The 57,671-nt window shown below is 38.2% G+C and carries 55 protein-coding genes and 1 tRNA gene (1 of these 56 running past the window's edge); 21 read left to right on the top strand and 35 right to left on the bottom strand.

The window, feature by feature from the left end; translation table 11 throughout:
- Window positions 1-186: 186 nt before the first annotated feature.
- Both CVT13_RS06745 and CVT13_RS06750 read right to left on the bottom strand, forming a co-directional pair.
- A complete protein-coding gene (locus tag CVT13_RS06745) occupies window positions 187-531 on the bottom strand; it encodes a hypothetical protein (RefSeq protein WP_072595345.1) in 345 nt (114 codons plus the stop codon).
- Between the two features lie 3 nt (window positions 532-534).
- Window positions 535-1,857 carry an NFACT RNA binding domain-containing protein gene (locus CVT13_RS06750; protein WP_107812032.1) on the bottom strand — a complete coding sequence of 441 codons (1,323 nt, stop codon included), beginning with the start codon at window positions 1,855-1,857 and terminating at the stop codon, window positions 535-537.
- Window positions 1,858-2,090: 233 nt separating this feature from the next.
- Between CVT13_RS06750 and CVT13_RS06755 the strand changes: the two genes are divergently transcribed.
- Both CVT13_RS06755 and leuC read left to right on the top strand, forming a co-directional pair.
- On the top strand, window positions 2,091-4,220 hold the full coding sequence (locus CVT13_RS06755) for a TonB-dependent siderophore receptor (RefSeq protein WP_107812033.1): 2,130 nt from the start codon (window positions 2,091-2,093) through the stop codon (window positions 4,218-4,220).
- 82 nt (window positions 4,221-4,302) lie between these two features.
- Window positions 4,303-5,568: a 3-isopropylmalate dehydratase large subunit gene (gene leuC, locus CVT13_RS06760; protein ID WP_103583210.1), complete on the top strand. Its 1,266-nt coding sequence runs from the start codon at window positions 4,303-4,305 to the stop codon at window positions 5,566-5,568.
- A gap of 305 nt (window positions 5,569-5,873) precedes the next feature.
- Here leuC and CVT13_RS06765 read toward each other — a convergent pair whose 3' ends face one another.
- Window positions 5,874-6,131: a SemiSWEET family transporter gene (locus CVT13_RS06765; protein WP_021091682.1), complete on the bottom strand. Its 258-nt coding sequence runs from the start codon at window positions 6,129-6,131 to the stop codon at window positions 5,874-5,876.
- A gap of 127 nt (window positions 6,132-6,258) precedes the next feature.
- Here CVT13_RS06765 and CVT13_RS06770 point away from each other — a divergent pair, with 127 nt between their 5' ends.
- The 7 genes from CVT13_RS06770 (at window position 6,259) to CVT13_RS06800 (ending at window position 15,012) form a co-directional block, all read left to right on the top strand.
- Entirely contained in the window at window positions 6,259-6,747 is a 489-nt protein-coding gene (locus CVT13_RS06770) for a hypothetical protein (protein ID WP_107812034.1), read from the top strand.
- 105 nt (window positions 6,748-6,852) lie between these two features.
- Window positions 6,853-7,428 (top strand): molybdenum cofactor guanylyltransferase, encoded by a 576-nt coding sequence (locus CVT13_RS06775; RefSeq protein ID WP_085658651.1) that lies wholly within the window; start codon window positions 6,853-6,855, stop codon window positions 7,426-7,428.
- Window positions 7,421-8,386, top strand: a complete 966-nt coding sequence (locus CVT13_RS06780; protein ID WP_107812146.1) for a phospholipase A — start codon at window positions 7,421-7,423, stop codon at window positions 8,384-8,386. Before CVT13_RS06775 ends, CVT13_RS06780 begins: the two co-directional genes overlap by 8 nt.
- 165 nt (window positions 8,387-8,551) lie before the next feature.
- Window positions 8,552-9,946 carry a GntP family permease gene (locus tag CVT13_RS06785; protein ID WP_107812035.1) on the top strand — a complete coding sequence of 465 codons (1,395 nt, stop codon included), beginning with the start codon at window positions 8,552-8,554 and terminating at the stop codon, window positions 9,944-9,946.
- On the top strand, window positions 9,943-11,076 hold the full coding sequence (locus CVT13_RS06790) for a glycerate kinase (RefSeq protein ID WP_107812036.1): 1,134 nt from the start codon (window positions 9,943-9,945) through the stop codon (window positions 11,074-11,076). The genes CVT13_RS06785 and CVT13_RS06790 overlap by 4 nt, the downstream gene beginning before the upstream one ends.
- A gap of 194 nt (window positions 11,077-11,270) precedes the next feature.
- Complete coding sequence (locus tag CVT13_RS06795) at window positions 11,271-12,008, top strand: 4Fe-4S dicluster domain-containing protein (protein WP_107812037.1); 738 nt, start codon at window positions 11,271-11,273, stop codon at window positions 12,006-12,008.
- 13 nt (window positions 12,009-12,021) lie between these two features.
- Window positions 12,022-15,012, top strand: coding sequence for a molybdopterin-dependent oxidoreductase (locus tag CVT13_RS06800; protein WP_107812038.1), 2,991 nt, complete (start codon window positions 12,022-12,024; stop codon window positions 15,010-15,012).
- A gap of 221 nt (window positions 15,013-15,233) precedes the next feature.
- Here the strand turns inward: CVT13_RS06800 and CVT13_RS06805 are convergent, their stop codons facing one another.
- The 11 genes from CVT13_RS06805 to CVT13_RS06855 form a co-directional block, all read right to left on the bottom strand.
- A complete protein-coding gene (locus CVT13_RS06805) occupies window positions 15,234-16,295 on the bottom strand; it encodes a tyrosine-type recombinase/integrase (protein ID WP_054197227.1) in 1,062 nt (353 codons plus the stop codon).
- 76 nt (window positions 16,296-16,371) lie between these two features.
- On the bottom strand, window positions 16,372-17,232 hold the full coding sequence (locus CVT13_RS06810; protein ID WP_107812039.1) for an AMIN domain-containing protein: 861 nt from the start codon (window positions 17,230-17,232) through the stop codon (window positions 16,372-16,374).
- Between the two features lie 5 nt (window positions 17,233-17,237).
- On the bottom strand, window positions 17,238-17,528 hold the full coding sequence (locus tag CVT13_RS06815) for a hypothetical protein (RefSeq protein WP_054197225.1): 291 nt from the start codon (window positions 17,526-17,528) through the stop codon (window positions 17,238-17,240).
- Window positions 17,525-18,775: a phosphopyruvate hydratase gene (eno, locus tag CVT13_RS06820; RefSeq protein ID WP_107812040.1), complete on the bottom strand. Its 1,251-nt coding sequence runs from the start codon at window positions 18,773-18,775 to the stop codon at window positions 17,525-17,527. The genes CVT13_RS06815 and eno overlap by 4 nt, the downstream gene beginning before the upstream one ends.
- Complete coding sequence (gene recA / locus CVT13_RS06825) at window positions 18,775-19,872, bottom strand: recombinase RecA (protein WP_002940852.1); 1,098 nt, start codon at window positions 19,870-19,872, stop codon at window positions 18,775-18,777. Before recA ends, eno begins: the two co-directional genes overlap by 1 nt.
- Before the next feature lie 62 nt (window positions 19,873-19,934).
- Window positions 19,935-20,423, bottom strand: a complete 489-nt coding sequence (locus CVT13_RS06830; protein ID WP_107812041.1) for an addiction module antitoxin — start codon at window positions 20,421-20,423, stop codon at window positions 19,935-19,937.
- Between the two features lie 8 nt (window positions 20,424-20,431).
- Window positions 20,432-21,229 (bottom strand): UDP-N-acetylmuramate dehydrogenase, encoded by a 798-nt coding sequence (locus CVT13_RS06835; protein ID WP_107812042.1) that lies wholly within the window; start codon window positions 21,227-21,229, stop codon window positions 20,432-20,434.
- Entirely contained in the window at window positions 21,226-21,495 is a 270-nt protein-coding gene (gene fliQ / locus CVT13_RS06840; protein WP_223154231.1) for a flagellar biosynthesis protein FliQ, read from the bottom strand. Before fliQ ends, CVT13_RS06835 begins: the two co-directional genes overlap by 4 nt.
- Window positions 21,492-22,307, bottom strand: a complete 816-nt coding sequence (locus tag CVT13_RS06845; protein WP_234412001.1) for an MqnA/MqnD/SBP family protein — start codon at window positions 22,305-22,307, stop codon at window positions 21,492-21,494. Before CVT13_RS06845 ends, fliQ begins: the two co-directional genes overlap by 4 nt.
- Window positions 22,308-22,402: 95 nt before the next feature.
- Window positions 22,403-22,918: a chemotaxis protein gene (locus CVT13_RS06850; protein ID WP_107812044.1), complete on the bottom strand. Its 516-nt coding sequence runs from the start codon at window positions 22,916-22,918 to the stop codon at window positions 22,403-22,405.
- A gap of 8 nt (window positions 22,919-22,926) precedes the next feature.
- A complete protein-coding gene (locus tag CVT13_RS06855) occupies window positions 22,927-24,015 on the bottom strand; it encodes a nicotinate phosphoribosyltransferase (RefSeq protein ID WP_107812045.1) in 1,089 nt (362 codons plus the stop codon).
- 125 nt (window positions 24,016-24,140) lie between these two features.
- On the opposite strand from CVT13_RS06855, the gene modA (CVT13_RS06860) reads away from it, so the two are divergent.
- Together modA (CVT13_RS06860) and CVT13_RS06865 are read left to right on the top strand one after the other, a co-directional pair.
- A complete protein-coding gene (gene modA / locus CVT13_RS06860) occupies window positions 24,141-24,839 on the top strand; it encodes a molybdate ABC transporter substrate-binding protein (RefSeq protein WP_107812046.1) in 699 nt (232 codons plus the stop codon).
- 8 nt (window positions 24,840-24,847) lie between these two features.
- On the top strand, window positions 24,848-25,507 hold the full coding sequence (locus CVT13_RS06865) for a molybdate ABC transporter permease subunit (protein WP_107812047.1): 660 nt from the start codon (window positions 24,848-24,850) through the stop codon (window positions 25,505-25,507).
- An 8-nt stretch (window positions 25,508-25,515) separates the two neighbouring features.
- On the opposite strand, the gene CVT13_RS10200 is transcribed toward CVT13_RS06865, so the two are convergent.
- Window positions 25,516-25,613 (bottom strand) — tRNA-Sec (locus CVT13_RS10200).
- Between the two features lie 75 nt (window positions 25,614-25,688).
- On the opposite strand from CVT13_RS10200, the gene CVT13_RS06870 reads away from it, so the two are divergent.
- The gene (locus CVT13_RS06870) at window positions 25,689-26,264 is read left to right on the top strand and encodes a BON domain-containing protein (protein ID WP_180998561.1); all 576 of its coding nucleotides are present in this window, start codon (window positions 25,689-25,691) and stop codon (window positions 26,262-26,264) included.
- A 7-nt stretch (window positions 26,265-26,271) separates the two neighbouring features.
- On the opposite strand, the gene CVT13_RS06875 is transcribed toward CVT13_RS06870, so the two are convergent.
- Genes CVT13_RS06875 through CVT13_RS06885 form a run of 3 tightly spaced genes read right to left on the bottom strand, consistent with a single transcriptional unit; the run spans window position 26,272 to window position 30,031 of the window.
- Window positions 26,272-28,716, bottom strand: coding sequence for an efflux RND transporter permease subunit (locus tag CVT13_RS06875; RefSeq protein WP_107812048.1), 2,445 nt, complete (start codon window positions 28,714-28,716; stop codon window positions 26,272-26,274).
- Entirely contained in the window at window positions 28,716-29,318 is a 603-nt protein-coding gene (locus CVT13_RS06880) for an ABC transporter substrate-binding protein (protein ID WP_087580771.1), read from the bottom strand. The genes CVT13_RS06875 and CVT13_RS06880 overlap by 1 nt, the downstream gene beginning before the upstream one ends.
- Window positions 29,319-29,320: 2 nt before the next feature.
- Window positions 29,321-30,031 (bottom strand): VacJ family lipoprotein, encoded by a 711-nt coding sequence (locus tag CVT13_RS06885; RefSeq protein ID WP_103629267.1) that lies wholly within the window; start codon window positions 30,029-30,031, stop codon window positions 29,321-29,323.
- A 165-nt stretch (window positions 30,032-30,196) separates the two neighbouring features.
- Here CVT13_RS06885 and CVT13_RS06890 point away from each other — a divergent pair, with 165 nt between their 5' ends.
- From CVT13_RS06890 to CVT13_RS06920, 7 genes are read left to right on the top strand one after another with little or no spacing between them, the layout of a single operon-like run.
- The gene (locus CVT13_RS06890; RefSeq protein ID WP_054197213.1) at window positions 30,197-30,979 is read left to right on the top strand and encodes a TOBE domain-containing protein; all 783 of its coding nucleotides are present in this window, start codon (window positions 30,197-30,199) and stop codon (window positions 30,977-30,979) included.
- Entirely contained in the window at window positions 30,980-31,735 is a 756-nt protein-coding gene (modA, locus tag CVT13_RS06895; protein ID WP_021091730.1) for a molybdate ABC transporter substrate-binding protein, read from the top strand.
- Window positions 31,732-32,127, top strand: a complete 396-nt coding sequence (locus tag CVT13_RS06900; RefSeq protein ID WP_107793245.1) for a TOBE domain-containing protein — start codon at window positions 31,732-31,734, stop codon at window positions 32,125-32,127. The genes modA (CVT13_RS06895) and CVT13_RS06900 overlap by 4 nt, the downstream gene beginning before the upstream one ends.
- Window positions 32,124-32,981: a sulfate/molybdate ABC transporter ATP-binding protein gene (locus CVT13_RS06905; protein ID WP_107812049.1), complete on the top strand. Its 858-nt coding sequence runs from the start codon at window positions 32,124-32,126 to the stop codon at window positions 32,979-32,981. Before CVT13_RS06900 ends, CVT13_RS06905 begins: the two co-directional genes overlap by 4 nt.
- Window positions 32,978-33,655, top strand: a complete 678-nt coding sequence (gene modB / locus CVT13_RS06910; RefSeq protein WP_087584218.1) for a molybdate ABC transporter permease subunit — start codon at window positions 32,978-32,980, stop codon at window positions 33,653-33,655. The genes CVT13_RS06905 and modB overlap by 4 nt, the downstream gene beginning before the upstream one ends.
- 48 nt (window positions 33,656-33,703) lie before the next feature.
- On the top strand, window positions 33,704-34,201 hold the full coding sequence (locus tag CVT13_RS06915; RefSeq protein ID WP_107812050.1) for a redoxin family protein: 498 nt from the start codon (window positions 33,704-33,706) through the stop codon (window positions 34,199-34,201).
- Window positions 34,202-34,209: 8 nt separating this feature from the next.
- Complete coding sequence (locus tag CVT13_RS06920) at window positions 34,210-35,766, top strand: class I SAM-dependent methyltransferase (RefSeq protein WP_107812051.1); 1,557 nt, start codon at window positions 34,210-34,212, stop codon at window positions 35,764-35,766.
- 9 nt (window positions 35,767-35,775) lie between these two features.
- Here CVT13_RS06920 and CVT13_RS06925 read toward each other — a convergent pair whose 3' ends face one another.
- The 3 genes from CVT13_RS06925 to CVT13_RS06935 are packed head-to-tail and all read right to left on the bottom strand — an operon-like array spanning window position 35,776 to window position 39,022.
- Window positions 35,776-36,582, bottom strand: a complete 807-nt coding sequence (locus CVT13_RS06925) for a 3'(2'),5'-bisphosphate nucleotidase CysQ (RefSeq protein WP_107812052.1) — start codon at window positions 36,580-36,582, stop codon at window positions 35,776-35,778.
- Window positions 36,579-37,856 (bottom strand): citrate synthase, encoded by a 1,278-nt coding sequence (locus CVT13_RS06930; RefSeq protein WP_084109619.1) that lies wholly within the window; start codon window positions 37,854-37,856, stop codon window positions 36,579-36,581. The genes CVT13_RS06925 and CVT13_RS06930 overlap by 4 nt, the downstream gene beginning before the upstream one ends.
- A 2-nt stretch (window positions 37,857-37,858) precedes the next feature.
- Entirely contained in the window at window positions 37,859-39,022 is a 1,164-nt protein-coding gene (locus CVT13_RS06935) for a cation:proton antiporter (protein ID WP_103588295.1), read from the bottom strand.
- 117 nt (window positions 39,023-39,139) lie between these two features.
- Here CVT13_RS06935 and CVT13_RS06940 point away from each other — a divergent pair, with 117 nt between their 5' ends.
- Window positions 39,140-39,622 carry a hypothetical protein gene (locus CVT13_RS06940; protein ID WP_107812147.1) on the top strand — a complete coding sequence of 161 codons (483 nt, stop codon included), beginning with the start codon at window positions 39,140-39,142 and terminating at the stop codon, window positions 39,620-39,622.
- A gap of 699 nt (window positions 39,623-40,321) precedes the next feature.
- On the opposite strand, the gene crcB is transcribed toward CVT13_RS06940, so the two are convergent.
- From crcB to topA, 3 genes are all read right to left on the bottom strand, one after another.
- The gene (gene crcB / locus CVT13_RS06945; protein ID WP_107812053.1) at window positions 40,322-40,675 is read right to left on the bottom strand and encodes a fluoride efflux transporter CrcB; all 354 of its coding nucleotides are present in this window, start codon (window positions 40,673-40,675) and stop codon (window positions 40,322-40,324) included.
- A complete protein-coding gene (locus CVT13_RS06950; protein ID WP_107812054.1) occupies window positions 40,675-41,514 on the bottom strand; it encodes a biotin synthase in 840 nt (279 codons plus the stop codon). The genes crcB and CVT13_RS06950 overlap by 1 nt, the downstream gene beginning before the upstream one ends.
- A 643-nt stretch (window positions 41,515-42,157) precedes the next feature.
- Entirely contained in the window at window positions 42,158-44,278 is a 2,121-nt protein-coding gene (topA, locus tag CVT13_RS06955; protein WP_199907288.1) for a type I DNA topoisomerase, read from the bottom strand.
- Window positions 44,279-44,468: 190 nt separating this feature from the next.
- On the opposite strand from topA, the gene CVT13_RS06960 reads away from it, so the two are divergent.
- Entirely contained in the window at window positions 44,469-45,962 is a 1,494-nt protein-coding gene (locus CVT13_RS06960) for a flagellin B (RefSeq protein ID WP_107812056.1), read from the top strand.
- Between the two features lie 215 nt (window positions 45,963-46,177).
- Here the strand turns inward: CVT13_RS06960 and CVT13_RS06965 are convergent, their stop codons facing one another.
- The 11 genes from CVT13_RS06965 to dcd form a co-directional block, all read right to left on the bottom strand.
- Window positions 46,178-46,948, bottom strand: a complete 771-nt coding sequence (locus CVT13_RS06965; protein ID WP_107812057.1) for an oxidoreductase — start codon at window positions 46,946-46,948, stop codon at window positions 46,178-46,180.
- Window positions 46,935-47,642, bottom strand: coding sequence for a cytidylyltransferase domain-containing protein (locus CVT13_RS06970; RefSeq protein ID WP_107812058.1), 708 nt, complete (start codon window positions 47,640-47,642; stop codon window positions 46,935-46,937). The genes CVT13_RS06965 and CVT13_RS06970 overlap by 14 nt, the downstream gene beginning before the upstream one ends.
- Window positions 47,635-48,537: a Gfo/Idh/MocA family protein gene (locus tag CVT13_RS06975; RefSeq protein ID WP_107812059.1), complete on the bottom strand. Its 903-nt coding sequence runs from the start codon at window positions 48,535-48,537 to the stop codon at window positions 47,635-47,637. The genes CVT13_RS06970 and CVT13_RS06975 overlap by 8 nt, the downstream gene beginning before the upstream one ends.
- A gap of 13 nt (window positions 48,538-48,550) precedes the next feature.
- Window positions 48,551-49,597, bottom strand: a complete 1,047-nt coding sequence (locus CVT13_RS06980) for a nucleotidyltransferase family protein (protein WP_107812060.1) — start codon at window positions 49,595-49,597, stop codon at window positions 48,551-48,553.
- Window positions 49,594-50,754 (bottom strand): UDP-N-acetylglucosamine 2-epimerase, encoded by a 1,161-nt coding sequence (gene neuC / locus CVT13_RS06985; protein WP_107812061.1) that lies wholly within the window; start codon window positions 50,752-50,754, stop codon window positions 49,594-49,596. Before neuC ends, CVT13_RS06980 begins: the two co-directional genes overlap by 4 nt.
- The gene (gene neuB / locus CVT13_RS06990; protein WP_107812062.1) at window positions 50,751-51,752 is read right to left on the bottom strand and encodes an N-acetylneuraminate synthase; all 1,002 of its coding nucleotides are present in this window, start codon (window positions 51,750-51,752) and stop codon (window positions 50,751-50,753) included. The genes neuC and neuB overlap by 4 nt, the downstream gene beginning before the upstream one ends.
- Window positions 51,742-52,629 (bottom strand): methionyl-tRNA formyltransferase, encoded by an 888-nt coding sequence (locus CVT13_RS06995; RefSeq protein WP_107812063.1) that lies wholly within the window; start codon window positions 52,627-52,629, stop codon window positions 51,742-51,744. The genes neuB and CVT13_RS06995 overlap by 11 nt, the downstream gene beginning before the upstream one ends.
- Window positions 52,630-52,664: 35 nt before the next feature.
- On the bottom strand, window positions 52,665-53,816 hold the full coding sequence (locus CVT13_RS07000) for a LegC family aminotransferase (protein WP_107812064.1): 1,152 nt from the start codon (window positions 53,814-53,816) through the stop codon (window positions 52,665-52,667).
- Window positions 53,803-54,990, bottom strand: coding sequence for a UDP-N-acetylglucosamine 4,6-dehydratase (locus CVT13_RS07005; RefSeq protein WP_107812065.1), 1,188 nt, complete (start codon window positions 54,988-54,990; stop codon window positions 53,803-53,805). Before CVT13_RS07005 ends, CVT13_RS07000 begins: the two co-directional genes overlap by 14 nt.
- A 3-nt stretch (window positions 54,991-54,993) precedes the next feature.
- Window positions 54,994-56,955 carry a 6-hydroxymethylpterin diphosphokinase MptE-like protein gene (locus CVT13_RS07010; RefSeq protein ID WP_107812066.1) on the bottom strand — a complete coding sequence of 654 codons (1,962 nt, stop codon included), beginning with the start codon at window positions 56,953-56,955 and terminating at the stop codon, window positions 54,994-54,996.
- A 198-nt stretch (window positions 56,956-57,153) separates the two neighbouring features.
- A protein-coding gene (gene dcd, locus CVT13_RS07015; protein WP_021091674.1) for a dCTP deaminase crosses the window boundary here: on the bottom strand, window positions 57,154-57,671 show its 3' portion. Its footprint extends 43 nt past the window's final position; 518 of the gene's 561 nt are visible here — the last part of the coding sequence; its start codon lies off the right edge, out of view; its stop codon occupies window positions 57,154-57,156.

Below are 57,671 nucleotides of genomic sequence, written 5' to 3' on the forward strand. Positions count from 1 at the left end.
TTAGGAAGTGGGTGGTTAAGAGAGTTTCGATCTTGCCACCAAGTGGGCAGGCTTTGGGTGAGTCAGAGTGGATCTTGAAAAGTTTTTCTTTATCATTTACTGCGTTAAAAATTTGAAGGAGGGTTAGGTGTTGGGGAGTATCACTGACTTGAGACGTGGTGTTTGTGTAGCTGGGGTGTTTAGGCATCAAATAGTTATGTCAAGCATATGATGTTCGCTAGGCACTATTTCCTCATTATCTGCTATATCGTCCAAATCTTCCTCGTCACTATCTCTTGAATTTTGTTTTTCGCTCTCAAACTCACTTGCTTCTTCTTCATTTTTTTGGCGCTCATGCTCCTTTTCAGGGTCTATTTTATAAGACTCTTCCATCGGACGTACCTCTTTGATTTCTTCACTTTGTTGCGAGGCAAGCTCAGCTGCCATTAAAGACTGCATATCAAATCTAGCTTGTTGATTTGCATGCACTTGCGATACTACTGGGGCATTTTGATTTATAAAGTTACTATTTCCTAAAGGTGTTACAGCCATTTTTTAGCCTTTATTTATGATGATAGTTTTATAGTTCGTATAAGTGACATTTGCGCCATTTTCACGTTTTAAATTTTCACGCTTAGTGTAGTCTACCTCGTATCTGCCAGCTCCCTTTACACTAAATTCTACGCAGAATTTAGCTGCCATTTCTAGCACATCTTCAGGCACCCTACTCTTGTTTGTCTTGATGATGACATGGGCGCTTGGGTTATCCTTTAGATGTAACCATATATCGTCTTTTTTGGCAAGATCAAGCAAATTTATATTGCCTTTTTCGTTTCTACCAACTAGTATTTTAAATTCTCTAACGTAAAAAATTTCAGCATTTTCACTCACATCTTTTACGTGGCGTTCTCTTTGTTTTGCCTTGTTTTTTGGGCTTAAAATTTCAAGCTCATAAAGACTGGTCGCTTCTTTTAAAAGAGACTTTAATCCTTCAAAAAACTCGATTTTTTCTTTTAAATTTCTTTTTTCTATATCTACACCAATGGCTTTTGCACGAAATTTTTTTGATCTTGCGTAAAACTCATTTGCACTATTTTTTGGTGTATCGCTAAGAGTTAGTTTTATCTCATTGCCATCAAAATCCTTCAGACAAATTTCCCTCTCGTAGCCCTTAAAATTTCCCAGATTTGCAAGCAAAAGCGATCCTAAATTTGCAGCTTCTTCACTCTTTCTCATTAGCTCATCTTTGTCTTCAAGTGAGTTTAAAATTTCGCTCATGCTATCTATCTTTTTTTGTACGCTTGCAAGCTTCGCCTCTTTTAAGCCAGCTATCCTGGACTCATTTACTCTGGCCGCTTCACTTCTAAAAAACGCCTCAAAGTCAGTTATGGGCTCGCACGGTTTTTCTTTGATAGCGATGGCTGGAAGCTGCTTTAAAACTTCGCCGGTTTCTATTTTGCGGTAGCTATTATCGATGTGTCTTAACGCTTCGATGATTACGTTATTTTCATCAGTTATCACAGCATTTGTAAAGCGCCCAGTAAATTCAAGATAGAGGATAAAATTTTCACTTTTATATGAGCCACTTTGCGTGCAGATAAATTTTAAAATTCTATTATCTTTTAAGCACTCAACGCTTTTTATATGCGAGGCGTTAAAGCGCTTTTTTAGCACATTATCAAAAGGCGCTTGATAAATTTTTGCTTCTTTTAGCTCGCCATCTTTGTAGATAGCAGAGTTTGATTTGTTTAGATCAAAGATGATCTTCTCGCCATTAAATTCGATCAAAATAGCCATATCATTAATGCGTTTTGCTTGGTTTATCTTTGTAAAATTTGATAAATAACTTGCTATTTGAACTAAATGTGCGTACTTCATGTGGGGATTATATCAGAAATGTTGCAAAAATGTTTTAATAAAAGCTTTATCGCTAGCTATGAAAGAATAGTAAAAATCTGTTTTCTGATCCATGTTTAATTTTTCCAAATGTTTTATTTGCAATGTTACTAAAATATAAATTTTTCGTAAATTTTTTTCATAAGAATTTAAAATATATTTTTATATAATGATAACTATTTTTATAATATTAAATTTTCTTTAAGGGATGATTAATGAATAAATTTCGCATTAGTGCGGTGCTTTGTTTTGCTATTTCTGCTTTAAATGCTACTGATGTAAGCTTGGATGGGATCAGTGTAGAAGATAGCGCAGACGATGGTTACAGAGCCACAACGAGTGAGGTGGGCAAGACAAATACGCCAATTCTTGAGATACCACAGACAGTAAACGTCGTAACGCAACAACAGCTAAAGGATAAAAAGCCAGAGACTCTAGCTGAGAGCCTTCAAAACGTGAGCGGCGTTAGCTACGGAAACACCACGGGTGGCATCTTTGACTCGATCATAAAAAGGGGATTTGGCGGCGGACGCGACGGCTCGATCATGCGAAACGGCGTACCCGCTAGCGTCATGCATAGCTTTAACAAAACCGTAGAAAGCGTCGAGGTGCTAAAAGGCCCGGCTAGCTTGCTCTACGGCGCGCAAGAGCCAGGCGGCATCATAAATATGGTCACTAAAAAGCCAAAATACGACTTTGCAAACGAAATTTGGGCTGGTATCGGCAACCGCAACTACTGGAATACAGGCTTTGACACCACAGGACCTATTGCGGAGAGCGGGTTTGCATATAGATTTATATTTGATACTATGCAAAAGGACTACTGGAGAGAGTTTGGCGAATATAAAAACGTTCTCTTTGCGCCATCGCTTTCGTATAAAGGCGATGACTACCGCATAAATTTGGCCTATGCGCATACACGCTCGACCGATCCGATTGACCGAGGCATGTATCTCATTCCAAGCACTGGAAAACTACTGCCGATAGACAAGAAAAGACGCCTTGACGAGCCATTTAATAAATTAAAAACAAAGCTTGACACGCTAGATGTAAATTTTGAGAAAAATCTCGGAGAAAACTGGCTATTAAAGGGCGCTTATGCATTTTCTCGCTCAAAGCACGAGTACGGCCATATCAGGCTAATGAAGGTAGATTTAAACAATGGTATGGCGACTAGGCGAAACGAGGCGTATGACGGATTTATCCACCGCACGCATGCTGGATCATTAAATTTAAACGGCTACGTTAAAACTGGCGAGATAGAGCATAACTTACTCTTTGGCATCGACGCAAAGGAGTACTACCGCTATAGACCCGGCGCGCTAAACAGCTACAGCTCAGGCACGACGCACAAAAATTTCCCAATAAATATCTACAGTCCAGTCTACGGCACGGTCGCCTATCCGTCCGACCGAGCCTCCGGCATTCAGTATCAAAAGCTGAGAACGATCGGATTTTACGCGCAAGATAGTATAAATTTGACCGAAAATTTGATCTACTCTTTAGGAACTAGGTATGAATACTACGACCAAATCGCGCGCGCAACGGTTAGCGGCCCAAACTCCACCGACCAAAAAGATGGCAAATTTACGTGGCAAACTGGGCTTTTATATCTACTAACGCCTCAGTGGTCCGTTTACGCCAACTACGCGCAAAGTTTCAACCCACAAATGGCTATGAAGGGCGATATCGGCGATATAAAGCCTGAAGAGGGCAAAAGTATAGAGTTTGGAACTAAATTTCAAAACGATAGCATAACGGCTAGTGCGGCGGTTTTTAATATCAATAAGAAAAACATCATGCGTACCGCAAGTGGCGTGAGTACGCCAGTGGGCGAGGCACGCTCTAGAGGATTTGAGTTTGACTTTAACGGCCGCGTGACGCAAGGGCTAAGCGTGGGCGCTAGCTACGCATACACTAAAACAGAGGTGCGAAAGGATAGCGGAGCGTTTGCCGTGCTAGTGGGCAAACCGCTAGAAGCTACGCCAAAGCACCAAGCCAGCCTCTTTGCCAACTACGACTTTAGCCACCTAGGCGTAAAAGGTCTAAGGATCGGCGGTGGAGCTAGATATTTTGGCTCGTGGTATACATACTATATGAGGACAAATTTATCTGCAGTACCAGCAGGAACGGCATTCAAGATGGATAGTGCGGTTGTCTACGATGCTTTCATCAGCTACGATACCAAGATCGCGGGCTACGAGACGAATTTTGCCTTTAACATCAAAAACTTAACCGATAAACTATACTACACCTCATCATCGACTGGTACGGATGCTAATATCATACCGATACAACCAGGCTATGCTCGCCAGTTTATGCTGACCGCTAGCGTTAAATTCTAAATTTACTAGGCCTTTTGGCTTAGTAAATTTCCTTTAAATTTAGCTACTTTTGTTAAAATCGTCTAAAATTTAAAGGAAATTTATGAAACAAACTATCACCGAAAAAATATTTTCAGATCATGTTGGCAAAGAGGTAAGTGCTGGAGAGATCATCGAAAGTAAGATCGATATGATCATAGGCAACGACATCACGACACCTATTTCGATCAAGCAGTTTGAGCGAAGCGGCGCTAAAAAGCTAGCTAACCCAGACGGCTTTGCTATCGTGATGGATCACTACATCCCGACAAAAGATATCTTAAGCGCCAACCAAGCCAAAATTTCACGCGAATTTGCCTACAAACACGACCTTAAAAACTATTTTGATGAAAAAGATATGGGCATCGAGCACGCGCTTTTGCCTGAAAAAGGGCTAGTCATCCCAGGCGACGTCATCATCGGCGCAGACAGTCACACCTGTACGCACGGCGCTCTTGGAGCGTTTAGTACTGGCATGGGCAGCACCGACCTAGCTTATGCGATGATCACTGGCAAAAACTGGTTTAAAGTGCCTGAGAGTATCAAGGTCATCTTTAAAGGCAAGCTTGATAAACACGTCTATGGTAAGGATCTTATCCTTGAGATCATCCGTCAAATAGGCGTTGATGGCGCACTTTATAAGGCACTTGAGTTTAGTGGTGAGGTGATAGAGGGCCTTAGCATGGATGATAGATTTTCAATGTGTAATATGGCGATCGAAGCGGGCGCAAAGAGTGGTATCATCGCGGTTGATGAGATCACAAAAGAGTTTTTAAAAGATAAAAATTTACGTGATAAACCAAAATTTTTCTACTCAGACGAGGGCGCAAAATACGACAAAATTTTAGAGATCGATGTGACCAATCTTGATCCAGTCATCGCATATCCATTTTTGCCAAGCAACGGCAAGAGCGTAAGACAAGCGGTTCGCGACGATCTGGCTATTGATCAGGCATTTATCGGTTCATGCACAAATGGTCGTCTAAGCGACCTTCGCATCGCAGCACAAATCCTAAAAGGCAAAAAAGTAGCTCGCAAGACAAGGCTCATCATCACTCCAGCGACGCAAAAGATCGCAAGAGCTGCCGAAAAAGAGGGCTTAATCGACATTTTCATCGAAGCAGGAGCGGTCGTGAGCAATCCAACATGTGGCGCTTGTCTTGGCGGATATATGGGAATTTTAGGCGCAAATGAACGCTGCATCTCGACGACAAATAGAAATTTTGTCGGACGTATGGGCGATAGAACGAGTGAAATTTATCTAGCTAACTCAGCAGTTGTGGCGGCTTCGGCGATAGCTGGAAAGATCGCCGATCCAAGGGACTTATAGGCGTTAGCTTTTAAGTATCTTTGAATGAGTTAGGAATTTTCATACTTCGATAAACTAGATGTTTTATCTTGTGTGAAAATTTCGTCACAACATCCAAATCTATCTTAAAATCTTACCGCTCTAGGCTTGTTTTTACATAATCAAATAAAATTTAAAAGTATCTCTTCTAAAAAAGCTTTTATTCTTCTAATTGACAAAATTGAGTTAATTCTTTGTGAAATATCAAAAAATTTAAAGTATTTGTATGGATTAATTTAACCGGTAAATCCCGCTATTTTTGCAAATTTACCGGCTTTATTAGCGTATTAAAACGCTGTTATAGTTGCCAAAAGACCAAAGATTATGCCTGGGAAGTTTGCAGCAGAAAGTGGATAGTCTTTTTTAGCTTTTAATAGACCGTAACTTGTCCAGATTGTGCAGTTTAGTGCGGCTGCCAGTGGCTGTATAAAAGGTGTCTTGTTGCCGTCAAGGTTGCCCATTATTTGTGGGATGTATGAAAAGTACATAACAACTGATAGGCATGTGCCGATCCAGCCTAAAATTTGTAGATTTTTTTCGCTCATTGCTTTTCCTTAAATAAAAGCGCCATTATATCTTTTTTAATTGTAGCAAGCAAATGGATAAAATAGCCATGATTTTTACTGCGATTAAGATGGTTTTAGTAAAATTGAGCATTTTAAAAGGATAAAAATGCCAGATATAGTATATGACAAAGCAAAATGGCATTGGGGTGCGAAAGATGCGCCGACTGATATACCGCATGAAAACGGTGCGACACACATTGCATTTTTCTTTCGCTGGTGCATGGAACACAAATTTTACTCAAAGGAATTTGCGGCAGATTTTGCGGACGATATAGCACAGATGGACGAAAATTTTAACTATCGTCAGTATCTTTTTGACGCTATGGACGGCGTACTCGGAAGTGCGGAGCTAAATACTGCTGGTAAAGTCTTTGCAAAAGCTTACTATACGACTGATCGGACAAAATTTGCCAAAATGTATGGTTGGTATTTGCAGGATTATACGGATTTTGTTTCGAAAAAATTTGGTAAAAAATACTTTGATAACGCCTATTTTTATATAGAAAACTCACAAGAAAACTATGCCTTGATCAAAGCTATCATAGATCATCGCTACGAGGAATTTTTAACAATGAAAAGGGCAAAGCAGGCTTAAAATTTCACAAGTAGCATAAACAAAAATAAGTTTTTATCGTATATTTTTGGTAGATCAAAGCCGCTTTTAGCTAAATTTAGCCTCATAACTTTCTTAAGGGAAAAGATGCAAACTTGCGTGATTTTAGCAGGTGGCAAAAGCTCGCGTATGGGGCAAGATAAGACACTTTTGCCATTTGGTGGTTTTAAGACGCTTACTCATTATGAGGTTGCGAAATTTAGCAAAGTTTTTGACGAAGTTTATGTAAGCTCAAAATTTGAGAAATTTAGCCCGCCACTAAAGCTTATAAAAGATGAAAATAGCAATAACTATTCGCCAATGCTCGCACTTTACTCTATTCTTAAAAATTTTGATCATAGCATTTTTGTGATACCAGCTGACATGCCATTTTTTGATCTTAAAAGCTTAGAGGAGCTTGCCAAATTTAAAGATGAATTTGATATGGTCGTGGCCAGTGATAATGAGCACATTCACTCGCTTTGTGGTTTTTTTAGCCCAAGGCTTGCCACTTTGGCTCATGAGTTTTATTTAAAAAATGAGCATAAAATCGGACTTTTGAGAAAAAGCTGTAAATGCAAAGTCGTAAATTTTAAAGATAGTGAGCAGTTTTTTAACGTTAATTTCCCTGACGAATACGAAATGGCAAAGAAAATCCAAGAAAAGAAGATAGATGATGAGTAAAATTTTATTGTTTTTAAGCCTTAGCCTTAGTTTTTTGATGGCAAGTGGGCTGGACGATTTTAAAAGAGCACAAGAGCTGGAACAAAGTGGCGACATAAAGGCTGCGATGCAAATTTATAAAGAGCTAGCCAAAAGCTCTTTAAACGAGCAAAGCGTGATACAAAATGTGCAAGAGAGTGAGCCAGCGCCAAGAGAGGCGAAGCTAAAGCAAGCTGATCTTTTAAGAGAAGATAAAAGTGGTAAAAATTTACAAAATGCACTTGGTATCGAGCTTTATAAATTTAACTACCTTTTGCCAGTAACTTATGCCAAAAATATGCCAAACGATGAGCGAAAAAGCGTTGAAACTAAGTTTCAAATAAGCCTTGCAAAGCCGTTATTTTATGACCTGTTTGGATTTAGAGAGAGCCTTGTGGTAGCCTATACGCAGACATCTTGGTGGCAGATAACAAGAACTTCAGCGCCGTTTCGTGAGACAAACTATCAGCCAGAAATTTTTCTAAATTTTGCTTCGCCAAAATATTTGGAGCAAATAGGTGTAAAAAACCTAAAATTTGGACTTTTGCATGAGTCAAATGGACGAGATGGTAGCAATTCAAGAAGCTGGAATAGAGCTTATTTGCAAAGTGATTTTGTTTTTGACAAGCTTAGTATTTCGCCAAGAGCTTGGATGGTAGTGGGCAATAAGGGTGATAATAAAGATATATTAAAATACATCGGACATGGCGATGTAAGGCTTAGCTACAACCTTAATGATCACATTTTTAGCCTAATGCTAAGAAATAACTTACATTTTGATAAAACAAATAAGGGCGCTGCTGAAATTTCATATATGTTTCCTATCTTCTCAACAGGAGTTTATGGCTATTTGCAGTATTTTACGGGATATGGCGAGAGTTTGATTGATTATAATAGGCATACCGATAAATTTGGTCTTGGTTTTGTTATTTTAAAATAAGCTAAAAATTTTAAGCTTATAAAATGGCTAAATTTAGGCAAATAGTCATAAATTTACTCAAATATGTCAAAAAATTTAATTAATCAAAAAACTTAAAAATATTAGAAAAAATACAAGCAAATTTTGCTAAAATCTTAAGCAAAATCTCAGAGCAAAGGAGTTTTTATGAGCGGAATCTCACTAATTGTCTGTTTTATTGTAGCCATCATACTTATGATCGTTATGATCTCTAAGCTAAAAGTGCATCCATTTTTGGCACTTATGAGTATATCTTTGGTTCTTGCGATCGTCGCGGGTATCGATCTATCCAAGATCCCAGCTATGATAGGCGTTGGATTTAGTGGCACATTTAAGAGTATCGGTATCGTTATTATCTTTGGAACGATCATCGGCACCGTGCTTGAAAAAACGGGAGCTGCACTAAAGCTAGCTGATATGGTTGTAAAACTAGTCGGACAAAAGCGTCCAGAGCTTGCTATGCTCATCATGGGCTGGGTTGTTGGCATTCCGGTATTTTGTGATAGCGGATTTGTCGTTTTAAACTCTATTCGCGAGGCACTTTATAAGAAAATTTCAGCAAGCCCAGTCGCGATGTCAGTCGCACTTAGTGGCGGCCTATACACATCTCACGTCTTTATCCCGCCAACTCCTGGTCCAATAGCAGCTGCAGGAACACTTGGTCTTGGCGGAAATCTGCTCCTTGTCATCATTATGGGAACAGTCGTTTCAGTGCCTGTTTTGATAGCTGTTTATTTCTTTTCAAAGAGTGTTGGCAAAAGCGTGACCATCAGCGACAAAGACGCTGACGCTACTATCACAGCTAGCTATGAAGATCTTTTAAAGAAATTTGGCACGCTACCTAGCGGATTTTTGAGCCTTGCTCCTATCATCATGCCTATCATTTTTATGGCGATTGGCTCTATTGTCGATGTTTTAGCAAAACAAGGCATGTTTGATAAAACGGCTCTCTTGCCAAAGATACTTTTATTTTTAGGAAACCCTATCATTGCTCTTGCAATCGGCGTGATCTTTTGCGTATTTTTATTAGTTGAAGCCAGAAAGATAAGAGAATTTGACCATATCACGAACGAGTCTTTAAAGATTGCTGGACCGATACTCTTTATCACAGCAGCTGGCGGTGTTTTGGGTAATGTCATCACTGAGGCTGGCTTTGTAAATTTCATAAAAGAAAACGCAACCGCTATAAAAGCGATAGGAATTTTCTTCCCATTCATCATCTCAGCCGTACTAAAAACCGCTCAAGGAAGCTCGACCGTGGCTATCATCACGACAGCATCTATCATGGGCGCATTTAGCGCTGATAACTCGCTAATGCACACACTTGGCTTTACGACCGAGCTTTCAGCTGCACTTTGTGTCATGGCAATAGCATCTGGTGCGATGTGTGTATCTCATGCAAATGACAGCTACTTCTGGGTTGTGACAAATTTTAGTAAGATGAGTGCAGAACAAGGATATCGCACACAAACGGCTATGACGTTTATAATGGGTATCGTTGGCATAATTAGCGTTTATATTTTATCTTTGGTGCTTTTATGAGAATTTTAGTTGCGATTGATTCGTTAAAAGGCTCGCTTAGCTCGCTTGAAGCGGGCCTTGCTGTAAAAGAAGGACTAGAAGAGATTGGCTGTGAGGTCGTTGTCAAACCTATAGCAGATGGTGGCGAAGGTAGTGTAGAGGCGATGGCTGATGCGCTTGGTGCGAAATTTATAGATACGATAGTAAAAAATCCACTTGGAATTGAAATTTTAGCTAGATATGCACTAAAAGATGACCTTGCAATACTTGAAATGTCAAGTTCTTCTGGCCTTACACTCATAAATCCAGATGAGAGAAATCCACTAAAAACTAGCACATTTGGTTTTGGTCAGATGATAAAAGATGCCATTGCTAAAGGTGCTAGAAAATTTATCATTGGCATCGGTGGAAGTGCGACAAATGACGCTGGTACAGGCATGCTTAGCGCACTTGGCTTTAAATTTTATGATAAAGATGGTGCTTTACTTGAAGGAAAAGGCGAGAATTTAGCCAAAATTTGTGAATTTACAGATGAAGATGCTTTAAAAGAGCTAAAGGAGTGCGAGTTTTTAATCGCCTGCGATGTAGATAATCCGCTTTATGGCATGAATGGAGCAGCCCATGTTTATGCCCCTCAAAAGGGTGCAAATGGCCGTATGGTAAAAGAGCTTGATGATGGGCTAAAACACTTTGCAACTCTTGTAAAGGAAAAGACTAATAGCAAATTTCACACACAAAAAGGTGCTGGTGCCGCTGGCGGACTTGGCTTTGCATTCGTGGCATTTTTAGGAGCGAAACTTCGCCCAGGTATTGAGATCATTACGCAGACTATTGCACTTGAAGATGAGATCAAAAAGGCTGATCTAGTCATCACTGGTGAAGGCCGTATGGACTTTCAAAGCTCAATGGGCAAGACACCAACTGGTGTTGCAAAACTAGCCAAAAAATATCATAAGCCAGTGATCGCATTTGCTGGAAGTGTGCAAAAATGTGCCAAAGATTGCCATAAAAATGGAATCGATGCCTATTTTTGTATATTAAATGAGCCAGTGAGTCTTGAAGAAGCGATGAGAAAAGATGTCGCAATTAGAAATTTAAAGATGACAGCGGAGCAAGTCATTCGCCTTTATATGCTAAACTACAAAGCATAAATTTAAGAAGATAGAAGTTTATTTTCTATCTTTTTCCCACTTCTTTCTAAATTTTACTATCCAAATTCTATCTTTTAAGTGCTACAAAAATTCTCAAAATTTAATACATTTTGCAAAAATATAAAATAAACTTTAGAAAAAATATTTACTATGTTAAAATAAGAAAAAATTATAAAAAGAAAGGAGAATTTTTTATGCAACAGACCTTAAATTCTCGTCGCAGCTTCATTGCAGCTGCAGGATTATTTTTTGCTACGACCGCACTAAAGGCTGCATCAAAGGACTTTAGTAGTAGTGGTGTTCGCTACGGCATGGCGATAGATCTAACAAGATGTGTTGGATGTCAGTCATGTACTATGAGCTGTATGTTAGAAAACGACGTTCAGCCAGGCGCTTTTAGAACCATTGTTTCCGAGTACGAGGCAAGAGATAAAAGCGGTAAAATGGCAGTCATTGCGTCACTTCCAAGGCTTTGCAACCACTGCAACAATCCAGCCTGTATTAGCGTTTGTCCAACTGGTGCTAGCCATCAAAGAAGTAATGGCATAGTAAAGATTGATACAAAAGAGTGTATAGGCTGTGCGCTTTGCGTAGAGGCCTGTCCATATCACGCAAGATATCTTAGCCTGCATACCTACAAGGCCGATAAATGTACTTTTTGTGACCACAGACTAAGAGCAGGGCTTCAGCCAGCATGTGTAGAGAGCTGTGTGGGCGGTAGCCGTATAATAGGCGATCTTAATGATCCTAACTCAAATATTAGAAAATTTCTAGCCACACATGAGACTATGGTTATAGATAGCCCTAAAAATACAAATCCACAGGTGTTCTACCACGGCGTTAGCGAAATTTTGGCTAAAAACGATAAGAAACTCGAGCTTGATAATGGATATAAAAAGGTTATCAGCTGGAGCGAAGAGATAGCACAGTAAAAGGAAATAAATAATGCAAAGAAGAGAATTTTTAAAAAGATCAGCCGTGCTCTCAACACTAACCACGAGTGCTATGCTGGCAGATGAAGATAAGGACGATTATAAACCGCAGTCAAACTCGCTAGAGCCTGAATTTAGCGTAAAAGATGGCAAAATTTCACTTAACGACGGACATAGTGTTATCTTTTCGATGTGTCATGGCTGTACGACGAAGTGTGGCATAAGGCTTCATGTGGATGACAAAAACGACCGAGTTTTAAGATGCAGCGGCAACCCATACCACCCACTTTCAAACGTACACTGGGCAAATTTTGACACATCGATAAATGACGCACTTCTTGCCACAACACTAAGTGGCGAAGACGAAAAGCGAGCCACAGTTTGCGCTAGAGGAGCGATATTGCCTGAGATGATAGACTCGCCTGCAAGGATATTAACTCCGCTAAAAAGAGTTGGTAAAAGGGGTGAGGGAAAGTGGAAGAGCATAAGCTTTGAGCAGCTAGTAGAAGAGGTAGTGGAGGGCGGAGATCTCTTTGGTGAGGGGCATGTTGATGGGCTAAGAGCGATATATAGCGACGAGCTAATCGATAGCGAAAATCCAGAGTACGGTACCAAACGCAATCAATTTTTAAGTTTTTATCTATATGACGGGCGCTCTGACATCGTTGATCGCTTTGTCAAAAAGTCATTTGGCACTGTAAATCACTACTCGCACGGCGGAATTTGTGGTGGTGGCTTTAGGGTCGGCGGCAAGATCGCGCACAACGCAAAGGGCTTTGCACATACAAAACCAGACTATGAAAACTCTAAATTTGTTATCTACTGGGGCACTTCGCCCTCAAATGGTGGCAACCCTTTCCAAAAACAGGCAAAAATGCTCTCTTATGCAAGAGGCACTAGAGATGACTTTAGCTACGCAGTGGTCGACCCAAGCGTTACAAACGCTGTAAAATACGCCTCTTCAGATAAAGGCCGCTGGATAGCGATAAAGCCAGGCACCGACTCAGCTCTAGCTATGGCGATGATACGCTGGATCATAGAAAATGAAAAATACGCTACAAACTACCTTATCCAGCCAAATTTAGACCAGGCAAAGCTAGCAGGCGAGATACACTGGTGTAATGCCACGCATCTAGTCATTACCGAAAAAGACCACAAAGACTATGGCAAATTTGCACTTATCAACAATGAATGGCAGGTCTGCTCGCAAGATGGCAAGATACAAAGCTACAAGGTAAATGAGCCAGCCAAGCTCTACTACAAAGGTAAAATTTTAATAGACGGCAAAAAGGTCGAGGTAAAAAGCTCAATGCAGCTTTTAAAAGAGTCAGCTTACAAGCATAGTCTTGAGGAGTACTCAAAAATTTGCGGTGTGAGTGTTGAAGATATCATCTGGCTTTGTGAAAATTTCACTAAAAACGGTAGACAGGTGAGCACAAACGTACATGGCGGTATGATGCATACACAAGCTGGTATGACTACTTTTGCGATCCTTTGTCTAAACACACTCATGGGCACTTATGGCTATAAAGGCGGCAATGTTAATGCAAGTGCTGGTACACACGAGTTTTTAAAAGGCAGATATGACCTTGAGAGCTTTGAGGGCGCTTATAAGCCAAATGGTCTAAATTTATCAAGATCAGGCAAATACTACGAAACAAGCTCTGAGTATAAGCGCAAAGTAGCAGCTGGCGGCAGCGGCTATCCATCAACTCAGCCATGGTATCCTATCTCTATGCCACTTGTAAACGAAACGCTTACAAGCCACAAGGCTGGCTATCCATACAAAGTAAAAGTTTTCATAAACTACATGACAAACGTACTTTACGGCCAAGCAGGACTTGAAAGAGCGGTTTTAGACGTACTAAAAGATAGTAAAAATTTACCACTTTTTGTGGGCATAGACGCCTTTATGAATGAAACAAACGCCTATGCTGACTACATCGTACCAGACGGAGTAAATTTAGAAAACTGGGCACTTCCAAACTCTCTTTGGGGAACGATCGCTAAAACTTCAGTAGTGCGCTATCCAGCCGTTAGCTCAAAGCAGGCAAAGGATAAAAACGGCGGTGCGATTGATGTTGAGGCATTTTATATAGCCGTGGCAAAGAGGCTTGGACTAAAAGGCTTTGGCAAAAATGCCTTTAAAGACAAAGACGGAAATTTCATGGACCTTGACGTAAAAGAGCAGTATTACGCGGCTGCACTAGCAAATTTAGCCTTTGATGGCGAGGGTGTGAAAGATATAAGCGACGAGGACAAAAAGCTTAGTAAGATATCAAGAGTGATGACAAAACTTGATCCTTATCTAAAAGACGAAGAGAAGCCAAAAGTGGCGCACGTGCTAGCAAAAGGCGGCAGATATGACAGCTACGAGAGTGCTTACAAGGGTGATAAAGCAACCATAAAAGTACCAGCGCCTACACCAGCTTCGATCTACTATGAGCCACTTGGCGGACACAGACACTCAATAACAGGCGAATTTATGCCAGGAGTGCCAAGTCTAATGCTGCCAGTAGCAAGTGACGGCACGCCGCTTGAGAAATTTTTCCCACGCTCTGAGTGGAAATACACAGTGAGCTCAAGAAAGTCAAATATCCAACATTTCTACACCTTTGTTAGCCCAAGGCTAAGAGCTGTTCATCCTAAGAATTTCATAAGGATAGCGCCAGATGTAGCTAGCGAGCAGCGCATTCGCTCAGGCGATAAGGTCAAAGTGACTACTCCTTATGGTGCGCAAGTTGGCGAGGCGTTTGTTACTGACGGCGTTGCTAGCGGAGTTATTAGTATCGAGCATGGATTTGGACATGATGAGTTTGGTATAAGAACGCACATCGTCGATGGAAAGCCAGCTTTTGGGATAGCAAATTTAGAAAAAGGGGTCAATCACAACAAGCTCGGACTTCTTGATCCAAAAAGAAATGGCGAATTTAGCCTAAATGACTGGCTGGTTGGTACTTGCGCTAGACAAGCACTTCCTGCAAAGATAAGAAAGATCGGCTAGGCCGATATAAATTTGGTGAGTAGAGTAAAATTTGCTTGCCAAATTTTACTTTTTGTAAGAGCTTTTGACTAGTGGATTGTAAATTTATATACAGAGCAAGCTTTTAGGCTGCTTGCAAGCTAAAATTTCCTCATATATTTATAGGGTTTCATAGTTAAATAATGTTTTAATTTTGCATGAGTTAAATTTGGTATTGCTAGTTTGCTTTTGCTTTAAGTGCTCTAGTTTGCTAGATCCTCAGCCACCTTTGCAGCGAGTTTTAGCTTGTCACTATCAAAGTGTGTGTAAATTCGCGAGGTATTTAAGCTTGCATGACCTAGAGCTTCTTGCACCAAAACAAGGTCCTTTTGCTTTTTGTAAAGCATCGTTGCAAAGGTGTGGCGCAGCATGTGAGCACCATTTTTCTCTTTTCTGATACCAGCTTTAAAAAGGATCTGCTCTACTATGCGGCTTACGTAGGCTTGCGTCAGTCTGGTACCTTTTTTATTGATAAAAAGATAGCCTTCTTTGTTGATGTAGTTTATTGCAATCGCGTTTAGATGAGCTTCTATTAAGTGGCGTTTTATCATAACGATGCGGTATTTGTTGCCTTTGCCTCGTATCCTAATGATAAAAAGATCGCCATCTTCAGTGATGTCTTTTCGTTTTAAGTTTAGGGCCTCGCTCACACGAATGCCAGTAAAAATTATCGTTTTTATTATGAGCTTATTGCGATTTGAGTTTTGCTTAAAGTCACTTTCTTCGATCGCATCTAGAAATTTTTTGACCTCATCTTCGCCCATAAACTCAGGCAACTTTTGCCCTTTGTTACCGCTCACTCCGCCCCAGTTTTTTAAATTTATATCAAAAACATGGGCCTTGCCATCCTCTTCGTTTTGTTTGTCTAAAAACGCAAAGAAATTTATCACTGAGATGCGGTAATTTTTCTTACTAGCATCGCTTAGTCCGCCAGTTGTACTAGCTAGTATTTCGCTTAGTAGCTCTTCATCGATCTGCTTTAGGCTGCTAAGCTCGTAAAATTTCATCGTTTCATATATTTTTTTAAGTGGATTAAAGTAGGTATTTATACCAGTAAGCCCCGCGTTTCTCGCGCTTTTTACCAAGCCATCAAGCTGATCAATGTTCTTTATCTCGCGGCTTAGAGCGAAATTTACACTTGCAAGTGCCTTTGGATCCCTAAGCTCTTTATTTGAAAGTGAGCTAAGTTTAAATTTGACGTAGCGAGTGAGCCAAAATATAAATGAGTTTTCAAAATTATCTTTACAATCAAGCGGATATTTCAAACCAATAGCCTTAAATTTTTATTTTGAAAAGTATTATATTTGAAATTTTATAAAATCTAATCTTTTTAAAATTCAACTATAAAAGCTTAAGCAAATATCCATTTTCAGCGGCTTCAAGCTTATATTTATGCATCTTATCAAGCTCTAAAACCACTCTGAAATATCTATCGTGCCAGCCTATGATCACATTTTTAAAATGTTCATTTTCAAGTTTTAAGCTCTTAGTTTTAAAGCTTCTTGGCGGCCTTGCAAAGTCAAGCACGATCTTATTTTTCTCATAAGTAAAATGCTTTAAATTCTTAGCTTTTGTAGCGATTTTTAGCTCTTTGTCGTTGGCTAGAAAGCTTATAAAACCTAGAAATTTAACATCTTTTCCATTTTTGACACTATCAACTGGCTTTGCACTAGGCTCAATCTTTATTTCGACCACCTTTTGTTCAGGCTTTATGGTAGTTTCTTTTGTTTTGTCCGTGCTAAGATCGATTACTACAACATTTGGAGTTGGCATATCTGAAGTTTTATTTCTATCTTTATTTGAAATTTTAGTTTCATTTTTTTCTATTATCACAGGAGTGCTTACTTTTTGACTAGGCATATTTGCCATTGTGACTGAAACATCTAGCTTTTTTGCCACGACTGGTTCTGGATTTTTTACCTTATTTAAAGCAAATTCATCGCTGTAATCGATAGTTTTATTTATATCAGCTAGTCTTTTTTCCTTTATGGTGCCGTCATTTGCTCTATATCTTATGGTGACATCTAGTAAAAGTGCCGCATCGCTTGGAAATTTAAACGAAAGAGAATCAAATCTATCAAATTTTTCTATGATATTTGTTGTCATAACGCTTGTATTTAGCTCGCTAATAGGCATAAATGGGTTCTCTCTAGCAAAGACGCTTGTTGCAAATATAGATAAAACTAGCCAAAATTTTTTCATCATTCCTACTTTTTATTAAAGTCTGGCTCAAGGCCTTGTAATTCAAAATAATCTTTTTGCAGGCGCGCGTTCATTTTTTTTAAAATTTCCACGTCCTCGCTAAGTCTATCTTTTTTACTCTGAAGACTTAGCATAACATCAAGTGAGCGTTTGCCAAACATCATATTGCCTACATAAAAGGCAAACATAGCCACACAAATGGTGGCTATGACGTAGCGTAATGTTGGTCTAATGTATTTTAAAATTTTATGAAATATGCCATCAGTGTTGCCATATTCGTCTAAAATTTCGCTCAAATATTATCCCCCAAAAACTCTCCAGCCTCAAGTTCGATCTCAAGCAAGCGGTTGTATTTTGCATTACGCTCGCTTCTTGAAGTGGCACCTGTCTTTATCTCGCCAGTGTTTAGTGCGACTGCAAAGTCAGCGATGAACGCATCTTCGCTCTCGCCGCTTCTATGGCTCATTATGCAGCGATATCCGTTTCTTTGAGCAAGGCGGACAGTTTGCATAGTTTGTGTGACTGAGCCTATTTGATTTGGCTTGATTAAGATTGCATTTGCGATCTTTTTCTCGATGCCTTCGCGTAAAATTTTCTCATTTGTGACAAAAAGATCGTCACCTACTAGCTGAACTTTGTTTCCAAGCCTTTTTGTAAGCTCAGCCCAGCCACTCCAGTCGTCCTCGCTAAGGCCATCTTCGATAGAGAATATAGGGTATTTTTCACAAAGTTTTTCGTAGTAGCTAATGAGCTCGTCGCTGCTAAATTTCTTGCCCTCAAGCTCGTATTTGCCGTCTTTATAAAGCTCGCTTGAAGCGACGTCAAGGGCAAGTTTTATTTGGCTGCCTAGCTCATATCCAGCCTCTTTTACAGCTTGTGAGATGAGCTTTAGTGGCTCTTCATTGTCTTTTAAATTTGGAGCAAAACCGCCCTCGTCGCCGACAGCCGTGCTGTGTCCAGCTGCGTTTAGGATAGATTTTAGCTTGTGATAAATTTCAGTTGCAGCTCTTAGTGCCTCGCTAAATGTGCTAAAGCCAAATGGCATGATCATAAATTCTTGAAAATCAACGCTGTTGTTTGCGTGCGCGCCGCCATTTATGATGTTAAACATCGGCACTGGCAAGATGCTGGCGTTTGCACCGCCAAGATAGCGGTAGAGTGGGATATTTAGGCTCTTTGCAGCTGCGCGAGCTACCGCCATAGATACGCCAAGGACTGCGTTTGCGCCTAAATTTGAGTAGTTGTGAGTACCATCAAGCTCAAGCATCTCTGCATCGACTGCTTTTTGGTTGTAAGCATCAAGGCCGATTATCGCCTCAGCGATCTTTTCATTTACGTTTGAAACAGCCTTTAAAACGCCTTTGCCAGCATATCTCTCGTCTTTGTCACGAAGCTCGAGCGCCTCACGCTTGCCTGTGCTTGCGCCGCTTGGTACGATCGCGCTTGCCTCGGTTCCGTCGCTTAGTCTAACTGTCGCACGAACTGTTGGGTTGCCTCTGCTGTCTAAAACCTCGTGAGCTTCTACATCTTCAATAAATACCATTATTCATCTCCTGCTTCGTTTGTATCGTCGTCTTCGTCTTTTGCGCCACTGCTTATTAGATGGTCTATGCCCATTGAGCCTTTTATCGCCGCTACTATTTCGTCAGAAATTTCTGGATGCTCTTTTAGGTAGGCTTTGGCGTTTTCTCTACCTTGACCCAGTTTTTCGGCCTTGTAGCTAAACCACGCGCCTGATTTGTCGATGATGTCGAGCTTTACGCCATAGTCGATGATCTCGCCCTCTTTGCTCACACCCTCGCCAAACATAATGTCAAATTCAGCCACTTTAAATGGAGGGGCAACCTTATTTTTAACCACTTTTGCTTTTGTGCGGTTGCCGATAGGCTCGTCGTTTTGTTTAAGTGTGGCTATCTTTCTTACATCGATCCTTACAGATGAGTAAAATTTAAGCGCATTACCACCAGTTGTGGTCTCTGGCGTGCCATATCCCATCATACCGATCTTCATACGAATTTGGTTGATGAAGATGACAGTTGTCTTCATCTTGCTTAAAATTCCAGTTAGCTTTCTAAGCGCCTGGCTCATAAGCCTAGCTTGCAGACCAACATGCTGATCGCCCATATCGCCGTCTATCTCGCTCTTTGGAGTAAGAGCGGCTACACTATCAACCACGATAAGATCGATCGCACCGCTTCTTGCAAGCGTCTCAACGATCTCAAGTGCCTGCTCGCCAAAGTCTGGTTGAGAGACATAAAGGTTGTCGGTATTTACGCCTAAATTTGAAGCGTATTTTACATCTAGTGCGTGCTCTGCATCGACAAATGCACAAATTCCACCAGCTTTTTGCGCTTCAGCGATGATGTGAAGTGTGAGCGTGGTCTTACCAGAGCTCTCTGGTCCGTAGATCTCGATGATCCTACCTTTTGGAACGCCGCCTATGCCAAGAGCCAGATCAAGTCCTAGCGAGCCAGTCGGTATCGACTCGATAGCCTCAACCTCTTTGTCGCCAAGTCTTAAAAGCGTGCCTTTGCCAAAAGCTTTATCGATCTGCTTTAGCGCAAGCTCAAGTGCCTTTTTCTTGTCCGCTTCGCTCTCTGGGATAGCTATCTTTTTGTCACTATCTTTTTCTTTTGCCATTTTTTACCTTATAGTTGAAATTTGGCTTGATTTTATCTAAAAAGAGATGAATTTTACTTGATTTACTCGCAAATTATAATATTTTCGCCAAGCGGCGCAGCGCTATCAATAAGAGCAAAAAGCTGCTCTTTTTCAAACAAAAATCCATAAATTTGATCTTCGTTTTTTAGTATCGCTAGCTTAAATGGCTCCACAAGCGAGCTCGCGCAAAGGTTTAAAAAAGCTTCATCGATACTGTTTTGCGAAATTTGGGGTTTTGTTTTGAAATTTTCATCTTTTATAAAAGAGAGAAATTCCTCTTGCGAGGTAGATTTATTAAATTTAAAAATTAGTTTTTCTTTTAAGGCTTCAGCCAAAATTTCATCAAATTTAACTAGGTTGATGTGATCTTTTACGCCTAAAATTTTGGCAAAATTTAGCAAGTTTTTATCATAACTAGCCACATTTTTCTCATGCTCGCTTTGTGCCTTTTTAGCCCTATAAATGGCGTAAAAACCGATAGCCATAAACAAAAGTGAAAGGGTAAAAACTTCGCTCAAAAACTCACTCATCATCATCCTTATAAAATGCAAACTTCAGTCTTAAGCTCTACGCCAAATTTCTCTAAAACTCTAGCTCTAGCCAAATTTATAAGGCTAGTGGCGTCTTCAAAGCTTGCGTGGTTAAAATTTATCAAGAAATTCGCGTGCTCTTCGCTAAATTTCGCTCCACCGACAGCGTATCCTTTTAGCCCAACTGCCTCTAGCATTGCCCCTGCAAAGTGGCCTTCAGGATTAACAAAGCAGCTGCCAAAGCTAGCTCCTTTTGGTTGATTTGCCCTTTTTGCGCTTATAGCTTCAGATATGCTTGCATCAAAGCCACTAGAAAGCTTAAATTTAGCTCCCAAAATGGCCTCATCTATGCCGCTGTGGCGGTAGCTAAAGCTTATCTTCTCTTTGCGCACCCAGCCACGAGCCAGACGCACGTGTGTGAGGTTGTCGCTTATGCTAAATTTAAGCAGTCCAGCGTTCATCTTGATAAGTCCGCCAAGTGTGCCTGGGATATTTTTTAAAAACTCAAGGTTCGCGATGTTATTTTGTTTGCAGAAGTTATAAATTTTAGCGGATTTTGTCGCAGCACCTATCTCAAGGTAAATTTTCTCATCACAAATTTCTAAATTTATATAGTCAAAGCTCTTGCCAAGCATCGCCATTTTTGGGGGATTTGGCGAGATAAGAAGGTTGTTGCCCCCACCTATCATCACAGCGCCTAAAAAGTGAGGTGAGCTTAGATCTTCAAGACTATCAACCTCGAAAATTTCATGCACGCCGCCTATCCTAACTGAGGTAAATTTAGAAAAATCAACAAGCCTCGTCACTGGATAAATTCCGGTATAAAATCAAGCATGCGAGTGGTAAATTCAACCATCATCGAGATCATCCAAGGCATCAAAAATATGATGACAACGACGACTAGCAAAATTTTTGGCACGAAGCTTAGCGTGGTTTCGTTTATCTGCGTGGTCGCTTGAAAGATGGAGATGATAAGACCAGCTATTAGTCCGCTTAGCAGCATCGGAAGGCTGATATAAAGGGCGATCTTAAAGGTTTCAACTCCAAGTGAGACAAGCGTACTTTGCATCAGCTAAACCTTACTTCGTTGTATTCAGTTGGGATTAGGTAGTCATTTACGTCGATTGGCTTTTCAAAAAAGCCTTTGTCATAGCCTATTTGATATAGCTTATTTAGCGCTTTTAGCTGCGTTTCGTTCATGCTTATTGACTCGTCATTTGCATATAAATTTAGATACGCTTTAAGCTCCTCTTTGCCAACTCTGATGAGGTTTCGCTCCATTAGCATGTGAGATAAAAATGGCTTGTGCGAAGTAGCGATCCTAACGGCCTCGCTAAGCACTCTCTCGCACTCGATCGCGTCGGTTATGGGTAGGCTTCGTCTAAGCGCCATGCCACCAAGTGGAAGCGGTAAATTTTCGCCGTTTAGCTCGCTCCAGATGTCCCAAATTTCGCGCTCCACACAGAGCTGGTCTGAGAAATTTAAGATACTTTCATGTATTAGCACGCCAGCATCGACCTCGCCGCTAAGCACGGCATTTTCGATCTCTAAGAAATTTTTATAAACGATCCTTGCCTCTGGGTAGGCTATGCGAAAGAGCAGGGCATTTGTCGTGTTTTTGCCAGAGAGTGCGACCTTAAAATTTCGCTTTAGCTGCTTGCCTTTTAGCTTGATAAGCTTTGGGCCATATCCATTGCCAAAGCTTACAGCACAGCGTAAAAGCGCATACTCGTCGCAAATTTTTGGATAGAGTGCAAAGCTGATCGCTGTGGCCTCATAAGTGCCTTTTAGCGCCTCCTCGTTTAGCGTTTCTATATCAAGTGCCTTTGATGTGAAGGCTAAATTTTTACTGCTAACCCAGCCAAACTTCACTGCGGCATACATGAAAATATCGTCAGCATCAGGCGAGTGAGCGACGTTTATATTCTTGAAATTTTGCAAAGACGATCCTTTTTTTAATTACGCCATTTTAATGAAATTTATTTAAAATAAAGTTTTAAGGGCGGTTTTTGAAACGATTTTACCAGCTTTGCCTCTTTGAAATTTAGCACGTATTTCACATCTATGGCGTCTTTAGCACCTTTTCTTCGAGTAAGGATCGTTGAGTAAAACGGATGCTTAAGCTCTAGCATCTTAAGTAGCTTTTGATCGCTATCTTCTTTTTTTATATTTTCAACGATTATTGTCGTTAAAAATTTGCCCTCAAACTCATAAAATGGCCACACTATCACGCCAGTATCGTTTGTTTTAAAGTCATTTATTTTAGACTTTTTTGGGATATTTAGCATGGAGATGATCTTTTTGCGTGAGCTATCCAAATTTTGCACTGAGATCACCTTTACAAGCAGGTCTTTGTTTGCTCCGAGTCCATTTTCACTAAATCGGTAAACTCCGTCTTCAAGGATGCCAACCTTTTCAAAGGCATTAGCATAGTTTGCGGCGGTGCAAGCGGTCAGTAAAAGCGACAGAAACATTAAAATTTTTATAAATTTCATCTTTTCTCTTAAAATTTCACTCTCTTTAGCCTATTTGAAGCGAAATTTTTCCTACCAAATTTAGCCTCATTTTTGCCGTTTAGCTCGACAAGATCGCCTGTAAAGCCACAAATGTCATTTTTAACAAGATAGCTTCCAACGCCATAAGTATCAACCGGCGTGTTATAAGCTTCAAATTCTTTTATAATTTTAGGGCTAAAGCCTGAGCTAACGACGATTTTAACGTATTTAAAGCCAGCTTTATCAAGCGCCTCTCTTAGAGCAAATATAAGCTCCTTGCAAACGCCATGTGGGTCAAACCCGCTAGTATCCTTATCATCAAAATATTTATCAATCAAATTTTTACTAGTATCGACTCTAACCGCGCTAAGCCTCTCTTTTAAGGCATTTGCAGCCCTTAATGCATCTGTGATCACATCGTTGTTATAGTCCACTAATGCCGTGATCTTTTCATTTTCAAAGGTTTTAGCATAAATTTCTGAGGCTTTTACTATATCCCCGCCGCACATTTGAATGAGTGCATGAGGCATGGTGCCACCACCTTTTAGCCCAGTAAGCTCGCCTTGAGCATCTGTGGCGACCTTTTTGATGCCGCCTACAAATGATGCATAGCCGTCGCCTGGTTGCGTGCAGATGTCGTCTTGCCTGTCTGCCATGCTAAAAACGTCCTTGCCATTTGCCGCTCTTATCACATCTCTTGAGTTTGTCGCCACGCAGCTTCTTCTGGTGAGCGTCGCGTCGATCACGTTTTCTAAAAAGCCAAAATTCTCATACTTGCCGCTTATCTTTAAAACTGGCTCATTTGCATTTATTATATCGCCATCATTAAGTGCATAAATTTCAAGCTCGCTTGGGTCTTTGGCAAATTTATTGATGATGACTAAAACTTCGTCGATGCCGCAAAGCACGATATCATCGCGCCTTTGGAAAAACTGCATCGTCACGTGCTGATCTGGCAGGTTTTGCTTAATTATCTCATTTACTTTTAGAAAATATTTTGCGGTGAAGTAGCCCTCGCCGATCCTTGGATCTAGCCTAAAAGTCTTATCTGTTAGCCTTTTTATCTTGCTTTGCATCTTTAGCTCAAGTTCGTTCATGTCTGTCCTTTTTTTATCGTGATTATAGCATTTTGGTAGAAAAGTAAAAATTATAAAAATATATTTTAAGAATGTATAAGAGTATATTTTATAAAATCTTGAAATTTTACTTTTAAAGGAAAAATATGAAAAAGTTCTTACTTTTAATGGTTGCAATTTTTGCATTTGGTAATGAAAATTTGCTAGTAAGTGCGGGTGGCGGATATAAAAAGATAGTCGAAGCAGTCGCGCAAAATCTCAAAAAAGATGGCGTAAATATTGACACTTCTTTTGCAAACATCACAGCGATCATGGCTCAGGTAAAAGAGGGTAAAACTGACGTGATCGTGGGCGATGAGGACTTTTTGAAAAAGTCTGATCTAAAGATCGCCGAGTATGTAAATTTAGGCTCAGGTGCTTTGGTGCTGGCTACCAAAAAAGGTGTGAAAATAGAAAAAGTTGAAGAGCTAAAAACGCTTTCTAAGATCGCTATGCCAGATGCTGTAAAGACAGTTTATGGCAAAAGGGCGAATGAATTTATGCAAAAAGCAAATTTAAGTGGCGAGCTAAAAGATAAAATTTTAGCAGTTGCTGGTGTGCCACAAGTCGTTACTTATATATTAAACGGCGAAGTTGATGCTGGATTTATTAATCAGACCGAACTAAACGCACACAAAGATGAATTTGGTAGTTTTGTCTTGATAGACAAATCGCTTTACGCTCCAGCAAACATTGTAGCTGCGAAGCTTGAAGGATGCGATAAAAAGGCTGATTGTGAGAAATTTTTAAATGAGCTAAAAAGCGATAGATCAAAAGAAATTTACACTAAATTTGGCATAAGATAAGGCGAAATTTGCAAGAGCTCTCTTGGCTTTTTGATCCGCTATTTTTAAGCATAAAGGTCGTTTTGTGCCAAGGGGCTTTACTTATCATTTTTGGGCTGGCTTTAGCCTATTATTTAGCTTTTGGAAAGGCTAAATTTAAAGCTATTTTAGAGATGATCGTAACTTTTCCGCTCATCTTTCCGCCCATTGCGACTGGATTTTTACTGCTTTATCTACTTGGTAAAAATGGCATCGTCGGCAAGGCTTTAAATTTAGAAATTATTTTTAGTTTTAAGGCTCTTGTGTTAGCTGCTTTTATAGCTTCGCTGCCGCTATTTGTAAAGCCTGTCGCTTCTGCTCTTGGCTCACTTTCAAAAAGCCTAAGTGAAGCAGCATATAGCCTTGGAAAAGATAAATTTCAAACAGCTATTTTTGTGCTTTTTCCATGTGTTGCAAAAAGCGTAGCAGCGGCTTTTATCTTAGCTATCTCGCGTGGGCTTGGCGAGGTTGGCATAACACTAATTTTGGGTGGCAATATCATAGGCAAAACAGACACTATCTCTCTTGCCATTTATAATGCCGTATACGATGGCAAAAGCGACGAAGCACTAGTTCTAAGCCTTGTTTTGGTTGTATTAAGCTTTATTTTGTTTGGGATTATAAATTTGCTTGATAAAAGCAAAATTTAAAATGAGAGTGGCGAGAGGATGAGAGAATCGAACTCCCCACCAGACGGTCAACCGCCCAGTCATCGGGTTTGAAGCCCGTGAGCATCACCAGATTACTTTATCCTCCGTGTGCGTTATTCTAGCAGATTTAGATAAATTTTAGCCCATTTTCTATAAACTTTTTGAAATTACAAAAGGATTTCTGATTTCAAAATTTAGCATTTTTGCATTTTTGGCTCTATTTTTTTGCTCTTGTTCTTCGGTTCTTTCCCCAGCAACTGCACCGCTAAATGTATATGATGCGTACTCTATTTCACGCGATAAACGTGGTATTTACTCGATCACAAGAGATAAATTTATACAAAGCAAATTGCAAAGCAAAATTTTATTTTCAAAAGGGCTTAGCAATATTGATATCGAGATTGAGGTCTTTTACGGAGATGCCTATCTGATAGGACTTGTTGATAGTAAAGAGCTTGAAGATAAGCTAGTAGAACTAGCCAAAAGCACAGATGGTGTGCGAAAAATTTATACCTATCTTCGTATCAAGAAGCCAGAATATCCATGCGATAGTCTAAAAATTCTCACAAACTTAAAGCAAAATCTTTTTAAAGATAGTATAGTTGAGGGTACAAATGTGCGAGTTAGCATAGTTGGCTGTGATGTTGTATTTAGCGGCGTAGTTGATAGCATTGAGCAAGAAAAACATGCTATTTGGTATGCTAAGCACATTGACGGCGTGGCCGATGTCTACTCGTTCATCAAAGTTATCAAATAAATTTAGCTTAAATATCGCTCTTTTTTACAAAGCTTGCAATGAGGCTTGGTAAGATGATTAGTGCGCCAAGAAGCATAAAAACCATAACAAGATCGGTTAGTAAGCCAAAATAGATAGTTGGGATAAAATTGCTAGTTATCATCACACTAAAGCCAAGAAAAATAGTGAATGATGTGTAATACATCGCATATCCGATGCTTGCGTGCGCGACTTTAATGCTCTCAAAAACACTTTTTGTAAGCATTTCTTCTTTAAAGCGGTGGATGTAATGGATGATATCATCAACGCCAATACCAATGCTAATGGCTGCGATCGTGATACTCATCACATCAAGCGGAATGCCAAAAAATCCCATCACACCAAAGAGTGTGCAAAGCGGGATTAAATTTGAAACTATCGCAATGGTTGCTAGCTTTATGCTCCTAAAGATAAAGCAAAATATGACAAAAAGTATAGCGACAGTTAGTCCAAAAGTATCAACTTGCGAGCTAAGTAAATTTTGAAGCATATTGTTATAAAGCACCATCATGCCGACAACTTCTATGCTTACATTGTCATTTTTAGTAAGCTGTGCTAGCCCTTCTCTAAGCTCTTTTAGAAATAAATTTCGTCTAAGCTCAGAGTCACTATCGACGATCCTTATACTAAATCTAAGCTCATCATCTTCAACGCTTACATAAGGACTTAATAAGATATTTTTATAATTTTGTGGCAATTTCTCATACATCGCAGCTAATAAAAAATCATCACTCGCGCCGTTATTTAGCTCTTTTATGGCTTTTATAAGGGTTGCTAGTGAGCTTACATGTCCGACAAATTTTTGCTCTTTTAAATAGTCGTGAATTTTCTCAGCAACCCTTGTGTGATAGCTATTAAACCAGTATTTCGCATCCTTAGCGTTGCTTTCAAACTCATTTTCAAACTCATCTTGCTCAGTATTTTTATCTTGTTTTTGCTCTTTAAATTTCACTATCACATCAACTGGTATCGTGCCGCCAAGCTTGGTATCAATGACTTGCATTCCTTGGCGAATTTCTGTACTTTCTTTAAAGTAGCCAATGAAGCTATTTTCAACCTTTATCTTGCTGATACCATAAATGCCAAAACAGACAACTAGAGCGCAAACTACGTAGATGATCTTTCTTGAGTTTAGAGCTAAATTTGCGCAGTATTTTGTAAATTTAAAGCTATTTTCAAAGGTTCTAATAGGAGCTAACTTATTTAAATTTACATTTATCGCGCCAAATAGCAAAAACGCAAGCACAAGCGAAACGCTAATGCCAGTGCTCATCATAATGCCAAGCATGATAACTGGCTTTATGTCAGCACTCATAAGCGAGCTAAAGCCAATAACCGTGGTAAATATCGCCCAAAAAGATGGAGAGAATTTATCACGAAGCGTTAGATAAATTAGCTGATTTTGGCTATATTTTGGATGCTTTGCGTAAAATTCTCTATAGCTAACGACAAGGTGAATCACAGTTGAAATAGTAATGATGAGCTGAAGTGCGATGTAGTTTGAGCTAATGACCGTCACTTCCCAGTCAAATATACCAAAAATTCCGGTCGTAAAAATGGCACTTACGGCACATATAAACATCGGTAAAACTATCCATCTAACCTGCCTGAAAAATAGCCACAAACTAAAGCTAAGAAGAGCAAGTACGCTTAAGCCATAGACCAAAAGATCGCTCTTTATAAAGCCTATCATATCATCAGCGATCATATTTGCACCACCTAAAAACAGCTCGTCATTTGCGTTAAATTTAGCTATGGTTGCTTTTATGGCCTCAAGGTTTTCGTGATCGCTCTTTCTAAGCTCATCTCGGTAGGCTTTAAACTCATAGGCAAGAGCCTCTAGCTTAAGTCGCTCAGCTTGTGTGATAGTGCCGTTTGACTCTTTTTGGCTAAGCAAATTTCTTTCATTTACAAGCTCATTAAATTTCTCATCTTGTTTTAAATTTAGAGCAATCGCTGTAGTTTTTAGATCTTTGCTTATCAAATTCCCGCTGTAAATCGGACTTTTGGCAAACTCGAGCTTTGCTTTTGAAATATTTATATCTTTATCTTGCAGCGTTGGAGTATGATCTAAGATACCCGTAATCCCGCCTTTTACACTATTTAAAAGCGGAATATTTATTATAGAGATGACGCTATTTACCATATCGTTTTTAGCTAGTTCATCGCCTAAATTTTTGATAAGTTCTAAATTTTTAGGTGAAAAAAGATCATCTTTTGGAGTAAAAGCGACCACTAAAAATCCAGGTGAGTCGTAGCGTTTGGCTATCTCTCTATAAGCTTTTAAGTCAGGATCATGCTCAAGCAGTAGCGTTTCAGCTGATGCATCAACACTAAGCTTGGTACTAAGATAGCCAAAAACTACGCTTAAAGCTAAAATTAGAGCAATAATAAGCTTGTTTTTAGCAATGATAAATTTAAAAATTTGTCGCATTAAGGGTTGGTTTTATTTTGATCAGGCAAAACAGCTTCGTTTAGCTTTTGTAAAAGAGTATTGAAATCAGCGTTATTTAGCACATCACCAAACTGGCTTCTGTATGTTTGAATGATGCTTACACCAACGATATCAAGATCGTAAATGAGCCAACCACGCTCTTTTGCATCATAAAATTTATAGACAAATTCGTAGCTCTTGCCATCATTTATAAGCTCAGATGTGAGCCAGTATCTATTTTTCTGAGGCTCACTTTCTCCAGTGATGTGGATCTGTTGGTCTTTGTAGCCTAAAAGTTTATCTATGTATGAGCTTTTTAGTTTTTGCTCAAATGCCGCGTCAAATTTGGCTTGCTCATCGCTGCTTAGGCTGTTGTAACGTTTGCCAAGGCTTATCTTTGCCATTTGTTTATAGTCAAAAAATGGATCAAGAAGTGCAAAAATTTCTTTTGTCTTTGCATTATTGTCTAAATTTGTATCTTTTAAAATTTCAATAACCTTTGTTGTTTTCATCTCTACTTCAGGTTTGATCTGCTCTTTTGAAATAGCAAAAAGGCTAGTTGTAAAAAGTAAAATCATAGTTAGAATTTTTAAAATTTTCATATTTACTCCTTGATAAGCTTGTCGCGTCTTTGCTCGTAAGCATCGCGTAAAAATGGATAAAGATCAATAGCATCTTTTCTTAGTTTTTCATAAGCAGTTGGATCTTGTGAAAAGCTATTAAACGCTCTATATGACTTGATACCAGTTGATAAAAGTATAGGATCAACGTAGCTAATAGGATCAGCAAAATAATCTCCGACCATGCCACCAGTATCTCTTAAATTTGATGGTCCAATAAGTGGCCAAACGATATGAAAACCGCTACCAAGCCCCCAATATCCAAGCGTTTGTCCAAAATCTTCATCGTGAGGCTTGAGATTGTAGTATTTTGCTCCGTCTGTTAGTCCGCCAAAGCCAATTATCGTATTTGCTAAAAATCTCAATGTCTCTTCACCAGCATTTTGGAATTTAAACTGAAGTAAGTTATTTACAAAGCGAACCGGAAAAAGCAGATTGTCAAAGAAATTCGAAACCATTGTTCTAGCCGTTTTTGGCACAACATAGGCATAGCCTTTTGCCACCGGAGTTAGCATATTTACATAGATAAAGTCATTTGCATGTGTCATCATTCTATTGTAGCCACTAAGTGGGTCAAAAACATCTTTTCTTGCTTCAAATTCAACATCAAATTCATCGCTTTCGCTATTTGCATTTATGTCTGTATTAGCACAGGCTAAAAGCAAACTAAAAAAGATAGAAAGCAAAAATTTCATACTAAGCCTTATTTTTATTTATAAAATGTAGCTCGATTTTATCTTTTAAAAACTTTACAAGAAATTAAGAGAAATTTATAAATTGGCTTAAATCTTTAAGCTTAAGGATTAATATAATTAGATATACTTCACAAATTATTCTCTAATATAGTAAAGGTAAAAATTTTGAAAGCAGATATAAATTTAGAACTATTTTTAGGCGAAGATACACAGGTTTTAGCTAAACATATTACATTATTAAAGGCCATAAAAGAGACAAAAAGTATCACAAAAGCAGCGGAATTGGTTGGTATATCGTATAAAAATGCTTGGGACTGCCTTGATACGATAAATAATAAAAGTAGCAAGCCGCTTATTATTAGAGCTGATGGAAATAAAAAAAATAGTGGCTCCGAGCTAAGCGAGTATGCCAATAAACTGATAAAAATTTATGATGCCATTCTTGAGACTCAAAAGGATTTTTTGCAAAAAATTTGTCAAAAAGTAGATTTTGAGGATGTAGATATTGTAAATCTTCAAAGAATGAATATGAACTTAAGTGCCAGAAATCAGCTCTCTTGCGAGATTATTGGCATAAACCGCGGTGCGGTAAATTCTCAAATAATTGCAAAACTAAGTAATGGCTGCACGCTTGAGTCAAACATCACGGTTGAAAGTGAGAAAAATTTAGGCCTAAAAGTTGGACAAAAAGTTATTTATATTTTTAAAGCCCCAGCTGTCATTTTGGCTAAGGATCTAGATATAAAAATAAGCACAAAAAATCAATTAAAAGGCGAGGTGATCGAAGCAAAGATAGGTGCTGTAAATGCTGAAATCACTTTAAAACTAAGCGATGAGCAGACTTTAACTGCCATCATCACAAAAGATAGTGCTATCCAGATGAAAATAGGTGTTGGCGATACACTTTTAGCAATAGTAAAATCATCTCAAATCATTATAGGAGTTTAAATGAGAAAAGTTTTTAAATTTTTATGTGTGGCGGCTTTGCTTGCCATAAACGCATTTGGTGCTGAAGTAAATGTATATGCTGCAGCAAACACAACATACGCATTTCCAGAGCTTATAAAAGAGTTTAACAAGCTTCATCCAGATGCTAAAATCAACCTAACTCTTGGTGCAAGTGGTGGTCTTGTTACTCAGATCCAAAACTCAGCTCCAGCTGATATCTTTATGGCTGCTGATATGGGCTTTGCACAAAAAGCTTATGACACAGGATTTGCAGTAGCTGCTCCAAAAGTTTATGCACAAGGAGCCGTTGCTATTTTTTCTATTAGAAATGTTGATTTCAAAAAAGGTATCGAAGTTGTTCGTGGCCTAAAAGCGATCTCTATCGCAAATCCACAAACTGCACCATACGGCAAAGCTAGTATAGAGGCTCTTAAAAACGCAAAGCTTTATGACGAAGTAGAAAAAAATATCGTCTATGCTCAAAAAATTTCTGAAACTCTATCTCAGGCATTAAGTGCATCTGATGTAGGTTTTATCGCAGCTAGCGCACTTTTTGATGAGAAAATGGCAAAATACAAAGAGGGCGTTAATTACATCTTTGTTCCACAAGAGCTATACACTCCGATCGATCAAGGCATAGTTCTTCTAAAACATGCTGAAAAAAATGATGATGCAAAAGCATTTTATGAGTTTATCTTAGGTGATAAATCAAGAGAAATTTTCAAGAAATTTGGTTACAACGTTCCAGCTAAATGATAAGAGCAAAGATCGTTGGGATTTTAACTAAAGATGACGTTAGCTTATTTGAGCTAAAGGGTCTAAATTTAGAGGCAAATTTATTTATGCTAGTCTTGAATGAGGCTAGCAAATTCGCCTTAGATGATGAGATTGACTTAGGTTTTAAAAGCTCCGATGTTATCTTGTCAAAAGACAAACTAAGTAATAGCTCGCTTGAAAACGAGCTAAAATGCGTGATTGAAGCTATAAATTTTGGTGAAATTTTAAGTGTTGTTAGCTTAAAGTGTGGCGAAATTTACTTTGAAGCTATTATCTCAAATCACGCATTAAAAACTATGAACATAGGTGAAAACGATGAAGTCTTTGCCTATATAAAATCTACAAGCATTCACATAAGTACTCAAAAATGATAGAAATTTCTTGTAAAAAAGAGCTAAATGGCGGTGGCAGAAAATTTTTACTTGAGGCAGACCTTAGCTTTGAAAATGGCGATTTTGTCGCACTTTATGGAGCAAGTGGCGGCGGAAAGACTACTATTTTAAGATTGATTGCTGGTTTTGAAACGCCACAAAGCGGATTTATAAAGGTTGGGGATAAAATTTTCTTTGACGATAAGATAAATTTGGCTCCGCAAAAGCGAAATATCGGCTTTTTGTTTCAAGATTATGCATTGTTTGAAAATATGAATGTCTTTAAAAATTTACTCTTTGCAAAAGATGACGTAAATCTAGCAAATAAACTCCTTGATATCTGCGGTCTAACAAGTCTCAAAAATGCAAAGATCAGCACTCTTTCTGGCGGCCAAAAACAACGCGTAGCACTTGCTCGTGCAGTTATGAGAAGACCTGAAATTTTACTACTTGATGAGCCGCTAAGCGCGCTTGATAATGCTATGCGTGAAAAATTACAAGATTATCTGTTGGCACTTCACGACGAATTTAAAATGAGCATCGTCTTGGTAAGCCATGATATCGCAGAAATTTATAAGCTTTGTAATAAAGTCTTTGTTCTTGAAAATGGCAAAATTTCAAGATCAGGTAGTGCAAGTGAGATATTTTTAAAGAGTGCAGGATCGCAGAAATTTGCCTTTAACGCTAAAATTTTAGAGATAAAAAAATGTGATGCAATCTTCGTAGCAAATGTACTGATAAACCGCCAAATTTGTGAAGTTGTGTTAAGCAGCAACGAAGCAATGAATCTAAAAGCAGGCGATATGGTGGTAGTTAGCACAAAAGCATTTAGTGTAAATTTGGAAAAAGCATGATAGACGAGTTAAAAAATATCGATTACGAGCCGTTTTGGCTATCGTTAAAACTATCTTTTATAACTACTTTTATCTTGTTCTTTGCCTGCATTGCACTTGCTTATTTTATGTCACAGAAAAAATTCTTTGGCAAATCATTTTTAGAGTCGATAATCTCACTACCGCTGGTATTGCCGCCAAGCGTTCTTGGCTTTTATCTGCTCATTTTTCTTTCGCCTTATTCCGCCTTTGGTAAATTTATCGAAGAAATTTTTGGGGTTAGGCTAGTTTTTAATTTCACAGGTCTTGTTGTGGCAAGTTGTATCTATTCATTGCCATTTATGTTTGGCCCGATTTACGCTGGACTAAATAGCCTAAAAAAGAGCCTTTTTGAAGCGAGTTATAGTCTTGGTAAAAACAAACTCACAACTATTTTTAGGGTGATTTTGCCAAGTATCAGATCAAATTTATTAACAGCTACTGTCGTTAGCTTTGCTCACACCATGGGCGAGTTTGGTGTTGTTTTAATGATAGGCGGTAGCGTAGCTGGAGAGAGCAAGGTTGCTAGCATTGCGATATTTGAAGCAGTTGAAATGCTTGATTACACCAAGGCTCATGTCTATGCACTTTTGATGTTAATAATTAGCTTTTTTGTCCTTTTTATAGTTTATCTTTTAAATTCTAAAAAAGCTTAAGACAAAGCTTATAGAGATATAATAGTAAAAAATTTTAAAGGATGAAATATGATAAACGTGCCTACAAATATATATTTAAATACCTTAGACGGTAAGGAATTTGATTTTTCTACCTTTGCAAGAATGCACGACTGCGTTATTTTTATCTACCCAAAGATAGGCGAGGACTTTAGTCTTTTAAGTGAGCAATTGCAAAATACTGCGGGCATGAAGGGCTGCACCAAACAAGCGATAAACTACAAGAAATTTTTAAAAGATTTTAACGATCTTGGTTTCATGGTAGTGTCCATTGGCTCACAAGATATCGCAGCTCAAAAGAAATTTCAAGAAGAAACTTCGGCTGGAGTTATGTTCTTAAATGATAGTGAGTTTATGCTTGAGAGAGCACTTGAGCTTCCGGTTTTTTCTGCGTCAAATGGACATAAATTTTATTTTAGACAAACACTTATCATAAAAGATGGCAAGATAAGGCGCGCATATATAGTGGATGATCCAGAAAATGATGCTAAAAATATGCTAGAAAAAATCAAAGAAAAAGACTACTAGGAGCTAAAATGAGCCAAAATAGCAAAATCGAAAAGTCTTATGATGAGCTAACTTATAAATCAATAGCTTTTGCCCAATCGTCGCCATATAGGCTTGAAGCTTGTGCTACACTTCTTGGCATAACTCCACCTCCATGCGAAAATGCAAGAGTTTTAGAGATAGGATGTAGCTTTGGCGGAAATTTGATCCCATTTGCAGTAAATAACAAAAATGCAAAAGTAGTTGGCATAGATCTTAGCGGCGAGCAGATAAGGCGTGGACAAGAGATCGTTAAAGAGATGGGGCTTACAAATTTAGAGCTTATACACGGCGATATTTGCGAATTTAAAAGTGATGAGAAATTTGACTATATCATTGCTCATGGCGTTTTTAGCTGGGTGCCTGACTTTGTAAAAGAAGCTATATTAAAAGTCGTAAGAGAGAATTTAAGTGCAAATGGCGTGGCATTTATCTCTTATAATGTTTATCCTGGCTGGAAAGTAAAAGACATCGTAAGAGATATAATGCTACTTGCCGCAAAGGATAAAGAGAGTATGCAAGAGAGGTTAAAAGCAGCCAAAGAAGCACTTTTAGTCTATAAAGAATATTTGCTAACAAGAGATGAAGAAATTTATGAGGGGAAAATACCCCTTAAGATGCTTCTTTTTGTAACTGAACATGTGCTCTCAAAAGATGACTTTTACATAGCTCATGAGTTTTTAGAATATACAAATGATCCATTTTATTTTAAAGATTTTAATGCCATGCTTGCCAAAAATGATCTTACCTATCTTTGTGAATATACGCTTGATGATATTTTTACCCCAGATGTTGGCACAGCCGTAGTAGATGAATATAAAAATAACAAGTTTAAAGACAGGATCGATCTAGAGCAATTCATGGATATGATTAGCAACAAAGTATTTAGACAAAGCCTAATAGTCCATAGCAAAACTTATGAGAGCATAGCAAATAAACAAATAGGTCCAAGCGATATTAATAAAATTCACGTTGTGGCAGATTTTATAAAGAAAGATAACCAGTGGCAAGATAGTTATGGTGCTATGCCACAGGATATATCATGGCTTTGCGAGGTCTTTTATAAGATGTATCCAGCTAGCATAAACCTTTCTCAGATTTTAGAAATTTTGCCAGAAGATAAGCTTATGGTTTATAGCGCTTTTGTAAGAATTTTAACAAACTCGTCTGATGCAATGATTTTAAAAGATGAGCAAAAAAATATCGAGTATAGGCCTGGGCATTCAAGGCTTAGCCAAAAATTAATAAATTATGTAAGATATTTTTTAAATCATAAAAATAATGCCGATGTTGTTTTTGCTAATAAATTTAGCATTTCAAGAAAGCTTAACAATATCGATTATTACATACTTTTATTGCTTGATGGTAAAAATAGCTTAGAAGATGTCGCAGCAAAAACATTAAAATTTATCAAAGAGAACAACGAAGATATATTTGACATAAATGGCAAAGTGCTTAAAAAAGATAAAGTCGCAGCAAATATAATGAGCTACGTGATAGGCACAGCAAAAATGGCTAGTACGTTTTATCTATTAGAAGAAATTTAACTAACAGTTTTAAATTTTACTTTGTTTGTATAGTTGTGTGATTTTATCTTTTAGATTTAGTGTATTTTTTGAGAGAGCTATGAAAAATGGACTTTTTAAATCAGCAAGCTCGTAGCTCATCTCTTTGTCGCTATTAGCACCAAAGACTTTGCCACCACAAAAATTTACGAGCGCATCTCCTGCTGCATTATCCCAAAGATAGCTTGGAGCAAATCTCAAATAAACTCCGCCAAATTCAACCAAACGGCAAAATTTTATGGCTGAGCCGATGCACCTTTGCTCAAAATTTAAGCTCTGCCCTATAAGTTCTATCTCTTTGGCATCGCCTCTTCTGCTTGAAAAGATTAGATTGGTTAAATTTTTATCTTTTTTGTTTAGATCAACTCTGCTTATGATTTCATTATTGTTATCTAAAATTTCTTTAAAAGCGCCATTTTCATCAGCATAAAAAAGCTCTTTACTAACTGGGATAAATATCACACCAAGCACCGGTCTAGCTTTTTTTATAAGCGCTATGCAAACGCAAAATTCACCGTTTCTAGCTAGAAATTCTTTCGTGCCATCAAGAGGATCTACGAGCCAAAACTCGTCTTTATCGCTTTCTTGCAAGATACTCTCTTCAGAGCAAATTTTTATCCCGCTTTCACTTAGAACTTTTAGTATTGTTTCATTTGCGGCTAGATCAGCGCTAGTTAGTGGCGAGCTGTCATCTTTTAGGCAGACTTTAAGAGCCGTATTATCTGCAGAGTAAAATTTCATTATTTGCGCTCCAGCATTAACGGCTGCTTTTTTAGCTAAATTTAGAAGCTCGCTCATTTTGGTGTTCTGTTTGTCTCTCCAACATAAAGCTGTCTTGGGCGGACGATCTTTATCGTATCTTGCTCTTTTAGCTCGATCCACTGGCTGATCCAGCCTGGAGTCCTGCCGATGACGAAGATGACGGCAAACATATTATTTGGTATGCCAAGCGCCTTTAGGATGAGCCCTGAGTGAAAATCAACGTTTGGGTATAAATTTCTACTCACAAAGTAGTCATCATTTAGCGCGATCTCCTCAATGCGGTTTGCGATTTTAATAAGCTCTGAGTTAATGCCTATCTCGTCCATAAGCTGATCTCTCATCTTCTTAAGCACTTTTGCACGAGGGTCAAAATTTTTATAGACCCTGTGACCAAAGCCCATTAGCCTAAATGGATCGTTTTTATCCTTTGCTCTAGCGATGTATCTATCGACATTTGCTACAGAGCCTATCTCTTCAAGCTGGCGGATAACGCCCTCGTTTGCCCCACCATGAGCCCAGCCCCAAAGTGCGCCGATGCCTGCGCTTATACATGCGTATGGGTGTGCGTGCGTTGAGCCAACGGTTCTAACAGTCGTTGTTGAAGCGTTTTGCTCGTGATCTGCGTGCAGCATAAAGACCGTATCAAGTGCTTTTATCTCGATTGGCTTAAGATCGACGTGCTCGTACGGATAGCCTCTCATCATGTAGAGGAAATTTTCAGTAAAGCCACGATCTAAATTTGGATATATGATAGGAAGACCGCGTGAGTAGCGGTAGCTAAATGCCGCAATCGTTGGAATTTTAGCGATTATACGCATAGCCATCTCGTGATACTCTTCAGGTTTATCCATATTTAGGTGATCTGAGTAAAAGGCACTTAGCGCTGATACCGCTGCTTGCAAAATCGCCATAGGGTGCGCTTTATCTGGAAATGCGTCAAATAGCTTCATCATGCCTTCATGTATAAAGCTTCTTTTTTTAAGCTCGGTTTTAAAATTTATATACTGATCATTTGTTGGAAGCTCTTTGTTTAAGAGTAAATATGCCACGTCTAAAAATGTCTTATTTTCAGCCAAATACGCGATATCATAACCTCTATACATTAGCTCGCCTTTTAAGCCGTCTATATAAGTTATCGCTGAGCGACACATCGCAGTTGAAGTATAACCTCTGTCAAAAGTAAACATTCCAGTATCACTAAAAAATGTCGAAATGTCTATCACATCAGGTCCCATAGTGCCTTTTAGTATAGGAAACTCGTAACTCTTGCCGGTTCTGTTATCAGTTAGCGTAGCTGTATTTGATGACATTTTTACTCCTTACTTCTTGATTGCATTAGAAATTTTATAATTATTGTCCCTATTATAGCTTGAGCTAGGCTTGCTAGGATAAAAGATGAGTAAGAATAATCACTTATCTCACCTGATCTGTGTGCGATAGTAGCAACTGCTACTAGAAGTGTTAGCGGCATGGATTGTGAGAGAGAAAACAAAAATATTCCTTTAAATCCTAATTTCCCTACAAATAACACACTTGAAAAAAGCCTTGTGGTAAGCATCGCACAAAATATAAAAATAGCATCTTTTATCACTTCATTTGAGCTTAGGCTTGAGAGCTTAAAGGTTGAGCCTATGTGTATAAAAAATATCGGTACCAAAAAACCAAATCCAAAGCTTGAAAGCTTGTGCGGTAAGTCTTTTTTATGATCAAAAAATGTCGCTATAAACATACCTGCGATAAACGCACCAAAGGCAACTTCTAAATTTAAATAAAGCATAAGCGCAATCATCGAAAAAAACACCGCAATACTTAGTCTAATATCTTTTTCGTCCTTGTCATAGTGTGGCATAAGGATCACTTTAAGCCCTGGATACCACCAAAAAAGCACATCTAAAATTTTAAAGCTAAGTACGCTGATGGCTAAAAATAAGATCAAATAGCCAATCGTTAGCCATAAATTTATACTAGCTCCAAACTGCAAATAGGCTGCTATAAATGTCAAAAGCGTAATGCTTATTAGCTCACCAATAGTTGCAATAAGCATGCTTAAATTTAGCCATTTTACATCTCTGCCATACTCTTTAAATAGCGTAAATATCATACCAACGGCCATTATCGGGATAATGATAATATAGAGCAAACTAAGATCAAAACTAAATGTAAGTGCGGTTGCTAGCGAGTAGATGAGCGCAAGATAGATAAGCCCCAGACGTAAAATTTTGCGGTCAATGTTTATAAGCATTCTAAGGTCGATCTCCATGCCAGCTAGAAACATCAAAAAGAAAAAACCAACTTCGCTAATTAGCTTAAACATCTCATTCTCGCCGACAAGTCCGATGTAGCTAGCCAGTGCTCCAAGTATTATCTCAGCAGGAGCGACAGGAATGCGTAAAATTTTAGAAATATAAGGCGAAGCAAAGACGATAAATGCCAAAACGACAAGAATACTAAGCTCGCTAGCTTGATGTAATTGCAAAAAGATCCTTAAATTAAAAATGTTTGATTGTATAAAAAGCTTTGTTATTTTTTGATTAAGCTAAGCGATTTTTGGGCAAAATGGCGACAAATTTTTAAAAATTTGGAGTGCAAATTTATGCGTAAATTTCTATTTTTTGTCTTGATATTTTTTGGAATTTTTAGTTTTGGGGATGAGCTAAGTTTGGTTCAAAGTTTTAAATTTGATGGAAGCATTTTTTATAAGAAAAATACAGCCAAAGATGAGAGTTTTTACTTTTTAAAAAATGAAAATTTTGATGAGCATTTTGTAAGCTTTAGAGTGAAATTTGACAAAAATATAAAAAGTGAAAGTATGCTTGCTAAGCTAAAAAAGAAGATAAAAGAGGCTAAAGAGGTGCTTTATAGCGAAGAGAATGATCAAATTTTAGCTCTCATAAAAGATGAAACTAGCAGTAAAAATATAGAAATAATCCACTTTTTACTTAAAAAAGATGGAGTCTTAATACTTTCATATGAAAGAATTTATGATCCAAAAACTCTGGTAGATGGGCTTAAGCCTGTACTTTTAAGTGAGGCTAGAAATTTTATGCTTCAGATGCCAAAGGTAGAAGCTAGATAGAAAGGTGGATGTGGTGGTGTTTTGCACTGCATGTGGTTTTGTCAAATTTCATCAAATTTTAGTAGCCAATTCTTGTGAGTGAATGAAATTTAAAATTTGCACATAGATTGATGAAATTTACTTAAAAAAAGGGAGGGCAAAGGGGCTTGAATTTTGCTTCGCAAGCTCGCAACTGCATGGCAGATACGAAGCCATCCCCTTATCTCCCCCCAATCCCTTAACACGCTCAAAGTGCACGAAATAGTGCTGGCACACTGCATGCGGTTAAAACTCTATCAAATTTTAAAATTTTATAAGCAAGTAATTTCGGCTCTAGTGGCAAGCTTTGTAAGACCCAAAATCAGTAGTCAATTCTTGCGAGTGAATGGAATTTTAAAATTTATAAATTAAGGTTTTTAGAAATTTAAAGTTTTGTTTCTTTGTTAAGGGGGAAGAGGCTTGAATTACGAAGTCGCTCCCTTCCCCATTAACGATCCCCTAACCCCGACAACGTTAGAGGTGACATGCTCCAGTGCTAGCGCACTACATGCGGTTAAACCCTATCAAATTTAAAATTTATGAGCGAGCATATCACGGCTCTAAATTTAGTGCTAAATGAAGCGAAGCCTAAAATTAGTAGTATGCTAGGGCAAGCTAGTAAAGTTTTAAAATTTGTAAAATGGCACAAACAAAGCTATTTTACTACACGCCTTAAAAACCTCACAAATTTTTGCCAAGCAAAATTCCAAGATAGCTTGCAAGCAGGCAAAGGACAAGGTTTAAAAAGATATTTAAAAAGCCTTTTACCAGCTCGCCTTCTAGTAAAAATTTCACGCTATCAAGGCTAAAGCTTGAAAATGTTGTAAATCCGCCAAGTATACCAACAACGAGAAATACTCTCACGCTTTGGCTTAAATTTAGACAAAACAAAACGCCGATAACAAAGCTGCCAAGCACATTTACACCAAGCGTAGCTAGCGGAAAGTGGCTAAATTTTAGCAGCTCGCCAGCCAAGAACCTACATCCAGCTCCGATAAAGCCTCCAAGCCCTGCAAAAAGTAAATTTGCAAGCATTAGTGGCAGATACTTGCGAAGCTAAAACCGCGCTTTGTAAGCTCCTCGATATCCTTGCTAGCTTTCTCACCTTTTGCGGTGAGATAGTCACCTATCACGATCGCATCGGCGCCATTTTCAAAGATCTCGTATTGTCTATCGCCTAAAATTTTCTCTCTGCCACCAGCTATCATGACTCTAGTTTCTGGTAGATCTCTTTTGGTCTCACGCACTATTTTTAGGGCTTCATCCGCACTAAGAGGAGGTAGATCAAGACTCAATGCTTCATTTTTAATGAAAAAATTTATCGGTGACGAAAATGGCTCAAGCTCTTTTAGACTAGCTCTAAAGCTCACTCTATCAGCCTCACTCTCGCCAACGCCGTAAATACCACCAGTGCAAAGCATAAGACCTGCTCTTTTTGCATCTAAATTTGTCTGATATCTCTCGTCCCAAGTGTGAGTTTTACAAATTTTTGGGAAAAATTCTCGGCTTGTTTCAAGGTTGTGGTTGTAGCTAAAAACGCCAGCCTTTTTAAGCTCGCTAAGCTGCTCGTAAGTCGCCATGCCGTTACATGCGATGAGCATCAAATTTGGCACTTCTTTGCTCACGGCTCTTGCTAAAGATGCGATATAGTCGGTCTTTTTGTCATTTAGTCTAGCACCGCTTGTGACCAAACAAAAGCCAAGAGCGTGGTTTTTATAAGCCATTTTTGCCTCGTCCACCACCTGTTGCACACTTTTTTCTTTAAATTTTGAGATATCGGCACCAGCTTTGGCACTTTGCGTACAATAAGCGCAGTCCTCGGCGCAGTTTCCTTGAGTGACTGAGCATATCGCACAGAGCATAATTGTTTTCATTTTTCATCCTTTTTTGGGGCGTATTATAGCTTTGATAGGTTTAAAATTTAAGTAGGGTGATTTATGAATTTGTAAAAATAGTTTGATGAAATGTATAAATTTATTTTTATTCAAAGGGGGATAAAGGGGCTTGAGTTACGGTTTGCTTGTAGCTGTGAGCTAACGAAGCAAAGAGCTGTCCCTTTATCCTCATTTAATCCTCTAAACCCTTCGCACGTTAGAAGTGCAAGTGATAGCAATTTTGCACTGCACGAGTTCGTATATCTGGTAGGCGTCAGATAAATTTTAAAATTTATGAGTAAGCACATCACACTTCTAAATTTAGTAAGTTGTTAAGCCATGCGAATAAGATTTTAAAATTTGCTCCACGATATAAATTTATTAAAAACTATGCAAAAAGCTTAAATTTTATGACATTACTTTTTCTTATAAAAAGGTAGTTTTTAAAATTAGTAGGGTCTGAGCTTGCCAAAAAGCCCAAAAAGTGAGTGCTACGATGTGAAGCTACCCTCTAACTGAGTGCAGTTGGTGACGAGTTTTTCCCTTTATGCTGGCTAAGCTTAGCGGTGGTATCAGGCATTTAAAGTCTAAATTTATAAAAGCCAAATTTAGGCTCAAGGGGCTCAAATTTGGCTAGAAATTTTTAGTTTTCAGAAATAAGCGTCTTTTTCTTGCACTTTGTGCACTCTATAAATGTACCTTTTTTAAGCTCTTTTTTGATCATATCGCCGCCACATTCGTCGCATTTTTGCTCAACTGGCTCGTAGTTTGAGACGAAGTCGCATTTTGGATAGTTGGCACATCCGTAAAATTTACCGCGCCTGCTAAATCTCTCGACGATCTCACCACCACATTTTGGACACGGCACATCAAGCTTTTTAAGCTCACGTTTTGGTTTAGCTGCCGCAGTAGTAGCGCCTGCCTCTGCGCTCTTTTCATTATCTTTTGCGATATTTCTTGAGTATTTGCATTTTGGGAAATTTGAGCAAGCGATAAACTCGCCGTATCTGCCCTTTCTAAGCACTAGCTCACTTCCGCACTCTGGACACTTCTCACCGATCGGAGTGGCTATTTTTAGGCTTTTTATGCCAGTTTTGCCAGCGCTAATTTTTTCCATAAATGGATAGTAAAAGTCGCTTAGTACCTTTTGCCAGTCGGCCTTGTCAAGTGCGATTTCATCGAGCTTTTCTTCAAGATGTGAGGTAAATTCGCTATCAACGATATTGCTAAAGTGCTCCTCCAAAACGCCTATCATGCTAAATGTGATCTCGTTTGGTATGAGCTGCTTTTTCTCGACTCTCACGTAGTCTCTTGAGGTTAGCAGCGTGATAGTCGGTGCATAGGTACTTGGGCGGCCGATGCCAAGGCTTTCAAGCTTTTTAACAAGGCCAGCTTCTGAGTACCTAGCTGGTGGCTCGGTGAAATTTTGCGTGCTTTTTATGCTTTGCAAGCTCATCTCGTCGCCCTTTTTTAAATTTGGCAAAATTTTATCCTTATCAAGCTCGCCATAAACCTTGTAAAAGCCGTCAAATAGTACCTTTCTGCCGCTTATCTTAAACTCGCCTTTTTCGCTTGCGACATAGACATTTTGCGTTTGGCTCACACATGCGCTCATTTGGCAGGCTAAAAATCTATTGTAGATGAGTGTGTAGAGTTTTAGCGCATCCTTTTCTAGAAATTTAGCAGCAATTTGCGGTGTGAAGTTTAAATTTGTAGGGCGAATCGCTTCGTGGGCTTCTTGCGCGCCTTTTGAGCTTGTCGTGTAGCTTATCGCTTTGGCCGGCAGATACTCTTTGCCGTAGTTTTGCAATATATGCTCTCTAGCGGCTGCAACGGCCTCTTTGGCTAAATTTAAGCTGTCCGTTCTCATGTAAGTGATCGCACCCATGAAGCCTTCGTTTGTTTGCACGCCCTCATAGAGGCTTTGAGCGATCATCATCGTCTTTTTAGGGCTAAAGCCAAGGCGGTTGCTCGCACTTTGCTGAAGTGTTGAGGTCATAAATGGCGGGCTTGGCTGGATCTTTCTATCCTTGCTCTCGATCTCACGGACGCTAAATTTCTCATTTTGTAAATTTTCGATGATGTATTTTGCACGGTCTGGGTTTTGGATAGTGAGCTTCTCGATCTTTTGGTTTTCAAATTTAATTAGCTCAGCGTCTAAGTCTTTTTTAAAAACGGTGTCAATGGTGTAGTATTCAACTGGCTTAAATGCCTGGATTTCACGCTCACGGTCAACTATTATCTTTAGAGCTGCACTTTGCACACGGCCAGCGCTTAGTCCTTTTTGTATCTTTAAATTTAAAAGCGGGCTTAGCTTGTAGCCAACGATGCGGTCTAACAAGCGCCTTGTTTGCTGGGCATTGACGCTATTCATATCGATGTGTCTTGGGCTTTTTAGAGCGTTTTGTATGGCGCTTTTGGTGATCTCGTGAAAGACGATGCGAGGCAGGCTGGTTGGCTCCTTGCCGATGGCATTTGCGATGTGAAATGCGATCGCCTCACCCTCTCTATCCTCATCAGTCGCGAGGTAAATTTCATCAGCACCCTTGGCAAGCTCTTTTATCTCTTTTACGATGGCGGAGTGATCGCTGCTGATGCGATACTCTGGGGTAAATTTATCATCCTCTATCTTGATACCAAAGCTCGTTTTTGGCAGGTCTCTGATGTGACCTTTTGAGGCGATGACGTTGTAGCTTTTGTCTAAGAAATTTTTGATAGTCTTTGCTTTTGCGGGAGATTCCACGATGATTAAGCTTTTCATTATATATTATAGCCTTTGTATTTTTTGGCGTAATTGTAGCAAAAATAATTTTTAAAGTATCAAGGTGTAAAAATCAAATCCGTCTTCATTATTTTAAAAATTTTTCATTCATGCCTATAAAGTTTTTAGAAAATTTCACGATATAGTTTTTGTGCGACAAGAAGTCGTAACTAAAAAATTAAAAGGATTTACAATGAGTTTTCGTATTAACACAAACGTAAACGCACTTAACACACACGCTAACGCAGTTAGCAACAATGTTGACCTATCTAAGTCACTTAACAAACTTAGCTCAGGTCTTAGGATTCAAACAGCTGCAGATGATGCTTCAGGTCTATCTATTGCAGATAGCTTAAGAAGTCAAGCTTCAGCTTTAGGTCAAGCTATTGCAAACGGTAATGATGCTATTGGTATCATTCAAGTTGCCGATAAAGCTATGGACGAGCAGCTAAAAATTCTTGATACTATCAAGACAAAAGCTACTCAATCAGCTCAAGACGGCCAAACAACTCAATCACGCCAAGCATTGCAAGCTGATATCGTTCGTCTAATGGAAGAGCTTGACAATATCGGTAACACTACTTCATTTAACGGTCAGCAACTACTAAACGGAACATTCTCTAATAAAGAATTCCAAATAGGTGCTTACTCAAACCAAACTGTTAAAGCAAGTATTGGTGCGACTACATCTGATAAGATCGGCCTTACACGTTTTGAGAGTTCAAAATTACTTACCGCTATGGGTGAAGTAAAGCTTAAATTCTTAAACGTTGATGGTGTAAATGATGTTGGCGTTACAGCTGCTACTATTTCAACAGGTATAGGTAAAGGACTTGGTGCTCTAGCTGAGAATATTAATAAAGTTGCTGATAAAACTGGTGTTAGAGCGACAGCTGATGTTACTTGGAAAGCTAGTGTTGCTATTGCTGGTGGTCTAATTAAATCTTTAACAATCAACGGCGTTAAAATCGGCGACCTAGAGGTTAAAGCAAATGATGCAAACGGTGCACTAGTAAATGCTATCAACTCTGTAAAAGATCAAACTGGTGTTGAAGCTTCTGTTGATGCTGAAACAGGCAAAATGGTACTAACAAGCCGTGATGGTCGTGCTATAGTTGCAACTGGTACAGACATTGAGAAAGGACTTGGCGGAAAAGGTAACAATTTAACAAAAGGCTTTGTTGGAAGACTAAATTTGGTTCGTCTTGATGGTAGAGATATTAAACTAGAAGGTGGCGGTGCTACTAAATTGTCAATAGCATTCTCTGCTGATGGTGGTGCTCAACAATCAGTATCTCTAAGAGACATAAGAGGCCAAATAGATAAAACCCTAGCAACTGCTATGGGCTTCCAAAGAATGAGTAAAGCTTTATCAGTAGCTCAATCTGCTGGTGTTATGACACTTCGTGGCGCGATGGCTGTTATGAGTATCGCTGAGTCTGCTCAAAAAACACTTGATCAAGTTCGTTCAGACCTTGGTTCAGTTCAAAATCAACTTCAAGCTACAGTTAATAACATCACTGTAACTCAAGTTAACGTAAAATCAGCAGAATCTCAAATCAGAGATGTTGATTTTGCTAGCGAGTCTGCTAACTTCTCAAAACATAACATCCTAGCTCAATCAGGTGCTTATGCTATGAGTCAAGCAAACAGCGTACAACAAAACGTAATGAAGCTTCTACAATAGTTTCATTAAGGTTTTAGATAGAGGCTTTGTCGTAGTAACAAAGCCTTAAGAGTGTTAATGCTTTTACAATACGCAAACCCACGCCCCAAAGTTCTAACTTTGGGGTTTTATACTTTTGCAATCAATAAAATATCTTAAACTTTGTATATGAGCTTTTAAAATACTCATGCTAAATTTGATGCTTTAAAGCCTTAGCAATAAACTAAGGCTTTAAATTATAAACTAAATCCATCATCAACTACAATATTTTGTCCATTTACATATTTTGATACATCACTTAGTAAATAAATCAAAGCACCGCAAATATCATTTGCATCAAGCATTCCTTTCATGCCACATCTTTTTTTATATTGGCTTAAAAATGGCTCAGGCTGTCCATCTAAAATTCCTCCAGGACTTATAGAATTTACGCGGATATTGTCTTTTTTAAACATCTTTGCCATGTATTTTGTCATGCCAAGAAGGCCATGTTTTACTACTGTATATTCGACAGGAGAGTGCATATTTGTTCCCTCGTAGGTCTCAAAAGCAGGAGCTCCGATACCTTGTATAGATGAGATATTTATGATATTACCGTGACCTTGCTCTAAAAAGTATTTTATAAAATTTTGCGAGATATTAAAGTATCCGCCAAGGTGTAAATTTAAGAAGGCATTGAAATCATTCATATCTATCTCAAAAAATTTCTTACCGTAATTTTTATTTTTTGGATAGGCGTTATTTACCAGTGCATCTATGTGGCCATATTTTGAGTGTAAGAAATTTATGGCTTCATTAACAGAATTTACGTCACTGATGTCAATTTGTAAAACTTCGATTTTCGCATCTTTGTTTGAGGTTTTTATCTCATCTTTTAGTAAATTTGCTCTTTTTGTGTCGACTTCTGCTATTACTCCAACTCCGTTTTGACTAGCGATGGCTCTTATGAAAGCACTTCCTATCCTACCAGCCCCTCCCGTTACTACTATGACTTTATCTGTTAGCATTTTTTTCCTTCATTAAAAACTCTACAAATTTAAAATCCAGTTCACAATCTATATCGATTGATCTGTCTTCACTCATCACATAAAGCCCAGTTTTTGGCAAAAACAATGTATCGTTATTTAGTAAGGCTTCACGTTTCCAGATATAGATAGAAGCGTTCATATCATAAGTCTTTGGTGCATCTTGTCGTCTTACAATAGCTTTTGCTAAAGTTTTCGCAAGCCCCACATGTCCATCAGGATAAATTTCAACCAAGTTAAAGTACGGACTTCTTCTGCTTGGCATTGCAGTTATTAGATTGTCATTTTCATCGCGCAGAAACTGATTGTAAGCGTTTATGATATCGCTCACATCACGAAGTGGAGCTGTTGCATCAAGATCGATCTCATAATCAAATTTTTGCGCATAATGTTGTTCACTTTTTAAAAAAGCATCTTTTATCACATCAAGCTTTCCAGCTGTATCGCTGGCCATAGCAGCATCTCTTTTAAAAAAGACTTCTGCGCCGTATTTTACTGCCGTTTCTGCGATCAAATCGCTATCAGTACTAATTACTATATGTTCAAATAAATTTGACTCTCTGGCTTGCTCTATGGTGTAAGCGATAAGGGGTTTTCCACAAAGCTCACGTACATTTTTCCCTTTTACACCCTTGCTACCGCCTCTCGCACATATCGTACATAAAACATTACTCATTATTTTGCCTTTGAATTTGATCTATTACGCCCATAGTATCTTGTCCTTCACTAAAGCCACAAACGTATCTTTGCTCACCCAAGACATCTTTATGCATAGCTAAAAACATCTCATTTCTTGCCAAATTTGGCATGTTAAAAATTTGCCTATTGATATCTTGTTTTATGAGAGTACCTTTTATGAAATTAAGCTCATAAGTGGAGCCTTCGCACTCCACTCGCACGTTTCTATGCGTCATATGGCTTAGATAATCAATGCTTATATTGACTACTACATTATTATCTGTTTTGCCAAAGATCAAACATAAATCATCGCTTGTTATCTGCAAATTTGAGATTTTATTTTGAAAGCTTTTTACGCTCTTAAATTTGCCACACAGCCATATGGTATAGTCTAACTCATGACTAAGATCTAGCAAAACCCCACCGCCTTTTTCTTTGCTAGCACTATAACATTTTCTATAGTCTTCATTCCTCCAGCTTGGTAGATACTGTCCACAACTAGCATTTATGTACAAAATTTTTTCACTCTCCAAAAACTCTTTTAGTTTTTGTAAAAGTGGATGAAATCTAAGCACGTAGCCTACAAAAATTTTATTGTTTTTTGGTGTAAAATCGTAAAATTTCTCAAACAAAGGCTTTTCACAAAGTATTATTTTATCTTTTACTTTCTCGTCTAGAAATTTTAAATTTTGCAAATGTAAAAATGTGGGAGTTGCTATGACAAAGTAGTCAAACTTGTCTAAATTTGAGACTTCTTCTAAACTTTTGTAACAAATTTTATTGGCTACATTTTGGCTAGTAACGAGGCAGATCTCATCTATCTGCGGTAAAGCTTCCAATACTTCGTAATGCCTTTTACCAATCGAACCATAGCCTAAGATAAGAGCTTTCATCTAAAATGCCTCATCAAAATATTTTTGCGTATTCTTCATTTGCTTTTTGATACTCTTCTAAGCGGCCTATATCGATCCAGTACTCATGTATAGGAAACGAGATTACGTTTTTACCTTGGCTTATTGCTTTTTCAAAAAGAGTCGGCATATCGTAAAACTCATTTTGTGGTATTAGATCTAAAATTTCTGGCGAGAGCATATATATCCCAGCACTTACAAAAAATTTCTGCACCGGTTTTTCTGAGATCTCTACTATCTTGTTGTCATTCATTTTTACCACGCCGTAAGGAACCTCATAGTCATACTCCCTGACGCACATTGTAGCCGTCGCTTTATTTAGTGTGTGGTAGTTAAAGATATGCTCGAAATTTACATTTGTAAGAAGATCGCCATTCATTACAAAAAATGGTTCGTTTGGTCGCTCTTTAAGTAGGCTTAATGCACCTGCTGTACCCATTCTTTTTTGCTCCAAAATGTAGTCGATGTTTACTCCAAATTCTTTGCCGTCACCAAAATAGTCCTTGATGATGTCTGCATTAAAATTTACACACATCGTGATATTTACAAAGCCATACTCTGCAAATTTCTCAACTATCGTTTGAAGTATCGGCTTGTTTCCGACCTTTAACATTGGCTTTGGAGTATCTTGCGTAAGCGGTCTAAGCCTAGTACCAAGGCCTCCTACCATTAAAATGACTTTGTTTGTTTTACTGGCCGGTTTTATAATATCTTCGATATCTTCTATGCCAACTAGCTTTCCAAGTTCATCTATTAGTGGGATTTTATGAAGCTTTTTTGCAAGTGCTATTTTTAGTATTGACTCTTTTGTGTCGCCAACATTTGCAATACTTGGACTCTTGTGCACTATAAGATTTATATTGCTATTTAGATCAAGACCATTTAATAGTCCACGCCTAATATCCCCATCTGTTACTGTACCTACAAGGCTATCGTTTTCATCCACGACGATAGCTATTTGGAGCCCACCATTATTGATTGTTTGTAGGGCGTCTTTTATGGTTGAATTTACGCTTAGCTTTATATCGTTTACTATTCTCATTTCAAACCTATATCATAAAATTTCTTTTTCAAAATATCATCAAGCTCGATCTCTTTTAAAATTTTAACCATTTTTTTGCTTGAATTACCACCATCATATGGATTGGTAGTATCTTTTAAAACTTGCTCAAATTCTTTTGAACATACCCTTTTGATAGCGGCTAAAATTTCTTCTTTAACGGGCCTAACGTCTATCACACTGCTAGCTTTTGCACGTCCTTTTTGGCGGTCGCCTATATTTATGGTGGCCTTTTTAAAGCTTGGGACTTCTGAAAGGCCACTTGAGCTATTCCCTAGGACTATATCAACAAATTTTATCGCACTTAGATATCTCAGCTGTCCAAGTGAAGCAAATGCCACAGCTTTTTGTGAATTTTTACTCACATACTCGTCTATCATGTTATTTATCACATCACTATCTGTATCGCTATTTGCCTTCGTAAAGATAAAATTTGTATCTTTTAACTCATCTATTGCTTTTAAAAGCTCGCTAAATTGCTCTTTTGCACTACTATTTTCAAGTGTTACCGGATGAAATGTGATTAGTATATTTTTTTTAGCAAGCTTAAAATTTATAGACTTTTCAAACTCATCTTTATTTAGTAAATTTAGCTTTTTTATATTTTCAATGCCAGGACCGCCGACATTAAAGACTCTGCTAGGTTCTTCTCCTAGCTGGATTATACGATTTGCATACTCTCTTGTAGCTGCAAAATGAATATGGCTCATCTTTGTTATGCTGTGCCTAAAAGCCTCATCAAATGCCCCTTGAGTAGTTTCTCCACCATGTATGTGTGCTATTGGTATTTGCATGATACCAGCTACGCCAGCTACGCCAAATATCTCGTATCTATCGCCAAGAAGCACCAATATATCTGGTTTAAGTTCGCTAAAAGCTGGGGCAAATTTTTCATAAACCTTTGCCATCTCAGTGCATATATCAAGCTTTGAGTGCGAAGAGCCTAAAATTTCTATCTTTTTATCTATCTTAAATTCTTTTTCAATCTCTTTGTATGTGAGTCCAAACTCAGGACTTAGGTGCATGCCAGTGACAATAAGCTGAAGCTCAAGCTCACTATCTGCCTCAATTTCTTTTAAGAGCCAGTAAAGTAGGCCATATTCAGCTCTGGTGCTTGTCACTATACAAATTTTTCTCATATCAGATCATCTTGTTTATAATCTTTTTGTGAAATTTGTCCGATCACCTCATCCCACCTCATAGGATTTATGCCATCTCCCGGGCGTTTTACACAGATATTTTGTTCGCTAAAAATTTCGCTTTTTTTTATATCACACTTTGCTACGATCGACTTTCTAGCTATTTTTATATTTTCTCTCTCACTTTTGCTAAAGTGCTTAAGTCCGTCTCCAAGCGCTAGTTCTATATTTCTAATAGCTCTAACCATCGCCACTAGCTCATCTGGCTCAAGGCTAGCCTTGTGGTCAGGTCCAGGCATGCTCTTATCAAGCGTAAAGTGCTTTTCTATGATCTTTGCACCCATGGCAACCGCTGCGATATCGACCTCAATGCCAAGCGTATGATCACTATATCCGACCTCAAGCCCAAAGGCATTTTTTAGAGTTATCATCGCCTTTAAATTTACATCCTCCATCGGCGTTGGATACTGCGTATTTGCATGAAGAAGGCTTATATTTTCACGTTTCGTGCCGCTTTTTACAAGTACTTCTATCGCGGCTTCCACCTCGCCTAAATTTGCCATGCCAGTTGAGAGAATGATCTTTTTATTTAAGCCACCTATCTGCCTAAGATAGGGTAAATTTGTTATCTCGCCACTTGGGATTTTAAATGTACTAAGCCCAAGCTCATGAAGAAGCTTTATGCTGTCGCCGTCAAAAGGAGTTGAGAGAAATGTGATATTTTTTTCTTTGCAGTAGGCTATGAGCTCTTTATGCATATCCTCATTTAATTCAAGCTTTTTTATCATCTCAAACTGGCTTTCATTTTTATCGGTAGTTTGTTTTTGATAGTTAGCCTTTTGTGCGTTTTTTGAAACTAGGTTTTGAGCTTTAAAGGTTTGAAATTTTACCGCGTTAGCGCCAGCTCTGGCTGCTACATCGATCAGTTTTTTGGCTAAATTTATATCGCCATTGTGATTAACCCCAGCCTCAGCTATGATAAAAACCCTATTTGACATCAAATCTATCTCCTACTTTTATCTTTCCAGCATACTCATACTCTACAACTTTTATAAAGCTATCTCGTGTTTTAACCAAAAAAGAATCTCCATCTTTACACAAGATCGCGCCAGGTATGCATTTGTATAGCGGTGCATCCTTTATAAGCTCTACTTTATTTATTTTCATCTCTTTACCATTTAAAAATGCCCTTGCTGCTATAGCCGGATAACAAATGGCACGTACAAAATTAAATACTTCTCTACTTGTTTGGTTAAAATTTAAATTTTCGTCGCCTTCTATACGTCTTGAGCAGTAAAACCCAACACCCTCTTGTTTTTTGGACTCTGCTTTACCATTTTTAAATAAACATATCGCTTGGTATAGTATGTTCGCACACTCACTATGCGCTTTTGTCAGTATGCTTTTGTAGTCATCGTTGTCTGTTATAGTAAAACATTTTTGCAAGATTATGTCGCCGGTATCTATACCAGTATCTATATAATGTACAGTTATTCCAAATTCTTTTTCGTCATTTATCAAAGCCCAGTTTAGGATATTTCTACCTCGATAAAACGGCAATTTACCTGCGTGGCAATTTATAGTTTTATATTTTGGCAAATTTATAATATTGGGTTTAAAAATTTGATTAAAAGACATTGATACAAACAAATCACAATCATATTCTTTAATTCTGTCAATAAACTCATCAGAATTTATATCTTTATGCTTTAAATAGTCAATTTTAAATTCGTTTGCATAATTTAGAAGTTTTTCATCATTTGAATCATATCTAGCACAGATAAATTTTATTTCTATATCTTTGTCTTTAATAAGCTTATCAAATGCGTTATGGCTCCAAATACCATCTGCAAAATAACCCATCTTTAGTTTCATGCTAATCTCCTTATATTATTTTGCATATACATAAGCTACACCCTTGCACTACTTGGAATATTTACTATCCTATCGCTTAGAAATTTAGCATTTTTTAGCTCATCTCTTTGGCACTCCTTAAACATATCAAGCTCATTCATGAGCTGCCAGATAGGACGTGTAAAAACGCCATTTTCATTGCTAAATTTCAAGAACTCATCTCTTTTTTCGTGACTATCAAAAAGAACCGCATTTAACCAAAAATTTGACCTAGCGCCCGCTGGCTCATCTATAAATTTCACATCATCAAATTTAGAAAAATACTCTTTATAGATCATCGCTAGCTCACGTTTACTCTTTAAAAATAGCTCCAAATTTTCAAGCTGCGCCACAAGCAGGGCCGCATTTAAATTTGGTAAGCGGTAGTTGTAGCCGATCTCGCTGTGACGATATTCAAAAGGATGTGGCACTTTGGCTGTGGTGGTGATAAATTTAGCATGCCTTGCTATCTCCTCATCGTTTGTGATGATAGCTCCGCCACCTCCGCTGGTAACGATCTTATTGCCATTAAAGCTCATCGCTGCAAGCTTGCCAAAATTCCCTGTATGAGTGCCTTTATAGTAGCTGCCAAGGCTCTCGGCGCTATCTTCTACCAAAACGATATTCCAACGCTTGCAAATTTCAGCTATCTCATCTATCTTGCAGGGTAGCCCGAAAGTATGCATAGGCACGCAGGCACGTACTATCCTGCCGCTAGTTTTATTTACACATTTGCCGCCTTTTAGCTTGCAGTTTTTCTCTAAAAACTCGCTAAGCGCTGCTGGCGACATACCAAGCGTGTCAAGGTCGACATCCACAAAAACTGGCTTTGCAAAAAGGTAGCTAATGGTATTGCAAGTGGCTATAAAGGTAACTGGCTGTGTGATCACTTCGTCATCTTGGCCAACACCAGCTAGTTTTAGGCAGATATGAAGCGCAGAGGTGCCATTTGTCGTAGCAACTGCGAATTTAGCACCAACCATTTGAGCTAGCTTGCTTTCAAACTCATCTACAAATTTACCGACACTTGAGACAAAGCTAGAGTCGATGCATTCAAGCAGATATTTTTTCTCGTTGCCTATAAATTTAGGCTCGTGAAGTGGGACTTTGTCCTTGCCAAAGGTGCTTTTTATAAAGTTCAAAACCTCGTCAAAATCACATTTTCTCATCGAGATATTTTCCTGTTTCTTTATGCATGAAATTTGGTATGAGCTCGAAAACTTCGCGCAAAATCTCCTCTTTGCTCCATGTCAAGCTTGATTTTAAATTTAAGATATTGTTTTTAAAAATTTCTAGCTTTTTGCTGTCAAAATTTGCATCATTTTTGACGATACCAATATTTTGAAGCCTTTGCATATCAAGCCTCTCACCGTCAACAAAAAACTCCTCATAGTCCTTCTCTCCAGTCGTGTCGCTAGGCGTAAAAAGGCAAGGGTAAAAGCCATCTTTTGGAAGCTCTTTTGCAAGCTTTCTGGCCTCCTCCTCATTTTCACATAAAAATGGCTCGTATCCTAAATTAGCCAAGTAGCGCTTGGCTATCTCGCTAAATGTTATAAGGTCTAAATTTTTATCTAGTTTTGGGAAAAATATATCTCTATTTTCACCAAAAATGGTGCTTAAAAGACAAAGCTCGCCGCTCTCTTTTGGTATTAAAAAATAGCGCCTGACGTCATTTGGGGCGACTATGGGCTGAGACTTTTCTATGCGTTTTTGAAAACCAAAAAGAAGTGAGCCATCACTAAATGCCACGTTTGCAAATCTAGCCATCGAAACGTCTATATTTAAGGAGTGTCTAAACGTAAACATCTCCATGATGCGCTTGCTAGCTCCCATTAAATTTACAGGGTTTGCAGCCTTATCGGTGCTAACACAAAAGTATTTTTTTGACTTCATACTAAAGGCTTGCATTAGCGTTTTGTCGGTATTAAAGATGTTTGTTTCGAGCATCCTCATAAGCGTAAACGGATCTTTTTCACTTCTAACATGCTTTAGAGCTGATAAATTTAACACGTAGTCAAATCCGCCACTTTGTGACACAAGTGCGTCAAACTCAGCACTTGCAACATCTATGGCAAAAGTTTTAAAGTCGCCATTTATATATCCAAACTCGCTTCTTATGTCACGCACTAGCTCGACAAGGTTATTTTCAGAGATATCAACGACGTATAGTTTTTTTGGATCTCTTATAAAAATTTCTTTTGTCACGGCTGAACCGATAGAACCGGCACCACCAATAACTAGAAAGCTCGAACTTGAAACTATCTCTTTTAAGTCTTTACCAAGCGCATTTATGTCATCTTCAAAGAGATTTTTCGTGCGTCCTATTAAGCTTAATATATCCATGCTTTAGTCTTTTTTTGGAAAGATGCCACGTTTTTTAAGCTCTTTTATAAGAGGTTTTGAGGCTTCTTTTGTTGTTTCTATATCCGCATTTATACCGCCAGCTGCTGAAAATAGCCAGTATTTATGAAATTCTATCCATTCAACTAATTTATTAGTTTTTTCTTCGTCTGTATCGCTTGGTGCTACTGATACTTTGGCAAGCTCTAGTTCTTGATAATAAGTCGAGATAGCAAAAATATTTTCTATATATCTCATATACTTTTTATGAGATATACAATTTTTAAGCTTATCTATCTTGTTTGATATCCCTACAAGCTGTTTAAAATGCTTTGTATTTATTTCATTCTTATCTCTTAAAAGCATAAAATTATCAATTTTTGGAGTTAGTTCTAAAAATACTTTTTCTATTTTTTCTTTAGCTTGTGTTTGAACTCTTATTTTGTTTTGTATTACTTCATAGGCTTTTAACAAATTTTTGTTAGCTACTTTATCGCTATCTTTTTTGATATTTGGTAAATTTTTAACTTTTTTACCTTTGCAAAGCTCATTCATAACTTCTAAAAAAGGTTTCTCTATGGCACCATTTATTCTAGCTCCACCTTCAGTGCAGTTATATGATTTTATATCTTCTAATTTAGCTTGCTTGATATCATTTTCAAATTGATTTTTAAATAGCATCCATACATAAGTAGTTCTTACTTCTCCTTCACCACCATATGCAGTGGTGTATAAGTTTTCGTCCGGCTGAGCGATAGTGTGACCTTTGGCATGACTTGCACCATCTTTACCAAAAGCAAGATCTTGACCTATAAAAATAATATTTTTATGCCCTAAGACATACGCTAGCTGGTAAGCCATATTTGCACAACTATGTCCGACGCCAAGATATCCATATTTGTTGAGTCTAAACATTTTTTCTTCTTGTTGAGGCCTCATCGTAAGCACTAAACGTCTAGGTAATATATTTTTTACAGTTTGGCTGTGTGTCACTGAAGCTACAATAAAATTTATATCATCATCAAATCCAGGGTGCTTTTTTTCAAAAAATGTAGAAGTAGGTACCATTCGTTCAATTGATGTTACATAATCTGGCTTTATGTCATTTCTTGCGAGTATTGGATAGGATGCATCGACACTTATAATGCTTACATAAGGTGCAAATTTTTTAAGTGTTTCTAACTGTTTATCTAGGCTTGGACCTGTTGAAACAATGATTGCTGTATCCATAAGACCATGTCTTTTTTTAACTAAGTTTGTATAGCAGTAATTAGTAAGCATATGAGGTAGATTCTCGATATGCTGTTTTGTGCCTATTAGAAGATCATCTATGCTATTTCCATGGGAAACGACATTTTGAGAAAAGGCTCTTGTTATATCTTTATTTATTTTGATATAGTCATCTGCAAAATTATCATAATAGTTAGAGTGGATTATTAAGCTATAAGTTTTAGCATATATATCTAAATCACTATGCGACACAAGATAGTAAAACTGTACATATGCAGCAAATTCGGAATAAAAAAGAACAATTTGTTCATCTTTAAGCTCATCTGATATATCAATAATATTTAAAACAAGATGTATGATTTCAAGTTCTGGTTCTATGATAACAATTTTTTTATGAGTCTTGTTTTTTGCCAAAGCTTTATAAAATATACCAGTTCCTAAGCCATAAAAAAAAAGTCCTGGATATCTTTTATATTTTTTTTCTATATCATCAAGCATTTTACTAATTTCTTCAACCGGATCTTTATATATTGTTTCATTAGATTCTTTATTGATGATATTTATGCGTATTGGATCACTTTTATCTAGAACGATTTCGTATTTAGTTTGTATATTCATACCAAAAAGTCTAGCAGCCAAGACCTCATCTTGTTGAAATAGTGCTTGAAGATTTTTTTCAAAAATAGGGTTTGTTATCCCACTTAAATTTCTTTCTATTGTCTTTTTTTTATCCGACATGAATATCCTTAAAAAATATGCTAAGTATAGTATTAAAACACTAAAAATTTAAGCAAAAGCTGTGCCAAATTTAAAATTTATTTATCAAAGCTCTGCTCTTTCTAGCTTCTATTTCGTCAAAATTTCGTTATTGTTTAGGGTTTTTCGTAAAAAGTGGGAGATAAATTTAGCCTTTGCAAAGTCGCAAAGGCATGAAAATTACTTCAAAATTCTAGGCAGTGTGATGCCTTCTTGGGCTTGGTATTTGCCGTTTTTATCAGCATAAGTCACCTCGCAAGGCTCATCACCTTCGATAAATAGTACCTGTGCGATGCCCTCATTTGCGTAGATCTTCGCAGGAAGTGGCGTCGTGTTTGAGATCTCTATCGTGATATGCCCCTTAAATCCCGGCTCAAAAGGCGTCACATTTACGATGATGCCGCACCTTGCGTATGTGCTCTTGCCAAGGCAGATCGCTAGCACGTTATCAGGCATGTTGAAGTACTCGATCGTGCGTGCCAAAGCAAAAGAATTTGGCGGCACGATGCAGACATCGCCCTTAAAATCGACCACATTTTTCTCATCAAAATTCTTTGGATCAACGACGGTTCCGCCGATGTTTGTGAAAATTTTAAACTCATCGCCCACGCGGATATCATAGCCATAGCTAGAAACACCGTAACTAACGACGCCACGGCCCACTTGCTCCTCGGCAAATGGCACGATCATGTTCTTTT

The organism is Campylobacter concisus, from assembly GCF_003049085.1.
GTDB lineage: Bacteria > Campylobacterota > Campylobacteria > Campylobacterales > Campylobacteraceae > Campylobacter_A > Campylobacter_A concisus_H.

Bases quoted from the DNA above. Each gene is read 5' to 3' on its own strand.
- CVT13_RS06745 (WP_072595345.1), bottom strand. From the start codon at position 531: ATGGCTGTAACACCTTTAGGAAATAGTAACTTTATAAATCAAAATGCC.
- CVT13_RS06750 (WP_107812032.1), bottom strand. From the start codon at position 1,857: ATGAAGTACGCACATTTAGTTCAAATAGCAAGTTATTTATCAAATTTT.
- CVT13_RS06755 (WP_107812033.1), top strand. From the start codon at position 2,091: ATGAATAAATTTCGCATTAGTGCGGTGCTTTGTTTTGCTATTTCTGCT.
- leuC (WP_103583210.1), top strand. From the start codon at position 4,303: ATGAAACAAACTATCACCGAAAAAATATTTTCAGATCATGTTGGCAAA.
- CVT13_RS06765 (WP_021091682.1), bottom strand. From the start codon at position 6,131: ATGAGCGAAAAAAATCTACAAATTTTAGGCTGGATCGGCACATGCCTA.
- CVT13_RS06770 (WP_107812034.1), top strand. From the start codon at position 6,259: ATGCCAGATATAGTATATGACAAAGCAAAATGGCATTGGGGTGCGAAA.
- CVT13_RS06775 (WP_085658651.1), top strand. From the start codon at position 6,853: ATGCAAACTTGCGTGATTTTAGCAGGTGGCAAAAGCTCGCGTATGGGG.
- CVT13_RS06780 (WP_107812146.1), top strand. From the start codon at position 7,421: ATGAGTAAAATTTTATTGTTTTTAAGCCTTAGCCTTAGTTTTTTGATG.
- CVT13_RS06785 (WP_107812035.1), top strand. From the start codon at position 8,552: ATGAGCGGAATCTCACTAATTGTCTGTTTTATTGTAGCCATCATACTT.
- CVT13_RS06790 (WP_107812036.1), top strand. From the start codon at position 9,943: ATGAGAATTTTAGTTGCGATTGATTCGTTAAAAGGCTCGCTTAGCTCG.
- CVT13_RS06795 (WP_107812037.1), top strand. From the start codon at position 11,271: ATGCAACAGACCTTAAATTCTCGTCGCAGCTTCATTGCAGCTGCAGGA.
- CVT13_RS06800 (WP_107812038.1), top strand. From the start codon at position 12,022: ATGCAAAGAAGAGAATTTTTAAAAAGATCAGCCGTGCTCTCAACACTA.
- CVT13_RS06810 (WP_107812039.1), bottom strand. From the start codon at position 17,232: ATGAAAAAATTTTGGCTAGTTTTATCTATATTTGCAACAAGCGTCTTT.
- eno (WP_107812040.1), bottom strand. From the start codon at position 18,775: ATGGTATTTATTGAAGATGTAGAAGCTCACGAGGTTTTAGACAGCAGA.
- recA (WP_002940852.1), bottom strand. From the start codon at position 19,872: ATGGCAAAAGAAAAAGATAGTGACAAAAAGATAGCTATCCCAGAGAGC.
- CVT13_RS06830 (WP_107812041.1), bottom strand. From the start codon at position 20,423: ATGAGTGAGTTTTTGAGCGAAGTTTTTACCCTTTCACTTTTGTTTATG.
- CVT13_RS06845 (WP_234412001.1), bottom strand. From the start codon at position 22,307: ATGTATGCCGCAGTGAAGTTTGGCTGGGTTAGCAGTAAAAATTTAGCC.
- CVT13_RS06850 (WP_107812044.1), bottom strand. From the start codon at position 22,918: ATGAAATTTATAAAAATTTTAATGTTTCTGTCGCTTTTACTGACCGCT.
- CVT13_RS06855 (WP_107812045.1), bottom strand. From the start codon at position 24,015: ATGAACGAACTTGAGCTAAAGATGCAAAGCAAGATAAAAAGGCTAACA.
- modA (WP_107812046.1), top strand. From the start codon at position 24,141: ATGAAAAAGTTCTTACTTTTAATGGTTGCAATTTTTGCATTTGGTAAT.
- CVT13_RS06875 (WP_107812048.1), bottom strand. From the start codon at position 28,716: ATGCGACAAATTTTTAAATTTATCATTGCTAAAAACAAGCTTATTATT.
- CVT13_RS06880 (WP_087580771.1), bottom strand. From the start codon at position 29,318: ATGAAAATTTTAAAAATTCTAACTATGATTTTACTTTTTACAACTAGC.
- CVT13_RS06885 (WP_103629267.1), bottom strand. From the start codon at position 30,031: ATGAAATTTTTGCTTTCTATCTTTTTTAGTTTGCTTTTAGCCTGTGCT.
- modA (WP_021091730.1), top strand. From the start codon at position 30,980: ATGAGAAAAGTTTTTAAATTTTTATGTGTGGCGGCTTTGCTTGCCATA.
- CVT13_RS06900 (WP_107793245.1), top strand. From the start codon at position 31,732: ATGATAAGAGCAAAGATCGTTGGGATTTTAACTAAAGATGACGTTAGC.
- CVT13_RS06905 (WP_107812049.1), top strand. From the start codon at position 32,124: ATGATAGAAATTTCTTGTAAAAAAGAGCTAAATGGCGGTGGCAGAAAA.
- modB (WP_087584218.1), top strand. From the start codon at position 32,978: ATGATAGACGAGTTAAAAAATATCGATTACGAGCCGTTTTGGCTATCG.
- CVT13_RS06915 (WP_107812050.1), top strand. From the start codon at position 33,704: ATGATAAACGTGCCTACAAATATATATTTAAATACCTTAGACGGTAAG.
- CVT13_RS06920 (WP_107812051.1), top strand. From the start codon at position 34,210: ATGAGCCAAAATAGCAAAATCGAAAAGTCTTATGATGAGCTAACTTAT.
- CVT13_RS06925 (WP_107812052.1), bottom strand. From the start codon at position 36,582: ATGAGCGAGCTTCTAAATTTAGCTAAAAAAGCAGCCGTTAATGCTGGA.
- CVT13_RS06930 (WP_084109619.1), bottom strand. From the start codon at position 37,856: ATGTCATCAAATACAGCTACGCTAACTGATAACAGAACCGGCAAGAGT.
- CVT13_RS06940 (WP_107812147.1), top strand. From the start codon at position 39,140: ATGCGTAAATTTCTATTTTTTGTCTTGATATTTTTTGGAATTTTTAGT.
- crcB (WP_107812053.1), bottom strand. From the start codon at position 40,675: ATGCTTGCAAATTTACTTTTTGCAGGGCTTGGAGGCTTTATCGGAGCT.
- CVT13_RS06950 (WP_107812054.1), bottom strand. From the start codon at position 41,514: ATGAAAACAATTATGCTCTGTGCGATATGCTCAGTCACTCAAGGAAAC.
- CVT13_RS06960 (WP_107812056.1), top strand. From the start codon at position 44,469: ATGAGTTTTCGTATTAACACAAACGTAAACGCACTTAACACACACGCT.
- CVT13_RS06965 (WP_107812057.1), bottom strand. From the start codon at position 46,948: ATGCTAACAGATAAAGTCATAGTAGTAACGGGAGGGGCTGGTAGGATA.
- CVT13_RS06970 (WP_107812058.1), bottom strand. From the start codon at position 47,642: ATGAGTAATGTTTTATGTACGATATGTGCGAGAGGCGGTAGCAAGGGT.
- CVT13_RS06975 (WP_107812059.1), bottom strand. From the start codon at position 48,537: ATGAAAGCTCTTATCTTAGGCTATGGTTCGATTGGTAAAAGGCATTAC.
- CVT13_RS06980 (WP_107812060.1), bottom strand. From the start codon at position 49,597: ATGAGAATAGTAAACGATATAAAGCTAAGCGTAAATTCAACCATAAAA.
- neuC (WP_107812061.1), bottom strand. From the start codon at position 50,754: ATGAGAAAAATTTGTATAGTGACAAGCACCAGAGCTGAATATGGCCTA.
- neuB (WP_107812062.1), bottom strand. From the start codon at position 51,752: ATGTCAAATAGGGTTTTTATCATAGCTGAGGCTGGGGTTAATCACAAT.
- CVT13_RS06995 (WP_107812063.1), bottom strand. From the start codon at position 52,629: ATGAAACTAAAGATGGGTTATTTTGCAGATGGTATTTGGAGCCATAAC.
- CVT13_RS07000 (WP_107812064.1), bottom strand. From the start codon at position 53,816: ATGAGAAAATGTGATTTTGACGAGGTTTTGAACTTTATAAAAAGCACC.
- CVT13_RS07005 (WP_107812065.1), bottom strand. From the start codon at position 54,990: ATGGATATATTAAGCTTAATAGGACGCACGAAAAATCTCTTTGAAGAT.
- CVT13_RS07010 (WP_107812066.1), bottom strand. From the start codon at position 56,955: ATGTCGGATAAAAAAAAGACAATAGAAAGAAATTTAAGTGGGATAACA.